This is a genomic window from Pseudomonas sp. R28(2017) (genome assembly GCF_002112505.1).
In the GTDB taxonomy this organism is placed as follows: domain Bacteria; phylum Pseudomonadota; class Gammaproteobacteria; order Pseudomonadales; family Pseudomonadaceae; genus Aquipseudomonas.
Genome location: NZ_NEHW01000018.1, coordinates 1 through 57671, shown reverse-complemented (window position 1 = coordinate 57671; position 57671 = coordinate 1). Strand labels below are relative to the sequence as shown.

Genomic DNA, 57671 nt, shown 5'->3' with positions numbered 1-57671 from the left:
TGGCCAACGTGGTCGAGCTGCTGGTACCGGAGCTTCAGCGACGGGGTCGCTACCCACTGGGCTACGCCGACGGCACCTTGCGCCACAAGCTGTTCGGCCTCGGCGACCGGCTGCCGGAGGCCCACGTGGGGCGCCAGGTTCGCATTCAGTAACTGAATGTCGAGTATTTCAACATTTAATTTGTGGATGATGCGGGCTGCCCCCTATGCTGTCCGCACATCCCCTGCACGCACCGGCCGGTGTGGTCCAAGGCACGGGGAGAGAACAACAAGTCGAGACCGCTCATGTCGAACCACTCCTACTTCGCCCCCCACGGTGGGCACCCAGCTCAGACCGAGCTGCTGACTGACCGTGCCATGTTCACCGAAGCCTATGCCGTCATCCCCAAAGGCGTGATGCGTGACATCGTCACCAGCCACCTGCCGTTCTGGGACAAGATGCGCATGTGGGTCATCGCCCGCCCGCTGACCGGTTTCGCCGAAACCTTCTCGCAGTACATCGTCGAAGTGGCCCCGGAAGGCGGCAGCGAGCGCCCTGAGCTGGACCCGAACGCCGAAGCCGTGGTGTTCATCGTCGAAGGCGAGCTGGACATCACCGTCGAAGGCAAGCACCACACCCTGACCCCAGGCGGCTACGCCTTCCTGGCACCGGGCGCCGAGTGGAGCCTGCGCAACAACAGCAAGGCCAACGTCACCTTCCACTGGCTGCGCAAGCACTACCAGAAGGTCCAAGGCCTGGCCGTGCCTGAGTCGTTCGTCACCCACCGCGACAACGCCACTGTCATCGAAATGCCGGGCACCGAAGGCCGCTGGGTCACCACCCGCTTCGTCGACATGGCCGACATGCGCCACGACATGCACGTCAACATCGTCACCTTCCAGCCGGGCGGCGTGATTCCGTTCGCTGAAACCCACGTCATGGAACACGGCCTGTATGTGCTGGAAGGCAAGGCGGTATACCGCCTGAACCAGGACTGGGTCGAAGTGGAAGCCGGTGACTTCATGTGGCTGCGCGCCTTCTGCCCGCAGGCCTGCTACGCCGGTGGCCCAGGCAAGTTCAGCTACCTGCTGTACAAGGACGTCAACCGTCATGTGCACCTGACCCTCAACCCACAGCGTTGAGTTCAGGCTGATGCCCGAAAGCCCGCCACCTGGCGGGCTTTCTGTTTGCCGCTCATACTGAAAAGCCCTGCCCCATAGCGCGGTACTGGCCATGAACCGCTGCCTGATACTTACCCTTTTGCTGGTTGCCACCGCCAGCCTGGCCGCTGACGACTGGAAGATTGCCTACGACCGCGAAGGTATCCGCGTGTACCTCAGCGGCGTGGCCGATTCGCCCTATCAGCAGTTCCGCGGCGTCAGCACCATGAAAGCCAGCGTGCGTACCCTCGTCGACCTGCAGGAAAACCTGCGGGTGGCGTGCAAATGGCTGTATGCCTGCGAGCAGATGCGCTTGCTGGACGTGGACGGCGACAGCACCTGGGTCTACCTGACCACCAACCTGCCGTGGCCGACCCTGCCACGGGACATCATTCTCAAGGTCCGCACCGAGCGCCTGGATGACGGCACCCTGGTGCGCCACCTGAGCGCCGAACCGGGCCGCTTGCCCGAAGAGCCTGGGTTGATCCGCGTTCAGCACCTGTCGGGCGAATGGATCATGAAGCCGCTCGGCGAGCGCGAAACCGAGGTGACCTACCAGTTGCAGGCAGACCCTGCCGGGGACGTACCGGGCTGGCTGGCCAACCGCTTCGTCGTCGACGCCCCGGTGGTAACGCTGCGGACCTTGCGTGCGGTAGCCGAGCGCCAGCCGTGAGAGCCTGACGCCTCATGGAGAATATATGCAATTCAAATCCATGACCGCATGCCATCACAACGGCGCTTGTTAACTACTTCTTATAGCTATTGAATTCCATGCTCGCGTGCTTGATTTCATAGCCGCGTTCATTGCTTGCAAAAAATGTTGCCGTGAATTTTTCTTTTCGTGCAAATTCCACTTTCCCATTCCAGTCCACCATCATAATTTGGTCTAATGCGCCTCCCAACACGACACCTTCGTCCCCCGCCAGCTTCTGGTCGAACGTGATAATGTCATAGATGCCGTCGTCATAATCGTTGGGAATGTTAAGCACCAACCATGAGTGATTTCGGATTATGTTGCCTACCAGCTGAATGTGGCCAACATTAAACTCATAGTCGATGAACGCGTCTGAGCCCTCATGAGTTTCATATTCTTCATTCGGGCGCTTCCAGGTAACACTGAACCACTGCTCTACTTCAGCCCTCGCTTGTTGCCTGGCTTCTTCGTTAAATTTCACGCCTGCATATTCAAGAATATTCATGTCACTACCCTCTTCCGGCCAAAGCCATTCTTTAGCCGCACACACAGATTAGAAAGGGCAAAGCAATCGTACTACTGGCAAAACTATCAGTTGCAGTTTGGGCGGACGTGCCGGGCTGGCTGGCCAACCGCTTCGTCGTCGACGCCCCGGTGGTGACGCTGCGGACCTTGCGTGCGGTAGCCGAGCGCCAACCCTGAGAAGCCCTATCGGCCTGCCGCGTTTTCTGCCACTGTCTGCGCGCGGCGCGGACCAGCGCGTCGCGCCTTGCCAGGACGTCGCATGAAAACACCCGAAAACGGCAATACGCACAAAGGCTACCGACGCATCATCCCCTCGATGACTGCCCTCCTCGAGTTTGAAGCGGTCGCCCGCCACAGCAGTGTCACCCTGGCGGCCCGTGAGCTGGGCGTGACCCAGGCAGCGGTGAGCAAGCAGATCAGGCAACTCGAGGACAACCTCGGGGTCCAGCTGTTCCAGCGCCTGCACCGCGGCATCCGCCTGACCAGCGAAGGCCAGGCGCTGTTCGCGGTGATGTCCGAGTCGCTGCAGAAGGTTGCCGCGGTGTTCGACCGCCTCAGTGACGGTGGCGCAGAACAGGAGCTGGTGCTCAGCACCACCGCGACCTTTTCCCAGCTGCGGGTGATGCCGCGCCTGAGCAATCTGCGCGCGAGCATGCCCCAGATACGCCTGCGCCTGGCCACGCAGATGTTCACCGGCGACCTGCGCAACCACGATGTCGACTTGCTGGTGCGCTACGGTAATGGCCGCTGGGAGGATGGCACGGCGCTGCAGCTGTTCGAGGAAGAGGTTTTTCCGGTGTGTTCGCCAGCATGGCTGGCACACCATGCCATGCCCGATTCGCTGGAGGCGCTGTACCACGCCGACCTGCTCGACGCCGATGCCACCACCGAAGGCTGGATGACCTGGCCGACCTGGTTCCGCGCCCTGGGTGGCAACCCGCCGAAGCTCGACTACGGGCTGCGCTGCCACCTGTACACCGACACCATCCAGGCCGCGTTGCACGGGCATGGGGTGGCGCTGGGCTGGGGGCGCATGCTCGACCACCTGCTGGCCTCGGGCGAGCTGGTGCGCCTGACCGACCTGGTGGTGAAGCCGCGGGAAGCCTATTACCTGGTGGTGCCGCATGGCCGCGACACCACGGCAACAGTGCTGGGGTTGGTGGCGTGGCTGCGTAGCTAATCCAGCACCGGCTTGCCCGGCCCTGTCGACCTTACTCAACCACCCCACAAGCCACACGGGCACCACCACCGCCAAGCTTCTCCGGGTGGTCGCTGTGGTTGTCGCCACCGGCATGCACCATCAATGCATGGCCTTTGAAATCCGTGGCTTTCAGACGTGGCGCCAATACCGGGTAGGTGGCCTTGCCGTCGGCGCCGACATAAAGTGCCGGCAGGTCGCCACGGTGACCGCTGTCGTCATACGGGCCCTTGTGCGCGTTGGTGGAATCCGGGTCCCAGTGGCCACCTGCCGCGCCCGCCGGTACCGGCTTGCCGTTTTCCTCTGCCGCTGCGCAGGAGCCCTTCTGGTGCAGGTGGAAACCATGCACGCCCGGCGGCAGGTCCTTGAGGTCGGGGGTGAGCACGGTGCCGTACGGGTTCTGTTCGATGCTGATGGTACCGATCGACTTGCCCGGGCCATCCGCCCCGGCCAGCTTCAGTTCCACCGTCTGCGCGGCCTGGGCGAGACCGGCCGAGGCCAGCAATGCGGTGAAGACTACTGCTTTCATGTCGTTTCTCCATGGCTTGGGGTAGGTGGGTTTCGTACCCACGTGACTTTTGGGACTGCGCAGCTTGCCAGGCATTCCATCCAGCCACAGACTGAAACACTTCCCTTGCCGCCCGGAGCCGTTCGCGTGTCCCTCAAAGCCCTGCGCACCCTGGTGACCATCGCGCGCCACGGCACCTTCGCCCGTGCCGCCGACCTGCTCAGCCTCACGCCTTCGGCTGTGAGCCTGCACATCAAGACCCTCGAGGACGAGCTCAAGGTCGCGCTGTTCGACCGCAGCCGCCGCCAGGTGGTGCTGACCGAGGCCGGGCAACTGGCCGTGGCGCGGGCCGAGCACATACTCGGTGCCTACGACGAACTGGCCGATGCCCTGGCCAGCGGCCCGAGCCTGCGTGGCCGGCTGCGCCTGGGGGCGATCCACACGGTCCTGGCCCGACGCCTGCCCAAGGCCCTCGTGTGGATCAAGGCGCACCATCCGGACCTGCACATCAGCGTCAACTCAGGCATGTCGGCAGAGCTGGCACGGCGTGTGGAAGATGGCGAACTGGATGCAGCGATCACCACCGAGCCGGTCAGCCCCTACCCGCAAAGCCTGGACTTCACGCCCCTGTTCGAAGACCGCTTCTGGGCCATCGCCCACCCCGACCTGGCCGGCCACAGCCTGCCACAGCTGCTCGCCAGCCAGCCGTTCCTGCGCTTCGACAAGCGCGCCTGGGCCGGGCGGCAGATCGAGCAGGAGCTGCGCCGCCAGCATTTGCAGGTCAGCGAACAGATGGAGCTGGACAGCCAGGAAGCGCTGGCGCGCATGGCGCTGATGGGGCTGGGTGTGGCGATCATTCCCATGGCCGATGACGACCTGCAGCGCCTGCCGCCCGCCACCTGCCTGCCGTTTGGCGAGCCTCAGCTGGTGCGGCGGGTGGTGCTGCTGGAACACGAAAAAAGTCAGCGGCGGCACCTGAGTGCAGTGCTGAAGACCGCCATGGACGCCTGAAGGTACAGTTTTCCTCAACGGTCACTGCAGAAATCAACGTTTTTCCCGACCGGTCCGCCACGCTAACCTGTGCCCGTACCCGACCACGGAATCACACCCATGCTCCACCTGCTGCTGACCACCCTGGTGCCCATCATCCTGCTGATCAGCCTCGGCACCTTCCTGCGCATCCGTGGTTTTCTCGCCGAGTCGTTCTGGCCCGGTGCCGAGCGCCTGAGCTACTACGTGCTGCTGCCCTCACTGTTCCTGCATGGCCTGGCCACGGCCAACCTCGAAGGCGTACCGGTGCTGGGCATGGTCGGTGTGCTGATGCTTTCGACCTTGCTGGGTGCCGTGCTGCTGGTGCTCTACCAGGGTGCGGTGAACCACGAGGGCGCCGACTTCACCTCGGTGTTCCAGGGCGGCGTGCGCTTCAACAACTACATCGGCGCCACCCTCGCCGCCGGCATCTACGGCAGCGCCGGGATTGCCCTGGCCGCCGTGGCCAACGCCGCCATCGTGCCCTTGGTCAACCTGCTCTGCGTGCTGGTGTTCGCCCGCTTCAGTGCCCGGCACAGCTCGCCGGCGACCGTGTTGCGGGCCATCTTTGCCAACCCGCTGATCGTCGGTTGCGCCGGCGGCCTGTTGCTGCGGGTCACCGGCCTGGGCCTGCCGGCGGGCCTGGAGCCCACGGTCAAGGCGCTGGGGCAGGCCGCCCTGCCCCTGGGCCTGCTGTGCGTGGGTGCCGCGCTCGGCGGCGCCAGCCTCGGCCAGCAAGTGCGGCCACTGCTGGCGGCATCGGCCTTCAAGTTCCTGGTCATGCCGCTGACCACCTGGGGCCTGTGCCGCGTGCTGGGGCTGAGCGGCCAGGCGGCGGTCGTGGCGGTGCTGTTCCAGGCCTTGCCGACCGCTTCGTCGTCCTACGTGATGGCGCGGCAGATGGGCGGCAACGCGCCGCTGATGGCGACCATCATCGCCCTGCAGACCGTGGTGGCGGCCGTGACCTTGCCTTTGGTGCTAATGCTTACGCTGAAGTGAAGCCGTTTGGCTAGACTGTGAATCAGCCCACACTTCGGAAACTCGACCATGCGCCTTTCGTGGATGGTGATCTGCTTGACTTCGGCCCTGCTCGCAAGCCCCTTGCACGCCGCCGAAAGCGCCAAGGCCGCCGTGGCCGAAGACAAGGCAGAAAAGCTGGAGAAAAAGGTGGTGGAGGATGCCCCGCCGCCGAAAAAACCGGAAACCATCACCCCAGGCGAGGTGCAGGCGGTGGACCCGGCAGGCCAGGCGCCGATGGACGACAGCATCACCTGCCTGGCCCGCACCATCTATTGGGAAGCCAAGGGCGCCGACGCCCAGGACATGAGCGCGGTGGCCAGCGTGGTGCTCAACCGCCTGGGCCACGAAGGCTTCCCCGATACCATCTGTGGTGTGGTCAAGCAGGGCGTGGAGACCAAGTCCTGCCAGTTTTCCTGGTGGTGTGACGGGCGTTCCGACCAGGTCGAGGAAGCGCAGCGCTACGACGTGGCCAAGGAGATCGCGCGCAAGGCATTGAACCAGCAGCTCAAGGACCCGACCGGGGGCGCCTTGTATTTCCATGACCGCAACGTGCACCCGGACTGGGCCAAGGCCTATCGCAAGACCGCCGAGACCCGGCATTTTCTGTTCTACAAGCCGAACCAGGCGCTGGCGCGTTGACTGGCCATCGCACTTTTCTGGCGTTTACCGGTCTACTCCCTCTTTTGCCGCCCGCAAGTCATTGCGGGCGTTTTCATTGCTTTGCACGAGAGTGGGCCAAACGCCTTGCGCTTGTGTAGGATGAGCAGCGCATACCAAGACGCTGCCAGTCACAGGGAGATCCACATGCGCGTCCTGTCATCCGTTGCCGCCTTGTCGCTGGGCCTGGTCATGTCGACCGGAGCCCTGGCCGTCACCGGCGAAGAGGCGCAGCTGATCGATTCGATCAATACCTACCGCAACCAGGCCCAGCGCTGCGGTGACGAGGTGTCGGTGGAACTGCCGCCGCTCAACAGCGACACGCGCCTGGCCCTGTCGCCGGAAGGCACCCGCGACCTGCAGCAGGCCATGAGCCGCGCGGCCTACCCGATGGTTAACGTGCAGGCCATCAGCCTGTCTGGCCCGCGTGATGCCAACGCGGCCATGAACGCCATCAAAGAGAGCTTCTGCCAGGTGGTGCTAGACCCACAGTTCGTCGATATCGGCGTCAGCCAGGAAGGCCGCGACTGGCGCATCGTGCTTGCCCGCCCTTTGCTCAGCGGGCGCCTGGGCGACTGGCAGGCCGAAGGGCAGAAGCTGTTGCAGGCCATCAACAGTGCGCGCAAGGCGCCACACCAGTGCGGTGGCCAGCCATTCCCCGCCGCACCGGCGTTGAGCTGGAATGCAACGCTGGCGGGCGTGGCGGCGAATCATACGCGAGCCATGGCCAACCAGAACTTCTTCGACCATATCGACAAGGACGGGCGCACGCCGGGCGACCGGGCTGAGCTGGCCGGTTACCTGTATCGGCAGATTGGCGAAAACATCGCCGCCGGGCGCGACACGGCACAGAAGGTGGTGGATGGCTGGCTGGACAGCCCCGGCCATTGCGCCACCCTGATGAACGCCGATTTCCGCGAAATGGGCGCGGCCTATGCGGTGGACCCAAAGAGCGATGCGGGCATCTACTGGACCGGCTTGTTCGGCACACCGCAATGACCCTGTAGGAGCGGCCTTGTGTCGCGAAAGGGCCGCGTAGCACCTGTGCGCAGCGCCAATGCTGTGCAGCCAAACCGCCGCTTCACGCATTTTCCCAGGTAGCTGGCATCGCCCAGGCCGACCTCATCGGCGATCTGCGCCAGGCTGTGGCTGGCGTTGAGCAACCGCCAGCGCGCCTGCTGCAGGCGCATTTCCAGCCACCAGGCCTTGGCGCTCATGCCGTGGCTGGCCTGGAACTGCCGGTCCAGTTGCCGGCGGCTGATGCCCAGCTCGCCCGCCAGCTGCTCGATCGACCAACGCGCCCCCAGGTGATGACGCATCAGGGCCAGCGCACGCTGTACCTGGCGCCCCTGCCCTGCGCCGGTTTCCAGCGAACGCAGGGCATGGCGACTGTCACGCGACTCGTCGACCAGCATGTCGGCAAGGCCCTTGAGCGCCCGGGCGCGCCCGCAGGCACCCGCCAGCAGCTCCACCGCCAGGTCGATGGCTGCCGTGCCGCCGGCACAGGTGATACGCGCGCCATCGATGCAGTACAGCTGCTCGCGCAGCAGCTGCAGATGCGGGAAAGATGCGCGGAACTCCGCCTCATGGCGCCAGTGCACCACGACCTTGTGCCCGTCCAGCAGGCCGCAGGCGGCCAGCAGAAAAGCAGCGTTGTCGATGGCGACCAGTTTCACCCCCGCCCTGGCCGCACGCTTGAGCAGGCGCTGGTAGTGGGGTGCCAATGCGGCAGTCGCTTCGGCATTGCGGCTGCCGAACAGCACCAGGTAGTCGTAGTTTTCCCACTGTAACTGTTCGGCAATGGCCTGCACCTGCATCACCGCGCCACTGCTCGACGGTACTGGCTCACCGGTGAGGCTGGCCAGGGTCCAGCTGCAGTAGCGTTGCTGGCTGTAGTCCTCGTCGTCGGCGCTGAAGCGCAGCTTGTCGAGAAACGCACCGAACGGCAGCAAGGCGAAATCAGACAACGGCAGGATCAGCAGGTGGATATCAGGGGTCATGCAAAACAGGTCCGGAAAACACCATTGAATGTCCAGATCATACTCTGCACTTGCAGCGCCGTCGCATAGACTGGCCGCTCGTGAATACCGAAGGCACACACCATGGCTCTGGATACCTGGCTCATCTACCTGCTGGCGAGCATCGGCCTGTCGCTGACCCCCGGCCCGAACAGCCTGCTCGCCCTGACCCACGGCGCGCTGTATGGCGCGCGTCGTACGCTGTTCACCATCGTCGGCGGGGTTTTCGGCTTCAGTGCACTGATTGCCCTGGCGATGTTCGGGCTGACGGCGTTGCTTCAGACCTCGGCTTCGGTGCTGACCGTGCTGAAGTGGGTGGGCGGGGCCTATCTGGTGTGGCTGGGCATTCAGCTCTGGCGCAGCCCTGCCCTGCAGCTGGAGGTGACCGAGCGCACTGCCCGTTTGAGCAATCCGGGGATGTTCCGCCAAGGCCTGCTGTCGGCTATTGCCAACCCCAAGGTACTGTTGTTCTACGGTGCCTTCCTGCCGCAGTTCATCGACCCCCAGCGTGGGCTGTTGCTGCAGTTCGTGATCATGGCAGCGACCTTCGCCAGCGTGGAGTGCGTGGTCGAATACGTGCTGGCGCGCCTGGCGTTTCGTATCCGGCCATGGCTGGCCAAGGGCGGCAAAGGTTTCAATCGCTGCTGCGGGAGCCTGTTCGCGTTGATTGGCGTGGCCTTGCCGCTGGGCCGGTGATATCGCTGGCCAGCCAGCTGCCGCTTTACTGCGGGAGATCATCCAGCCCTTTGGGCTGCGCTGTCGCGCAGAGAACAAAGCCTCAGCAAGCGCCGCCTTACCCTGTGGGAGCGGGCATGCCCGCGAAGCATGCGACGCGGTGCATGGCACCGGCTTCGCCGGTGTTCGCGGGCACGCCCGCTCCCACAAGATCTTTGCTGAATCAAAGAATTATGTTTTGTTCTATGAGGGCAGGCGTGCCGGCGAATGGGCCGCGAAGCGCCCCCTCTCAAGCGCGCCGCGAAACCAGCAGGAAGACCACCAGCGCCATGCCCGGCAATGCCGCCCCCACCAGTGCCACGCCGTGCCACCCCTGCTGGGCAAACACCGCACTGGCCACCGCCGACCCCGCTGCCCCGCCCAGGAAAATGCTGGTCATGTACAGCGCATTCAGCCGCCCGCGGCTGGCCGGGTCCAGGGCATACACCTCACGCTGGCCAATCACCATGTTCATCTGCACCGCAAAATCCAGCAGCACCCCGGTCAGCCCCAGGCCGATCACGCTGTAACCCGGCGTGGTCAGCCCCAGCAGCAGCGCCACTGGCGCCAGCACCAGTGCCAGCAACGAACCGGCGCGGGCATGGCCGGCGTCGGCCAGGCGGCCCGCCAGCGGTGCGGCGATGGCGCCCACGGCGCCGACCAGGGCAAACAGGGCGATCTGGCTTTGCGACAGGCCATGCTCGCTGGCCAGGGCCAGTGGCACTGCTGTCCAGTAAAGGCTGAACGCCGCGAACATCAATGCCTGGTACAGCGAACGCTGACGCAGCACCGGGTATTGGCGCAGCAAGGCAACCAACGACAGCATCAACCCGGCATAGCTCGCCCTGTGTTCAGGCACCCGGCGCGGCAGCGTCAGCGCCAGCAACAGGATGATTGCCAACATCAGGCCGGCAGCACCGATGAACACCGTGCGCCAGCCAAAGTGGTCGGCGACCAGGCTCGACAACGGCCGCGCCAGCAGGATGCCCAGCAACAGGCCGCCCATGATGTTGCCGACCACCCGCCCGCGTTCCTGCTCAGGCGCCAGGTGCGCGGCCAACGGGATGAGCATCTGCACAGCCACCGAACTGAAACCGATTAGCAAGGCATAGGCCAGGAACAGCTGCCCCTGGCCACTGCTGCTGGTCCCCGCCAGCAACAGGCTGACGCAGGCCAGTACGGCAGTGATGATCATCAGCCGGCGGTTTTCCACCAGGTCGGCCAGTGGCACCAGCAGCAACAGGCCCAGTGCGTAGCCCAGCTGGGTGAGCGACACGATCAGGCTGGCGCGCTCGGTGGACAGGCCCAGGTCCGGGGCGATCAGCCCGACGATGGGCTGCGCGTAATAGATATTGGCGACGATCGCGCCACAGCAGAACGCCAGCAGCGCGACCAGGGCGCGGCTCAGGCTGGCATGGGCTGGCTGGGCAGCCGCAAGGGAGGGATTCATGCGAGGTACCTCGGCATCGGGTTGGGATATGCCAGGCACATTACCGAGCGCTGGCCGGTCGGAGAATCCGGCTCCGGCGCAACGGGGCGTTGCGCCAGGCGCAACGGTAACGGTCAGGGTGTGAGCAGGCCTTGGCAAAAGCCGATGAACGCGTTGACCCGCCGAGAGCCGCGATGGTTGGGCAAGTACAAGGCATTGATGCTGTCGTTGGCAGTACCGGGGCTGACCTGCCAGTCCGCGAACAGCCGCTGCAGGCGCCCGGCCGCGACGTCCTCGCGCACCAGCCAGTCGGCCAGCAAGGCGATGCCGCTGCCGGCCAGCGCCGCTTCGCGCAACAGGTCGGCGTTGGCGCTGCGCAGCGGCCCGCTCACTTCCAGTTCCAACAACTCATCGGCCCGCTGCAGGCGCCAGGCGCGCGCCTTCTGCCCGTAGCGGAAACGCAGGCAGGCCTGTTGCAGCAACTGCTCGGGGTGCAGCAACGGGTCACGCCTGGCCAGGTAATCGGGGCTTGCCACCAGCCAGCGCTGGAAGCGGCCGAGCTGGCGGCACACCAGTTCGTCGTTCGGCGACGGGTCGCCGAGGCGAATGGACAGGTCGTAGCGGCCGTCGAGCAGGTCATCGAGCCGGTCGCTCATGTCGATGTCCAGCTCCAGCGACGGGTGACGCGCCAGGAATGGCCCCAGGTGCGGTGCAATCACGCGCCGGCCGAACTCCACCGGCAGGCACAGGCGCAGCACGCCGACGGGCTCATCGCCACGATCGGCGACGCTGGCATCGGCCTCCTCCAGTGCGTCGAAGATCTCCCTTGCCCGCGCATAGTAACGTGCGCCCGCCTCGGTCAGGCTGACCTGGCGCGTGGAGCGGTTGAGCAGGGTCGTGCCGAGCTCCGACTCCAGCGCATCGACCAGGCGTGTCACCGACGAAGTCGCGACGCCGAGCCTGCGCGCTGCGGCGGAAAAGCCTTGGGCATCGACTGTCGCGGTGAACATCTTCATCGCCAGGAGCTTGTCCATAGCTACTCCAGTTTTCAGATTTCGGAACACTCCTACAATCCACATGGCGGGTCAAGAAGCGCGCAGCAGAGCGATCAGGCCCATAGTGGAAGCACCTCCATCAGCGCGAGCATTTCCCATGACCATCAGCAACCTGCTCCATGCCCTGCCCCATTGCGACCCGGCCACTGCCGAACGGGTCGATGAACTGCTGCAGCGCCCTGGCCTGCGCATCGAACGCATCGTTTCCTGCGGCCAGGCCAGCCCGCCCGGCTTCTGGTACGACCAGGCCGAAGGCGAATGGATCCTGCTGTTGGCCGGCAGCGCCGGGCTGCGCCTGGAGCATGAGGACTACACCCGCTTGCTGGTGCCGGGGGATTGCCTGGACATTCCGGCGCATTGCCGGCATCGCGTGGAATTTACCGCCCAGGGGCAGCCGACCGTCTGGCTTGCCGTGTTTTATGGCATCGACACCCCGTGGCCGAGCCATTGAAACACCTGTCGTTCATGCTACAAAGGTCTAAGCCGTCACATTTACATGCCGCCTGAACGCTGCATTTACTGCAATTTTCTGAACGTGTTCTAGACTTTTAGCCACATCTTCGCAAGTTCAGCCCTGCGACAATCAGCCTCAGAAAATTATGTACCAACTTGTTAATTAGCAAGCTAAGGGCTTAAACTGCGCCCATTCCACCTGCTGAGATCCCTGGCATGAACGAAACACCGCGCGCCTCTGGCGCCACAAACATCATCCTGGTCGGCTTGGGCGTGATCGTCGCCCTGCTCGGCCTGCTCCTGGCTGCTGGCGGCGTCAAGCTCGCCGGCCTGGGCGGTTCCTGGTACTTCCTGATCGGCGGCCTGGCCATGGCCATCGCCGGTATTCTCATCGCACGTCGCAAGCAGGCCGGCGCCTGGCTGTACGCGGCGTTCCTGGTCGGCACCGCGATCTGGGCAGTGAGCGACGCCGGCCTGGTGTTCTGGCCACTGTTCTCGCGCCTGTTCATGTTCGGCGCGATCGGCATGGTGGTTGCGCTGGTCTACCCGCTGCTGGCCCGTGCCAACGGCGCCAGCGCAGGCCGCGGTGCCTATGGCATCGCCGGCGTGCTGGCCGTGGTGCTGGTGATCGCCGCCGGCAACATGTTCGTCGCTCACCCAAGCGTTGCCCCAACCGGTAAAGGCCCGGGCATGACCCCGGTCGAAGCCGGCAAGGCGCAGAAGGACTGGGCGCACTACGGCAACACCGAAGGTGGCAGCCGCTTCGCCGCGCTGGACCAGATCAACCGCGACAACGTCAACAAGCTCAAGGTGGCCTGGACCTACCACACTGGTGACGTCGCCATCAGTGACGGCAACGGTGCCGAAGACCAACTGACCCCGCTGCAGGTCGGCAACAAGGTGTTCATCTGCACCCCGCACAACAACCTGATCGCCCTTGACGCCGACACCGGCAAAGAGCTGTGGAAGAACGCGATCAACGCCCAGTCCAAGGTCTGGCAGCGTTGCCGTGGCATGGCCTACTTCGACGCCACCGCCGCGATCGCCCAGCCGACCCAGCCGAACAGTTCGCCGATCACCGGCGGCAGCGTCGCAGCCGGTGCCAACTGCCAGCGTCGCCTGCTGACCAACACCATCGACGGCCGCCTGATTGCCGTCGACGCCGACAACGGCGAGTTCTGCCAGGGCTTTGGCAACAATGGCCAGGTCGACCTCAAGGCCGGCCTGGGTAACGTGCCGGACTCCTACTACCAGCTGTCCTCCGCACCGTTGATGGCCGGCACCACCGTGGTGGTTGGCGGCCGTGTCGCCGACAACGTCCAGACCGACATGCCTGGCGGCGTGATCCGTGGTTTCGACGTGATCACCGGCGAAATGCGCTGGGCCTTCGACCCGGGCAACCCGGAAGACCGCAAGGCGCCGGAAGGCGACAGCACCTATGTGCGCAGCACCCCGAACAGCTGGGCACCGATGTCCTACGACCCGGCGATGAACACCGTGTTCCTGCCAATGGGCTCGTCGTCCACCGACATCTACGGCGTTGAACGCAGCAAGCTGGACCACACCTACGGCGCCTCCGTGCTGGCCCTGGACGCCACCACCGGCAACCAGAAGTGGGTCTTCCAGACCGTGCACAACGACCTCTGGGACTTCGACCTGCCGATGCAGCCGAGCCTGATCGACTTCACCAAGGACGACGGCGAGTCCGTGCCTGCGGTGGTGATCGGCACCAAGGCCGGGCAGATCTACGTGCTCGACCGTGCCACCGGCAAACCGCTGACCCAGGTCGACGAAGTGCCGGTCAAACCAAGCAATATCCCCAACGAGCCGTACTCCCCGACCCAGCCGAAATCGGTCGGCATGCCACAGATCGGCGCGCAGACCCTGAGCGAATCGGACATGTGGGGTGCCACGCCGTATGACCAGCTGCTGTGCCGCATCGACTTCAAGAAGATGCGCTACGACGGCCTGTACACCGCGCCGGGTACCGACCTGTCGCTGAGCTTCCCGGGTTCGCTGGGTGGCATGAACTGGGGCAGCATCTCCACCGACCCGGTGCATGGTTTCATCTTCGTCAACGACATGCGCCTGGGCCTGTGGATCCAGATGATCCCGTCGCAGAACAAGGGCGGCGCCGCTTCCGGCGGTGAAGCACTGAACACCGGCATGGGCGCCGTACCGCTCAAGGGCACCCCGTACGCGGTGAACAAGAACCGCTTCCTGTCGGTAGCCGGCATCCCGTGCCAGGCCCCTCCATTCGGCACCCTGACCGCCATCGACATGAAGTCGCGCCAGGTCGCCTGGCAGGTACCGGTCGGCACCGTGGAAGACACAGGTCCCCTGGGCATCCGCATGCACCTGCCGATCAAGATCGGTCTGCCGACCCTCGGCGGCACACTGTCGACCCAAGGCGGCCTGGTGTTCATCGCCGGCACCCAGGACTTCTACCTGCGCGCCTACGACAGCAGCAACGGTAACGAAATCTGGAAAGCCCGCCTGCCAGTGGGCAGCCAGGGTGGCCCGATGACCTACGTTTCGCCGAAAACCGGCAAGCAATACGTGGTGATCACCGCTGGCGGCGCTCGCCAGTCGACTGATCGTGGCGACTATGTGATTTCTTACGCTCTGCCGTAAGACCGCGTCGCTGCATTCGCGGGCAAGCCCGCTCCCACAGGCCTTGTGAGAGCGGGCTTGTTCGCGAATAGCCCCCCGATAACAACACGAGACACCGCAATGCCATCCGCTATTCGCATTACCCCAACCCTGCTCCTGGCCCTGGCCAGTACCCCTGCCCTGGCCGACGGCGACTTGCTGAACCGCAGCACCATGACCGGTGACTGGGGCGGCCTGCGTCACCAGCTCGAAGAAGACGGCGTCAAGATCACCGGCGACTACAGCGGCGAAACCGCCTACAACGCCCACGGTGGACTGCACCGTTCGGCGCGCTACTCCCAGAACATCAAGCTCGGCGCACAGTTCGACCTGTCTAAACTGTACGGCCTGGAAAACGGCGGCAAGGTCCAGTTGACCATCAACGACCGCCGCGGCAACAGCGCCTCGGAAGACCTGGTCGGCAACCGCCTGCCGATCCAGGAAAACTACGGTGGCCTGTACACCCGCCTGACCGAACTGAGCTACGAGCGCACCCTGTTCACCCCGGCACTCAACGTCAAGCTTGGCTACATGGCCATGGGCAACGACCTGGGCGGCCTGGACAGCGGCATCCTGTGCAACTTCATGAACGCCGGCTTCTGCGGCCACCCGCTGAACATGTCCGGCGGCAGCGGCTGGACCAACTACCCCAACGCCCACCTTGGCGTGCGCGTGAAGTACGACCTGTCGCCCTCGTGGCAGCTGCGCGTGGCGGCGTTCAACGTCGACCCGGAAAGCAACGGCAACTCCAGCCGTGCCTGGCACCTGGGGCCCAAGCACACCACCGGTACCGTGGTGCCTGTGGAGCTGGTGTACAAGCTGCAGGGCGAACTGCCGGGTGAATACAAGCTGGGTTACTACTACGACAGCTCCGACGTGAAGCGCATCGGCAGCGACAAGGAAGTGTCCGGCCGTGGCGGCCACTACCTGCTGGTCGATCAGGCGGTATGGAATGACGCCGGCTCGCCGGGCCGCAGCCTGCATGCCTTTGGCCAGTATTCGGCATCGAGCGAAGCCGCTTCGCCATTCACCAAGTGGTATGGCGCCGGTATGGTGCTGTACAAGCCGTTCGAAGGCCGCCCGCGCGATACCGTGGCCCTGGGCTATGGCCGCGCCGTGCCGAACCCGCGTAGCCGCGATGTGCTGGAAGACGCCGCCTTCAATGCCGGGCAGCCGTTCCCCAACATCGACAATGCCGAGCAGCTGATCGAACTGAGCTATGGCTACCAGGCCACGCCGTGGCTGAACCTGCGCCCGGATGTGCAATACATCATCGAGCCAGGGGCGTTCTCCGGGAAGAGCATCGACAACGCGCTGGTGGTGGGCCTGCAGGTCAAGGCTACCTTTTAAATCGCCGGGGCTGCTCTGCAGCCCATTCGCGGGCAAGCCCGCTCCCACAGGTACAGCGCAGCCCGCAAGGCCTGTGATATCAGTGTGGGAACGGGTTTACCGGCAACCCGCTCAAGCCTGCCTGAGGTAATCCACCAACCTCAGCAACATCGCATCACAGCCCTGCAGCTGCTCGACGCTGACGAACTCGTCCGGCTTGTGCCCCTGGTCCATGCTGCCCGGCCCACACACCACAGTGGGTATGCCAGCCTGGTCGAACAAACCACCTTCGGTGCCAAACGCCACGGTACCGAAATCATCCGAGCCACTGAGCAGGGCCACCAACCGCGCGGCCTCGCTATCGGCTGGCGTGGCCAGCCCCGGGTACGCACTGAGCGGTTGCAGGCGAATGGCACTGGCTGCGTTCACCTTGCGCATGCGCGGCAGCAACTCGGCCTCGGCGTAGGTCTGCAACTGGTCGGCCACGGCCTGTGCTTCGTACCCCGGCAAGGCGCGCACTTCGAAATCGAACGCACATTCCTCCGGCACGATGTTCAGTGCCCTGCCGCCCTTGATCACCCCGGTCTGCACCGTGGAGAACGGCGGGTCGAAGCGCTCGTCGTGATGCGCCGGCAAGGCCAGCGCCTCACCAATCTCGCCCAGCTTGCCGATCAGCTTCGCGGCATACTCGATGGCATTCACCCCGTAAGGGGCGTACGCCGAGTGGCACGCCGCGCCATGCACTTCGCAACGCATCGCCAGCTTGCCCTTGTGGCCAAGCACCGGCTTGAGTTCGGTGGGCTCACCGATCAGGCACAGGCGCGGCTTGTACGGGCGCTGTTGCAGTGCGGCCAGCATCGAGCGCACACCCAGGCAGCCGACTTCCTCGTCATAGGAGAACGCCAGGTGCACCGGCAGGCGCAGCGGTTGCGCAAGAAACGCCGGCACGGCAGCCAGCACCGAGGCAATGAAGCCCTTCATGTCGGCCGTGCCACGGCCGTACAGGCGCCCGTCGCGCTCCGTCAGGGCGAAGGGTGGCAGCGTCCAGGCCTGGCCTTCCACCGGCACCACATCAGTGTGCCCGGACAGCACCACACCGCCGACATCCTTGGGGCCGATAGTGGCGAACAGGTTGGCCTTGGTGCCTTCCGGGTTGTGGAACAGCTCGCACTCCACGCCAAACCCGTTCAGGTAGTCGTGGATGAAACCGATCAGTTCGAGGTTGGAATCGCGGCTGACCGTGGCAAAGCCGATCAGCCGCTCCAGCAAGGCGCGGCTGCTGAATTCACTCATCGCCCGGCACCCCGTAGCTCGGCGCGGCGGTCGGGTCGAGGGCGCGGGTGACATAGTCCTGCATCTGCGGGCGGTACGCCTGCCACAGGCCGTCGAGTACGCCGATCGGGTCTTCCGGAGCCCAGTCCACACGCAGGTCCACCAGTGGCCAGGTCAGCTCGCCGGCGATCTTCAGCGCCGCCGAGTGCACCGGGCCGGCTTCGCCACCGGCCGCCATCGCCGCATGCATCGCCGCCAGCAGGCGGTCAGCCAGATGCCCGCCGGCCTGTTCGAAAGCCTGCACCATGGCCTCGATCACCTGCAGCGAGGACAACAGGTTGCCCGCGGCCGCACATTGCTCACCCGCCACGGCGTTATGCACGCCCAGCGCCTCCTTGCCGGTGAACAGCGCCACCTGGCCCTGGCTGTCGATTACTGTGACCTGGCGATACTCGCTCCAGCCATTGGCACTGAGCACCCGGTCCAGCGCGGCGGCGGGCGGCAACTGGCCCTGCTCCAGGGCATCGAGGATCTGCGGGCCGAGTGCCGGCAAGGTGATGTTCTGGGTGGACACGGCGCCGACACCAGCACGTACCCAGGGGCAGCGGGCGCCCACGGCGATGCTCGACGAGCTGATGGCGATACCGACCTGGCCGGTTTCCTGGCAGCGACCGATGATGGAGAAGGTCATGGTGGAACTCCTGTTGTTCTGTGCGATGCCCAGCATTCTGGGCGGAACCTTCAGGACCACGAAACCAACATTTTCCTGTGCCTTGAACAGGAAAAAACTAAGGCCGGCCAATCCACCACGAAATGCCCTGAAAACCCCAGCCAAGCCCAGGCAAATCGGGGCCTTCGCCGTTTTATCGGCAAGCCCCAGCTAAATACTATTTTCGCGAATTTCCGGGCGTCCCTAGTCTGGCCCCAGGCAACGGCGGTCCTCCAAACCGACCTGACAAAAACCGCCTGAACAAGGGCTCGGACATGACACTGAACAACATCGAAATCGACACCCTCGTGGTTGGCGCCGGCCAGGCCGGCGTGGCCATGAGCGAACACCTCAACAAACTGGGCGTGCCGCACCTGGTGCTGGAGCGCAAGCGCATCGCCGAGGCCTGGCGCACTGGCCGCTGGGATTCACTGGTGGCCAACGGCCCGGTCTGGCACGACCGCTTCCCGGGGCTGGAATTCAACCTCGACGCCGACGCCTTCGCCGGCAAGGACCAGGTCGCCGACTACTTCGAGCAGTACGTACGCAAGTACAACCTGCCGGTACGCACCGGCATCGAAGTGAAGAAGGTGGTGCGCAACGCCGACCGCCCCGGCTTCACCATCGAAACCAACGAAGGTGTGATCCGTGCCAACCGCGTTGTGGCCGCCACCGGCCCGTTCCAGAAGCCGGTGATCCCGGCCATCGCGCCAAAAGACCCCAACCTGCACCAGATCCACTCTGCTGCCTACTACAACCCCGAGCAGCTGCCTGAAGGCGCCGTGCTGGTGGTGGGCGCCGGTTCGTCCGGCGTGCAGATCGCCGAAGAACTGATGCGCGCCGGGCGCCAGGTGTACCTGTCGGTCGGCGCCCACGACCGCCCGCCACGGGCCTACCGCAACCGCGACTTCTGCTGGTGGCTGGGCGTGCTCGGCGAGTGGGACGCGGAAATCGCCAAGCCGGGCCGCGAGCACGTGACCATCGCCGTCAGCGGTGCCCGCGGCGGCCACACCGTGGACTTCCGCGCCCTCGCCCACCAGGGCATGACCCTGGTCGGCCTGACCCAATCGTTCGAAAACGGCGTGGCGCGCTTCCAGGACAACCTGGTCGACAACATCAACCGTGGCGACGAAAACTACCTGGCCCTGCTGGATGCCGCCGATGCCTATATCGAGCGCAACGGCCTGGACCTGCCGGAAGAGCCCGAAGCACGCAAGCGCCTGGCCGACCCGGCGTGCATGACCCACCCGCTGCAGCAACTGGACCTGGCCCAGGCCGGCGTCACCAGCATCATCTGGGCCACCGGCTACGGCGTCGACTTCAGCTGGCTGCAGGTCGACACCTTCGATGCCAACGGCAAGCCCCAGCACCAGCGCGGCGTAGCCCGCGAGCCAGGCGTGTACTTCCTCGGCCTGCCGTGGCTGTCGCGCCGTGGCTCGTCGTTCATCTGGGGCGTGTGGCACGACGCCAAGCACGTCGCCGGCCATATCGCCACGCAACGCACCTACCTGGCCTACCGCGACCGCGAACAGCGCGAAGCGGATGACCAGCACGACCACTCGATCAGCAACGTCAGCACCCTCGGAGCCCACTGATGCCTACCCACACTCGCATCCGCATGTTCAACACCAAGGAAACCTACCCCAACCAGACCCTGGACAACGACCTGTGCCAGGCCGTGCGGGCCGGTAATACCATCTACGTGCGCGGCCAGGTCGGCACCGACTTCGAAGGCAAGCTGGTGGGCCTGGGTGACCCTCGGGCGCAGACCGAGCAGGCGATGAAGAACGTCAAGCAACTGCTTGAAGAGGCAGGCTCGGACCTGTCGCACATCGTCAAGACCACCACCTACATCACCGACCCGCGTTTCCGCGAGCCGGTGTACAAGGAAGTGGGCAAGTGGCTCAAGGGCGTGTTCCCGATTTCCACCGGGCTGGTGGTGGCCGGTCTGGCCCAGGCCGAGTGGCTGATGGAAATCGACGTGATTGCAGTGGTGCCGGATCAGCAGTGATCCTGTGAGAAAGCCGGGGGCGCTCTGCGCCCCATTCGCGGGCAAGCCCGCTCCCACTGGTACAGCGCAGACCTAAGGTTCGGCGCAACCCTGTGGGCGCGGGCTTGCCCGCGAAGCTTTTCAGAACTTGGCCAGTTCTTCGCGGCAGAACTCGACGAACAACTGCGCAGGTTTGGTCAGTTGCACCCGCTTCAGGTGCGCCGCCGCCAACCCCGACAACGCCACCGGCTCGGCGATGTCGATCGTCACCAGCTTCTGCCCGTCGTAGGTGCATTCCGAATGCGGCCGGGTCACCAGCAACGAAAAGCCGAAGCCCTGCCCCACCATCCCGCGCACCATCTCGATCGACGGCGAACTGAAGACGATGTTCGGCGTCAGGCCCATTTCATTGAACAGGCTGACGAAGTAGGTCCGGCTCGGCGCCACGTCCAGCAAGATCATCGGTTCCGGGCACAGGTCACGCAGCGACACCTGGGCCTGGCCGGCGAAGCGGTGCTTCTCGGGCAGCAGCACGTAAGGCTTCTGCGGCGGCATCAAGGGTTCGGCTTCGATGGTGCCGTCCAGGTCATGGTCATACAGAAACGCCAGGTCGAAGGTACCCGCAGTCAGACCCTGGATCAGGTCCTGCTGCTCGCCGTCGCGCAGGCGGATGTCCACGCCCGGGTAGCGTTCTCGAAAGCCGGCGATCAGCCGCGGCAGGTACAACGGCGCCACGGTCTCGAAGCAGCCGATGTCGATCTGCCCGGCCACGGTGTCGTTGTCGGCCAGGGCGTTCTGCTCGAACTCGTGGGCCATCTGCAGCAGCGACTTGGTCTTGGCATAGAAGCGCTTGCCGCTGGGGGTCAGCGACACACCTTGAGCATGGTGGCGGATGAACAGCTGCACGCCGAAGCTTTCCTCCAGGCTCTTGATTGCCGTGGAGATCGACGGCTGGGCGATGTACAGCTGGCGCGAGGCCTCGGCGACGCTGCCGGCCTCGACGGTGGTGACGAAGTATTTGAGTTGTCGCAGGGTGTAGGAAGCCACAGGCACCTCGTTGGCGCCCTGGGCGGGCGCCTTGGTATTTTCCTGTCACTTTACCTTGTGGCCTGATTCAGCGGGCTGCTGGGTGATGAAGGATTTGCCTAAGGCTTGAATACAAAATGGCTGCCCTCTCCGGCTCGTGGCAATCAGTAACTGAAATCATGCCCCAGCTGCCCCTGCATCCACTGAAGGAACGTGCGCACCCGGGCCAACTCGGCATGCCCCCGCGGAAACACCAGGTGGTGAGCACTCACCGGGCTTGCCTGGTCGGCACCGAATACCGGGACCAGCTGCCCCCTGGCGACGTAGTCCTGCGACAACAGTGAGCTTTCCAGGGCGAACCCGTAGCCATGGCTGGCCGCCTCCAGGCTCATGTACGAGCGGTCGAAACTCAAGGCGAAGGGCGCCTGGGGCAACGACACGCCTTGCTGGGCAAACCACTGCGGCCATTGCACCAGCGCCGACTCGGAGAGAATCAGGTTCTGCCCCAGCAGGTCGCCCGCCTGCTGGATCGGCTGGCGCGCCAACAACGCCGGTGACGCCAGCACCGTGGCGCGCTCGTAGCGGATGGTGCGCACCTCCAGGCTCGGCCAGTTGGGGTAGCCATGGCGGATATCGACGTCGATCTGGTGGCGGCCAAAGTGCAGCGCTTCATAGGAACACGACAGGTTGATCTGGATATCCGGGTGGCTGGCACGAAACTGCTCCAGCCGCGGCAACAGCCAGAGCAGGCCGAAGCTCGGCGACGAATGCAGGCGCAGGCAGTCGAAGCCGACCGCGCTGCCAGCCCGCTCGGTGGCCATGGCCAGGCTCTGCAGGATGCCCGATACCTCGCGCAGGTACTGGTCGCCTGCCGCCGTCAGCGTCACCCCCTTGGCCGTGCGCAGGAACAACGGCCGGCCGATCAGCGCTTCCAGGTTGGCGATCTGATGGCTGACCGCCGACGGTGTCAGGTTGAGCTGTTCGGCGGCGCGCGCGACGTTGCCAAAGCGCGCCGCCTGCTCGAAGGCCTGAATCGCTTTCAGCGGCGGCAGTTGCAAGGGCTTCTTGCCCGGCTCGTGGTTCATCGCATTCCTTGGGTGTAACGGGCCTCGAACGTGGTCACGCCCCTGCCCTGTGCTGAATTTTTTTCAGCATAGGCTGAAGTGCACTGCGTTGCCCAGCCCTCGCGTGGGTCCCAAGCTGTACCCACAACAACAAACATCCGGAGTACACCCATGCTGCTCGAAGGTAAAATCGCAATCGTCACCGGTGCCGCCTCTGCCCGCGGTATCGGTCGCGCCACCGCCCAGGCCTTTGCCGACCAGGGCGCCAAGGTGGCCATCCTCGACCTCGACCTGCACGCCGCCCGCGACGCTGCCGCGCAACTGGGCGCAGGCCACCTCGGCCTTGCCGCCAACGTCGCCGACGAAGCCCAGGTGCGCGACGCGGTGGCCGAGGTGCTGGCGCATTTCGGCCGTATCGACGTGCTGGTCAACAACGCCGGCATCACTCAACCGGTGAAGACCCTGGAAATCACCGGCAAGGACTACGACCGCATCCTCGACGTCAACCTGCGCGGCACGCTGTTGATGTCCCAGGCCGTGCTCCCCGCCATGCGCGCCCAACGTGCGGGCAGCATCATCTGCATGTCGTCGGTGTCGGCACAGCGTGGCGGCGGCATCTTTGGCGGCCCGCACTACAGCGCCGCCAAAGCCGGGGTGTTGGGCCTGGGCAAGGCCATGGCTCGCGAATTCGGCCCGGACAACGTGCGCGTCAACGCCATCACGCCCGGCCTGATCCATACCGACATCACCGGCGGCCTGATGCAGGACGAGCGCCGCCACGCCATCATCGAAGGCATCCCCCTGGGCCGTCTGGGCGAAGCCCGCGACGTGGCCAACGCCGCGCTGTTCCTGGCCAGCGACCTCTCCAGCTACCTCACCGGCATCACCCTGGACGTCAACGGGGGCATGCTGATTCACTGATCTGCCCTGGCACTGTGTTTCGCATCTGAGCCCCGCCACGGCGGGGCAATCGATAACAACAAGAGATCAGATCGACATGACCACCCTAGCCCTCGACGCGGCCACGGCCGCGCGCAGCAATGCCTATCGCAAGACGGCCTGGCGGCTGATGCCCTTTCTCATGCTGTGCTACCTGTGCGCCTACCTCGACCGGGTCAACGTCGGCTTCGCCAAGCTGCAGATGATGGATGACCTGGCCCTGTCCGAAGCGGTCTACGGCCTGGGCGCCGGGATGTTCTTCATCGGCTACTTCCTCTGCGAGGTGCCGAGCAACATCATCCTGCACAAGGTCGGCGCACGGCGCTGGATCGCCCGCATCATGATCACCTGGGGCCTGATCTCGGCCCTGTTCGCCTTCGTCGAGACGGCCTGGCAGTTCTATGTGCTGCGTTTCTTACTCGGCGTCGCCGAAGCCGGCCTGGCACCCGGCCTGCTGCTGTACCTGACCTACTGGTTCCCGTCCTACCGGCGGGCGAAGATGACCGCGCTGTGGTTCATCGCCATCCCGCTCTCGGGCATGGTCGGCGGGCCGCTGTCGGGCTGGATCATGGAGCGTTTCGCCGGCGTGCATGGCTGGGCCGGCTGGCAGTGGATGTTCGTGCTCGAGGCCGTTCCGACCGTGCTGGTGGGCATTCTGGTACTCAGCTACCTAAAGGACGGTGTCCATCAGGCGCACTGGCTCAACGATGAAGAAAAGTCGCTGCTGCGCAAGGAACTGGCCGAGGATGAACAGCACAAGGTGCAGCATGGCTCGGTGGCCGACTTCATCCGCGACCGTCGCCTGTGGCTGCTGGCCGGTATCTACTTCTGCGTGGTCATGGGCCAGTATGCGATCACCTTCTGGCTACCGACCCTGGTGCGCAACGCCGGCGTTGCTGATCCGCTGCACATCGGCTTGCTGACCAGCCTGCCTTACCTGTGCGCCATCGGTGCCATGCTACTGGCCGGGCGCAGCGGCGACCGCCACCGCGAGCGGCGCTGGCACCTGGCAATTCCGATGCTGGCCGGCGCCCTGGGCCTGACCTTGGCCGCGGTGTTCGCCAGCCACTTGAGCCTGTCGATCCTCAGCCTGTGCCTGGCGGCATCCGGCATCCTCTCGGCCTCGTCACTGTTCTGGATGCTGCCGACCACGCTGCTCGGCGGTGTTTCGGCCGCCGCCGGCATCGCCGCCGTCAACAGCTTCGCCAACCTGGCCGGGTTCTGCTCACCGTTCCTGATCGGCTGGGTCACCAGCACCTTGGGCAACAACGCCATCGGCATGTACCTGATCACCGCCGTGCTGATCTTCGGTGCCGCACTGGTGTTCCGCGTGCCAGCGAGCCTGGTCAACCGTTAATTTTCCCAGCAAGGAGTTACCCCATGAATGCCGTACCCGCTACCCCGGGTGCGCGGCCTCTGGCTGCGCGTGCCCACAACATCCGCCGCAACGCCCTGCGCATGGGCCAGGTCCAGGGCCAGGGCTACATCGGCCAGGCCCTCGGCGCCGCCGACCTGCTGGCCGTGGCCTACTGCCACGCCCTGCGCCTGGACCCGGCCAACCCCGAATGGGAACAGCGCGACCGCTTCTACCTGTCCATCGGCCATTACGCTATCGCGCTGTACGCGGCGCTGATCGAAGCCGGGGTGATCGCCGAAGACGAACTGGAGAGTTACGGTTGCGACGACAGTCGCCTGCCGATGTCTGGCATGGCCGCCTACACCCCCGGTATGGAAATCACTGGCGGCTCGCTCGGCCATGGCTTGGGCATCGCCGTCGGCGCCTGCCTGGGCCTCAAGCGCAAGGGCTCGGCCAGCTGGGTGTACAACCTGCTGTCCGACGGCGAGCTGAACGAAGGCTCGACCTGGGAAGCGGCGATGTCCGCCAGCCACTGGCAGCTGGACAACCTGATCGCCATCATCGACGTCAACAACCAGCAGGCCGACGGCCACTCCAGCGAGATACTCGCCTTCGAGCCGATCGTCGATCGCTGGCAGGCCTTTGGCTGGCATGTGCAGCGGGTCGATGGCAACGACCTCGACGCCCTGGTCCAGGCCTTCGACCAGGCCCGCGCGCACCGCGGCGCGCAACCGCGGGTGATCATTTGCGACACGCGCATGGGCAAGGGCGTGCCCTTCCTCGAGAACCGCGACAAGACCCACTTCATCCGGGTCGACGAACACGAATGGGACCTTGCCCTGCAAGCACTGGACGCCGGGAGCCGCGCATGAACAGCCAGACCGCACCTGCCAAACGCCTGACCACTTCGGCGATGATCGCCTCGATCGCCGCCGAAGGCCAACCCACCCGCCCGGCACCCTTCGGCCATGCCCTGGCGGCGCTCGCCGAGCAGCGCCAGGACATCGTCGGCCTGAGCGCCGACCTGTCCAAGTACACGGACCTGCATATCTTCGCCAAGGCCCACCCACAGCGCTTCTACCAAATGGGCATGGCCGAACAGCTGCTGATGAGCGCCGCAGCGGGCATGGCGCGCGAAGGCTTCACCCCGTTCGCCACCACCTACGCGGTGTTCGCATCGCGGCGCGCCTACGACTTCATCTGCATGGCCATTGCTGAGGAAAACCTCAACGTCAAGATCGTCTGTGCCCTGCCCGGCTTGACCACCGGCTACGGCCCCAGCCACCAGGCCACCGACGACCTGGCGATCATGCGCGCCATGCCCAACCTGATGGTGATCGACCCGTGTGACGCCCTGGAGATCGAACAGGCCGTACCGGCCATCGCCGCTCACCAGGGCCCGGTGTACATGCGCCTGCTGCGCGGCAACGTGCCCCTGGTGCTGGACCGCTACGATTACCGCTTCCAGCTGGGCAAGGCCCAGGTTGTACGCGGTGGCCGTGACGTGCTGGTGATTGCCAGCGGGCTGATGACCATGCGCGCGCTGGAAGCCGCCGAACAGTTGCACAAGGATGGCGTGGATGTGTCGGTGCTGCATGTGCCGACCATCAAGCCGCTGGACGAGGCGACGATCCTGGCCGAGGCGCGCAAGCCGGGGCGGCTGGTGGTGACGGCGGAGAACCATTCGATTGTCGGCGGGCTGGGTGAAGCGGTGGCCGGCGTGCTGCTGCGCAATGGCGTGACCCCGACCTTCCGCCAGATCGCCTTGCCCGATGCGTTTCTCGATGCCGGGGCGTTACCGACCTTGCATGATCGCTATGGCATTTCCACCGAGGCGGTGGCGCGGCAGATCAAGGGCTGGCTGTAACCCGCAATCGCCCTGTTGTCGGCTTGCCGGCAACAGGGCAACACCCGAACTTCGACGCTCTTTATTCAAAGGGGACATTGGTGATGACACAATCATCACCAATCAGCTTGTACTCGGGCGGGCAATCCATGCCCACGACAGGGCCAACACCGCGTTTCTTCCGGGAAAGCTTTTCCGGTGTATCGATACTTCTGGCGTCGGCGGCCTCACCCTGGAGGGTTTGCAGGTCGTCGACCTGGTTGCTGCCGTCACCTGCCATCAACGGTTCTTGTGCTTGCGCGATGCCCGCGCCGATCAGAAGTACAACCATCGCCATGCGTTTCATGTGCATCACTCCTTGCTGAAATGGGATAGCTCGCCAAGGCTATTGCCGCGCAACTCTCGACCCCATCTGGAAATGCAGCAACGTGACCGCGCAGAGCAGGCCTCGCTGGTGAATTGAGCCAGAGCGTCTTTACTGGTAGATAACGACCCGCAGGTACGGTGTGCGCCTATGAAGATCGTTGTCACCAGCATCCTCGTCGACGACCAGGCCAAGGCCCTGGCTTTCTACCACTACGTATTGGGCTTCGAGCCCAGGCACGACATCCCCATGGGCCAGCATCGCTGGCTGACACTGACCTCACCCAACGACCCGAATGGTGTCGAGCTGCTGCTGGAGCCCGATGCTCACCCGGCAGCGAAAACTTACAAGCAAGCGCTGAAACAGGACGGCATTCCCGCCACATCCTTCGGCGTGCGTGATATCCAGGCCGAGTACACGCGGCTGTGCAAGGCCGGCGTGAAGTTCACCAAGGCGCCCACCGACCTTGGCCCCGTCACGGTCGCGGTGTTCGACGACACCTGCGGCAACCTGATCCAGATCGCCCAGAAACACTGAGCAACGCCCATGGCAGCCGGTGCTGCCATTGGCTACATTGCAGCTGTAATCCCGTGCGCCACAATAAGGAAAACAGATGCGCCACGAATTCAGCGAAGTGCTCAACGACCTGGTCGACTATTTCCTGCTGGGCGATATCCAGCTGCTCGATCGTTTCAAACACGACAACCACCTGTCCGACGACCTGGCCCGCGAGTTCACCCGCAACGACAGCGGCGACAGGGCGGTGGCCGAAGGTGTGGTGATACCGCTGGCCGGGGTCGACAACCTGCCCTACCACATCCTGTTCACCCTCGATGGCTACACACCCGCCTTGCTCGAACCCGGCAGCCGCCTCAAGCACCGGCGCAACGGCTATGTGCTGCAGGTTGAGAACCGTGCGGTGATGCTCTACACCTGGCGCATCCTGCAGCACTTCACGCCCAAGACGCTGGGTGACCTGATAGCCCGCTATCAGGTGCCGGGGCGGCCGATCATCGAGCTGGACAACGGCTGGTATGACGTCGAGGTGCTGGCGGGGGCGCTGATCAGGGATGGCTTGTACGAGCCGGCGTTCGAGTTCGTGCTGAAGAAGCGCTGGAACCGGGGTGAGGCCAAGGGGGTGGATACCGGGTATGCCTTTAGCCTGCGGGGCTATTTCGATTGATGTGGACCTGTGCCGGCCTCTTCGCGGCTAAAGCCGCTCCTACAGGTCCTTTGCGGTGCCTGTAGGAGCGGCTTCAGCCGCGATGGGGCCGCACCTGCCTAACTGATATCCCGGTCCTTGGTCTCAGGCAGGAAGAAGATCCCCAGCACGGCCGTCATCACCGCAATCACGATCGGGTACCACAGCCCGTAGTAGATATCCCCGGTCGCCGCCACCATGGCAAACGCCACCGTCGGCAGGAAGCCGCCGAACCAGCCGTTGCCGATGTGGTACGGCAGCGACATCGAGGTGTAGCGGATGCGCGCCGGGAACAACTCCACCAGCCAGGCGGCGATCGGCCCGTAGACCATGGTCACGTAGATCACCAGCAAGGTCAGCAGCAACAGCACCATCGGGTAGTGGATCTTCGCCGGGTCGGCCTTTTCCGGGTAACCCGCCTCTTTCAGGGCGCCGCCCATGGTCGCGGTGAAGGCATCACTCTGGGTCTTCAGGTCGGCGGCTGCCAGGCTGCTGCCGTCGAAGCTCGGGATCACCCGCTCACCGATGCGCACCTGCGCCACGCTGCCAGGCTCGGCCGCCTGGTTGGTGTAGGGAATCGCCCGCTTGGCCAGCAGGCTCTTGGCGATGTCACAGGAGCTGGTGAATTTGGCCTTGCCCACCGGGTCGAACTGGAAGGCGCACTGGCCAGGGTCGGCCACCACCACCACCGGGTTCTGCTCCTGGGCGACGAACACGTCCGGGTTGCCGTACTCGGTCAGCGCCTTGAAGATCGGGAAGTAGGTCAGCGCGGCGATGATGCAGCCGGCCATGATGATCTTCTTGCGGCCGATGCGGTCCGACAGGCTGCCGAAGAAAATGAAGAACGGCGTGCCGATCAGCAAGGAACCGGCAATCAGCAGGTTGGCGGTCTGCGGGTCGATCTTGAGCATCTGCAGCAGGAAGAACAGCGCATAGAACTGCCCGGTGTACCACACCACCGCCTGCCCGGCGGTGCCACCGAGCAGCGACATGATCACCACCTTGAGGTTGTCCCAGCGGGCGAACGACTCGGTCAGCGGCGCCTTGGACGCCTTGCCTTCGGCCTTCATCTTCATGAACACCGGCGACTCGTTGAGCTGCATGCGGATGTACACCGAAATCGCCAGCAGCAGGATCGACAGCAGGAACGGCACCCGCCAGCCCCAGGCCTCGAACACCTCGGTGCCCATGGCGGTGCGGCAGGCCAGGATCACCAGCAGCGAGAGGAACAGGCCGAGCGTGGCGGTGGTCTGGATCCACGCGGTGAAGAAACCACGCCGGCCCTTGGGCGCGTGCTCGGCCACATAGGTGGCCGCACCGCCGTATTCGCCGCCCAGCGCCAGGCCCTGGAGCAGGCGCAAGGTGATCAGGATGACCGGTGCCGCCACGCCTATCGCCGCATAGCTGGGCAAGAGCCCCACCACCGCAGTGGACAGGCCCATGATGACGATGGTGATGAGGAAGGTGTACTTGCGCCCGATCATGTCGCCCAGGCGGCCGAACACGATGGCGCCGAACGGCCGCACGGCAAAGCCGGCGGCAAAGGCCAGCAAGGCGAAGATGAACGAGGTGGTTTCGTTGACGCCGGCAAAGAAGTGCTTGGCGATGATCGCCGCCAGCGAGCCGTACAGGTAGAAGTCGTACCATTCGAACACGGTACCCAGCGAGGAGGCGAAGATGACCTTGCGCTCCTCCTTGGTAATGCCCCGTTGGGGCGCGCTACTGCCCGTGGACGCGCTGTCGAGAACCGCCATGGGGTGCCTCCGTCTTGTCGTTGTCGAAGGCCGGAGTACTTCACACCCATTTCACCGTCGCACCCAGGCCCTAGGGCTAGCATTGGTTGCGCGAAGCACGACGAGGCGAGCCGCCTCGAATCGCAGCAAGGTAACTGAAGCATAATCGGCTTTGCCGCAATATCCACTTGCCAGCATCGCCGTATGCCATCACCCCAGAAACCGCTGCACCTCGGCCAGCACGACCTCGGCCTGTTCCCGGTGCGGGACATGCCCGCAGCCCGGCAGCAGGTGCATCACGCTCGGTCCTGCGGCCAACGTGGTGAAGCGCCGGGGATGGGCGGGTGAACCGAATTCGTCCTGCTCGCCATGCAGGCTGAGCAGCGGGCAATGCACCTGCGCCAGCAGCGCATCCAGGTTCCAGTCGGCAAAGGCTTCGTCCAGCCAGGTGTCCACCCAGGCGCGCAACACCCATTCGGCCTTGTCGCCGTGGTAACGCGCCAGGCGCTGCAGCTGCCCCGGCGCGGCGAACTGCCGGTCCGCATCGCCAATCCCCTGCAAGGTCAGGTCTTCGACAAAGGCCTGGGCCGACTCGATGATCAGGCCCCGACAATGGATGCCGTGGGCTGCGGCGCAGCCCACGGCCATGCCGCCACCAACGCTGTGACCAAAGACGATGAAATCACCGATCGCCAGCTGCCGGCGCAATGCCGCGAAGCCCTGCTGCGCCTCGGCCTCGACAAAGTCTCGTTGCAAACGGCCCGGGTGCGCAGCGGAGCGGCCAAAGCCCAGCCGATCATAGGCAATCACCCGGTGCCCGGTCGCCACGGCCAGCTGTTCGGGGAAGTCACGCCACAAGGCAACGCAGCCCAGCGAATCATGCAGCAGTATGATCGGCACGCCGGTTGGGTTCTGTGGTCGCCAGTCCTGGGCGAACAGCGTGCCGCCAGGCGTATCGATCCAGTGCTCGACTACCTCGACCTGCGTCATGCCTGCGCCTCGACCGGGCCCTTGAGTTCGACCTGGTTGCCGTCGGGGTCGAAGCAGTACAGCGACAGTCCTTCGCCTTCGGCGCCATAACGTTTTTCTGCCGGCTCAACCGCTACCCCGGCCGCTTGCAGGTAATCCGTCAGCGCCTGTTCGTCGAACGGTTCGATGCGCAGGCAGAAGTGGTGCAGGTTGCGCCCTTGCGCCCCCGGCGCCGCACCACCCGGCCGGCCAAGCGGGCCGTCGAGCGTCACCAGGTCGATCATCGCCGTGCCGGTCGCCAGGTGGACCATGCCCAGGTCGGGGCGCTCACGGCTGACGGTGCAACCCAGCAGGTCGCGGTAGAAGGCCACGCTGCGCGGCAAGTCGCTGACCCGCAGAACCAGGTGGTCGATGTGCTTGATGGCGAACGGCCGCATGCCAGGTCTCCTTGTGGCGATTGCCCGATGGCGTTCGCCACCATAGCCCAGGACCTGGCCCGCTGGCCATCACCCGCTATTCATTCACCAGCCGCTGCAGCAGGCCGCCTTCATGCCGGGCGAGGACGCGCAGGATCTGGTCGACCAGCGCGCGGTCCGGCGCCTCCAGGTGGAAATGGTGCCCACCCGGGTGCCAGGACACCTTGGCGTGGCCCGGCAACGCCGCCTGGCGCTGTTCGAACCCATTGCCGGCGAAAGCGCCCTGCCTGCCGAACATCAGGTACAACGGGCAACGGATCTCCCGCAGCAGGTCGCAAGCCTCGCGTTCGGTCAGCGGCATCGGCTCGGGCAGCACCAGGCGCGGGTCGTGGCGCCAGCAATAACCGTCGGCCAGCTGCAGCAGGTCGCGCAGCGCCAGCAGCCGCGCAGCATCGTCCGCCAGCTCGCCATCCAGGCGCTTGCGCCGTTGCTCGAGCGCGGTTTCCAGGTTGTCGAACCGGCTGTTGGGGGCTTCGGCAAAACCTTGCAGCTGGCTGCGCTGGACCATCCGCTTGAGGCGGTAGGCGCGTGCCAGGTGCTGTACGCGATCATCCTCGGCCACGGTGAACGGCGCGCCCATGCCATCGAGGAAGATCATGCTGGCGATGCCACTGGTCATGGCGGCGAGCAGCGAAGCGATACCGGTCCCCATGCCATGGGCGAGCACATGGAACTGCGACAGGCCCAGGCTATCGGTGACCGCCAGCATGTCCTCGGCATGCTCCCAGAGGTAGTAGCCGCTGTCGTGGCGGCGGTGGTCGGAACGGCCGTGGCCGACCAGATCGGGGGCTACCACGAAGCAGCCCTCCAGCAATGGCCCCAGGCGCTCGAACGAAGCGGCGTTATCCAGCCAGCCATGCACGGCCAGCACCGGAATGCCATCTTCCGGTCCCCAGGTGCGTACCGCTATTTCAATACCGTCGAGGTCCAGCAGGTGATCTTTGGGACTGCACAGCGAATGCATCGAAGTTCTCCCTGACAGAGTGCCGGCCCATGGCCAGGCATCACGTGGCGCCGGCCCACTCCCCGTGCGCCGGCGTCACCCACACGGCATGCCCACGCCATGCCGTACTCCACCATCCCCCAGTCACCCCGTCCACGCTGCTCCCTTACCGACCCTCGCGTGCACAGGACCGACCTGCGCATGCAACTAAGTACCACCAAAGCGCCAGGCGAAACCGGTCGACTGATGCCTCCTTCGACCACGGAGCATCCCGCATGAACAGCACTAGCGTGCCCTATCACCAGGCCCAGATTGTCCGCACCCTGCCCGCCTGGGCCCGGACCCTGCATCCCGAACACATCAGCCGCATCGTGCAGGGCGTACGCAAGGACTACCTTGACGAAAACGGCTCGCCCCATGCCTGGTTTGCCGCCGCCAGCGCTGAAGATCAGGCGCAAGTACGCCAGCTCATCGCGTTGCGCGATACGCAATTCAAGGCGCTGCGAACAGCGCTCAAGGACCTCAGGCAGATCGGCGAGTTCTGCAAGCCTTTGCTGGAGCGCCGGCTGGCTCGGGCTATCGACGTCGAAAAAGCCCAATACCTGCACCAGCCGTTCAAGGTCTATACCACGCAGAAAAATCCCCCTGGCCTGGATTTCGGCAACGAGCCTGAACTGATCAAACGCCCTGATGGGCCGGCACAGAGGCGCTCATTACTGGAGGCCGCACTGCACAATTTTCAGGGGCCAGACGACCTGGGCCCGTTCGACGCCCTGACCGTTGGCCCGAACAACGACGCATCGCTGCCCGACCTCGAACTTCAAGCGTTCGTCGACCTTTGCCGTGATCTGGACCTGGGCCGCCAGTATCAGGAACACCTGCAGAGTATTTATGACGGCCCGGCACAGGCGACGATCCAACAGCTGTGGATAGACGCAAGCCGACAGGCGCTGAACACCGAAGCAGAGATCGCTGCACTCAAAGACCTGCTGTCGAGCAAAGGCCGCGATGCCCTGGCTCAACTGTGCGACGGCACCAGCACGCCACGCTACGGTGAGCACACACTGCACTGCTGGCGCTTCAGCCTGTTCGACATCCCGATCCATGATGTTCTGCTGATCGGCCCGGATGAGGCCAGCCAGATCAACCCTTGCATTCTCTATATCCCCCAGGACAGCGAGCACTCGGTGAGGGAGTTTGCTTCATCGAGAGAAGCCCGTGCTCACCTGCGCCAGCGCTTGCTGCAAACCACCTTCCGCCAGCATCTGGTCGGTTTCGCAGACAAGGACAACCAGGCCGAACTCGGCCGCAAGCTCGATGACGCCTTGTTCGAAACCCGCGACGGGGTACGTAAACTGCGCCAAAAGCCCGAGCTGCGTTTCAACCGAACCCGCCTGGTCTTGCCCATCTGGCCAGTGCTGTTCCACAACCACAAGCGCCGCCTCAAGGCAGATGCCCGCGCCATCGCAGTGCCCACCGCCGATGCCGACGCCAAGGCCCGCAAGGCGCGGCTGCAGCAATGGCTGGACGCAGGCATGAACCTGCTAAATGTCGCTGCTTTCTTCGTCCCTGGGCTGGATGCGGTGATGCTCGGGGTGTTTGCCTACGATTTGATGGACTCGGTATTCACCGGTTTCGAGGCGTGGCAAGAAGGCGACACCCACGAGGCGCTGCAGCAACTCGAGTCGTTGGCCATCAATGCTGTGGTGACGGCTGGTTTCGCTGGTGCCAGCAAGGCGCTCAAGGCATCGGGGTTCGTCGACGCGCTGGAAAGCGTCTGGAAAGAAGGCAAGGAGGTACTTTGGAACCCCGACATGGCCGGCTACTTCAGCGACATGCCCTTACCCGAGTCCGTGCTGCCTGATGACCAAGGTCTCTTCCACTGCGACGGCAAGACCTATGTGCAACTTGATAACCAGCTTCTCGAGGTTTTTGAGGAGCGCACGGGACAGTGGCATGCCCGTCACCCCAGCGACCCGACGGCCTATTCCCCGCAGCTGCACGGCAACGGCCAGGGAGCCTGGCGCCTGGCCCACGAGCAGCCCCATGACTGGAATGATGCACAGCTCCTGCGCCGACTGACGCCGTTGGCCAGCGCACTTGAGGATACCGAACTCACTGGCGCCTTGCGCTGCACCGGCATCGACATCGCCACCTTGCGTCGGGTGCACCTGACCAGCGAGCCAGCTCAGGCGCGGTTGTTGGATGCCTTACAGCGCCTGACCCAGGACCACGAGGCAGACCAGATTGCCGAACGCGTCCGCCAGAGCAAGCCTTTGGTCGCTTACAAGCACTATGCATTGCCGGAGCTGCTGCAATTGCCGGGCTGGCCGGACAATCACGTGCTCAAGGTATTCGAGGGCCCGGAGCCTTTTGGCAACCATGCGCGCCTGGGCGCACCGTGGGCCCCCGGCCAGGTGGAGATCGAGATCACCCTGAACGACCTGGAGAGCGGCGAATTGTGCCAGGCAGTCACGCGCCAGCTGAGTGACGATTCCCTGCGCGCCCTGCTGGCCGACACGCCAAGGGCGCAACAGGCAAAAGCGCTGGCCGGCAAGCTCGGTGACCAGTTGCAGGGCAAGCGCGCAGCGATCTTCGACAGCTTGGTGGCGAGCAACCGCCAACCTCTCGATCCTGCCCAGACCGCATTGGGCAGACAGTTCCCGCGCTTGCCCGACAGAGTACTGCAAGAGATCGTCAGCCTGGCCAGCCCCGAAGAGCGGGAGCGCCTGACGCTATCGCGCGTACCGCTGCGCATCGCCGAACAGGCGCGTCTGCAGCAAGCCGCTGTGCAACTGGACCGCGCCTTGCTCGGCCTGCTTCGTCCGTCGCTGGCCAATACCGACAGCCTCAAACTGGACGCGGCCCTGCAGGCTCAGCACCCAACCTCAAATGCAGCGCAACGTTTAGAAATGATAGTTGCCGACCGCGTCCGGGCTGCTCGCCTGCTCGGTCAACGCGCGATCAAGCCGCGTTTCGTGGCGCCGCATCGGCTGCCAGAGGGTCGCCTCGGCTATCCCCTGGCAGGCTGGAAAAGCCTCAAGGCATGGGCTGGACTGGGCCAACAGGGCATCGAACAGCGCCGCTTGCAGCGCCTGTACCCGACGCTCGACGCCACCCAGCGCGATGCCTTGCTGATCACTCTGCGCCAACGCGGCAACGCAGGTGAACAGATCACTGCCCTGGAACGGGAACAGCTGAATCTGGATGACCATCTACGTACGTGGGTGGTAGCCGGCACCCCCGAGCAAAAGACATCACGTGCACGCATGCGAGAACTGATCAACCGCGTCTGGCGCCGGGACTTCTCCGAGCGCTTTACCCTCGAATCCATGCACATCGAAATCCTGCCCTCCCTGCCAGCAAGGATGGATCACATCGTCCGCCTGGATATTGATGCGATCGGGCTTGAACAAATACCGGCAGACTTCCTGCAGAGCTTTCCGAACCTGCGCCATCTGAGTGTGTCTGGCAACCCCCGATTACAAGTGCCTTCGCTGCTCGCGGCCCTGGCCAGCGCCCCCAACCTGCGCGCGCTCGACCTGAGCAACAATGGGCTGACGGAGCTGGCGATCACCAAGGGCGATTCGCTTGCCTCAATGCCCCACCTGCAGTCGCTCGGTCTGCACGGAAACCCGATTCGCAGCCTGTCAGGCCTGGAACACCTGGCGCATCTGGCCACACTGAACCTCAACGATTGCGACCTGAGCGTCTGGCCAGGCGGATTGACAGCGCTGATGGAACGACCGGCACCGGGTTTACGCACGCTGGAACTGAACGGCAATGGCTTGACCGAAATGCCGGATCTGCAGCGCGTACTGCAGAGTCCCTTCGTTGCCGCACTACGCACCGCCCAGGAGCCCACTCGCTGGCGTTTCCGGCAAAACGATCTGGCTGACGCCACTGCCCAGCAGCTCGCAGAACGGGGTGTGCAAATTGAAGCCAACCGCTGGCTACTCGGCGCCAACCAGGCACGCCGGGCACGCTGGCAGCAGCTGTTTGACAATGACGGACACCCGCTGCTGGAAGGCCTGATGATCCGCGTTGCCGACATTCACGCAAGGGGGATAGACGTCGATGTTTGGCCCCTGCTAGAACAGGTCAGCGAAAACCGCACCCGGGCGGCCACCCTCGGCAACCCGGACCTTCCGAGCCATATGTGGCAACGCCTGGAAACCGTTGCTGGCCGCTTCGAGTTCGCAGAAGGCAACACGTTGGCGGACGCCTTGAGCAGTGTTCGGGTGCTGGTCGATACTCACATGGAGCTGGTGACCAATCGTAACCCCCAGAGCATGTTCCAGGCCATGAGCCGGCTGTACGCCCGCGAAAATGTGAATGCCTGCGCGCGCGCCATCCATGAAGGCCGAGAAGCCAGCCGCGCCCAGCTCAGGCAAGTGCTGGAGCGCGAGCCGCACGCAGATATCTCGGTATTGCAATTGCCGCACCTGGCCCACCTGGATGATATCGCCCCCGACCTGGTGATGCGTGACGATGCCGACCTCGAGGAAATCCGCCTGAGCCTTCGTGAAGAGCTCGCAGACTTTCTCGACTTCCCGGAACCCGGCCCAGCCCAGTGGTTCGGCGCAGCACCGCCGCTGTCGGCCACCACCTACTTCAACATAGAGCAGCACGTGCAGAGCCTGGTTGACGACCGCGCGGGGTGCCGCGCATGGATCGCACGCGATCCGGATTGGCGCATCTACCTGCGTACCCGTTTTGCCGAGCGCTTCGAGGCGCTGAGCAATCGTTGGGTCGACGTGATGAGCCATTTGCAAAGCTTGCTGGAGGACCCCTCCGCAGATGACAGCAACCTGACACCTGAAGGACGCGACGGGGTGATCGACCTGCTGCGCGAGGTACTGCCAGAATCTCCGGTAGACGACTCGGGTCGGCTGAAACCGGTCACCCTCAATGAGGGCCACTATCTTGCAGCTTACAACCTTACGCCTGCCAGGGTCGAGCAAGAGCAAACTGCCCTGATCGAGCAGCTGACCGCTGACGCCGACCCGGACTGAAGCCTATTGACCACGCAGGTCTTCAAAGAAGGCCTGCCGCCCATCCACCTGGCTGGACGCACGCGGCGCTGCAGCCGCTTCAGCGTTGGCCGCCTCCACATGCCAATAGCAGTGCCTGACCGCGCGGGTCACCGCCACATAGGCCAGGCGCTGCACCTCTTCTTTCTGCGCAGTGTCGAACGGCTGGGCATCACCGGCCTTGCCCAGGCCGGCCTGCTGGTACACCTGGTTCTTGTAGGGCGAGCTGGTCAGGTACTGGCAGTCGCCAAGCATGAACACCGCATCGGCCTGCAAGCCTTTGGCGCTATGGTAGGTCAGCTGGCGCAGGCGTCGTTGCTCGGCGGGCAACTGGGCTTCGGCGTGCAGGACGCTATGCAGATGCTCGTTCATCAGGGCTTTGTCGCTGCCCTTGCGGTACAGCATCATCACCGACTCGCCGCGCTGGTAATGCTCGATCAGCGTCTCGCCCAACGCCGCCTCGTCACGGTCGAAGACCCGCACGGGCGCGCCCGGCAGCTCGGCGGCCGGCCCACTGGCCCGTGCCTTTTTGCCGGTAATGGCCGGGGTGCCCCTTACCAGGTGCTCGGCGGCATCGATCACCAGTTGCTGGCAGCGGTAGTTGTCGACCAGCATCACCCGCGTATTGGCCGGTGACGGGAAGGCCTTGGTGAACTCCATGAAATACTTCGGCGAGCTGCCGCGCCAGCCGTAGATCGACTGCCAGTCATCGCCCACGCACATCAGCGACGAGTGCTGGGCATTGCGCCCGGTGTGCATGGCCGGGCCACGGCGGCGGATTTCCGCGAGGCAGGCGCGCAGCCAGCTGACGATCTGCGGCGAGACGTCCTGGAACTCGTCGATCATAAGGTGCGCCAGCGGCCTGAGCAGCGGGTCGGGCAGCAGCTGCAGGTTTTCCGCATTGTTCTCGCCGAACAGGGCGAACATGCGGTTGTAGCTCATCACCGGTGGCGACTGGTCGAGCAGGTGCGCCTCAAGGGCTTTCCAGTACAGGGCCAAGGCCTCGAAAAACAGCGCATCGGAATCGCCGGTCGGGAAGCGCATGGCCGCCACGGCCGGGCTCACTTCAAGGCCCAGGTTCTCGATGAAGTTGGCGGCGCCGACGAAGGCGTCGAGCAGCGGCGCCGGGGCCAGTTCGCCCTTGACCTTGTACTCGAACCCCGGCCCGGCCACGGCATCGCCAGCCAGTGAGGCGGCCAGGCGCCGGGCCATGGCGTAGTTGTCGAGCCAGATAAGGGGCTTGTCGCAGAACGCCTGCAACAAGGTGCGCTTGACCGCCCACTCGGCACGCACCGCCAGCTTGGCGCCGGGCCGCTGATACTGGGCACTTTCCGCCGGGTCGAAGCCCAGCACCACCCAGGCATCGAGGCCTTCCAGGCGGCCATGCACATGGAAGCGGCTGCCGCGGATCTGGACCGTTTCGCGGCAGGGCTCGATACCCTTGATCGGCCAGGCGCCAGCGGCGAACCACAGGTCTTCGATCACGTCGCACAGTTCTTCGTCACGCTGGGCGGCCAACTGGGTGACCTGCACGCGCTTCTGTACATCCGGGTGGTCTGGGTCCAGCGGTTTGAGTTGCAGGGCTTCGCGGCGCAAGGTAGCGACGATCTCGGCAAAGCGCGGGCTTTCGCCGAGCAACTGGCTGTAGCACTGGTTCAGTTGCTGGCGCTGGGCATCGTTCAGGCGCAGGTCGAACGGGTTGCTGTCGGCCTCTGCCTCACGGCCTGCCGGCATCTCGTTGCCCAGGGTCTCGAATGCGCGCACCTGGCCAAAGCCCGGCAGGCTGCGCACCAGCGGCAGAATGCGCGAATGGAAGGTGCGCACCAGCTCGCGCGCCTTGGCCGGTTGCAGGTCAAGCTGCCAAAGGGCGAACACCTGCACCAGGCGCTTGATGAAGTCCTTGCGCGACTCACGGGTGAAGGTGACCACGGTCATCGCGTCCAGCTCGTAGCCCAGGTAGTGGCGCAGCAGCAGGATGCGCAGCACCAGCGAGGTGGACTTGCCCGCCCCGGCCCCGGCCACCACGCAGGTGGATGGCGTGTCACTGAAGATCAACTTCCACTGCGCCGCGCTGGGCTGCGCCTCGGCGGGCAGGCGCTGGGCGACGTCGGCCTTGAAGCGCTTTTTCAGCTCGGCGGTCAGGGGCAGGCGCCAGTCGTCGAACAGGTTGTCGTCCTGACCGGGCACGGCGGCGCTGTCCGGCCGTGAATCGCGGATCACCAAAACCTGGCGACCGGCTTCATAACCCTGCGCGTGGCCAAGGCTCCAGGATTCACGATGTTGCGCCTGCAGGCGGGTCAGGCCACGGCCCAGCAGGCGGGCAGCCAGGCGGCGAAACCAGGGCAGCTGGGCGGGCGGGGTCAGTTCGGCGAGGGCCTGGGGTTGCTCTTGGGCCACGGTCACTCCGTTGAATATCAGATCAGCGGGCCATGTTCGCCGCATCCGCCGAAAATCGCCAGCGAATGCTTGCAGATCAGTGCATTAGGCGATGAATCGCATAATCCACATCGCCACTATCAATCTATTAGGCTGATAATATCAAGCCGATATTTACGCTTATTTTCGATCTATTTTTGCCGCATCATGGCGTCATTCAACTGATTCAAGGAGCACGACCATGCTGCAACTGCGACCGTTCGAAGGCCTCGGCCACGCCAACCACGGCTGGCTCGACGCTCACCACCACTTCTCGTTTGCCGAATACTACGACCCGGCGCGCATGCACTGGGGCAACCTGCGGGTCTGGAACGACGATCTGATCGCCGCCGGCAGCGGCTTCCCGCCGCACCCGCACCGCGACATGGAAATCATCACCTATGTGCGTGAAGGCGCCATCACCCACCAGGACAGCCTGGGCAACAAGGGCCGTACCGAGGCTGGCGACGTGCAGGTGATGAGTGCCGGTAGCGGCATCGTGCACAGCGAGTACAACCTTGAGGAGGTCGATACCCGCATCTTCCAGATCTGGATCGTGCCGGAGCGTACCGGTGATGCGCCATCCTGGGGCACCCGTCCGTTCCCCAAGGGGGAGCGCGGCGAGGGCTTCGTGACCCTGGCCAGTGGCCGTGCCGGTGATGAAGACAGCCTGCAAATCCGTACCGATGCACGGCTGGTGGCTGCGACGCTGCGGGCTGGCGAGACCGCCGAATACCGTTTCGATGCCGGGCGCCGCGGTTACCTGGTGCCGGCCAAGGGGCTGGTGGAGGTCAATGGGCTGCGTGCCAAGGGCCGGGATGGGGTGGCGATCGAGCAGGAGGAAGTGCTCAAGGTCACCGCGATCGAGGACAGCGAAATCGTCCTGGTCGATGTCGCGTAAGTGAAAGGGGCCGCTTTGCGGCCCCGCTCAGCTCATTCAGGCAATCGCCGCATCCACCAGCACCTGCGCCTCTTCCACCAGGCGCTTGAGGTGCGCCTCGTCGACAAAGCTCTCGGCGTAGATCTTGTAGATGTCTTCGGTGCCCGATGGCCGCGCGGCGAACCAGCCGTTGGCGGTCATCACCTTCAAGCCACCAATCGCCTGGCCATTGCCCGGTGCCTGGCTGAGGATCTGCACGATCGGCTCACCGGCCAGTTCAGTCGACTTCACCTGTTCCGGTGCCAGCTTGCTGAGCGCCGCCTTCTGCCGTGCATCGGCCTTGGCTTCGACGCGGGTGGAGAATGGCTTGCCTAGCCTGTCGGTCAGGTCGTTGTAGGCCTGGCTCGGGTTGCGCCCGGTGCGTGCGGTCATCTCGGCAGCCAGCAAGGCCGGAATCAGGCCATCCTTGTCAGTGGCCCAGACCGAACCGTCCTTGCGCAGGAACGATGCGCCAGCGCTTTCTTCGCCGCCAAAGCCCAGCGAACCTTCGAACAGGCCCTGAGCGAAGAACTTGAAGCCCACCGGCACTTCGTACAGGGTGCGGCCCAAGGCCTCGGTGACACGGTCGATCAGGCCGCTGGACACCACGGTCTTGCCCACCGCCGCATCGCTGCGCCATTGCGGACGGTTGCGGTACAGGTAGTCGATGGCCACGGCCAGGTAGTTGTTCGGCTGCAACAGGCCATCGGCGGTGACGATGCCGTGGCGGTCGTGGTCCGGGTCACAGGCGAAGGCCACGTCGAAGCGATCACGCAGGCCGATCAGGCCTTGCATGGCGTATGGCGAGGATGGGTCCATGCGGATCTGGCCGTCCCAGTCCACGCACATGAAGCGGAAGGTCGGGTCGACTTCGGTGTTCACCACTTCCAGGTTCAGCTGGTAGCGCTCGGCGATCGCCGACCAGTAGCGCACCCCCGCCCCGCCCAGCGGATCGACGCCCAGGCGCAGGTTGGCGGCCCGAATCACGTCGAAGTCGATGACATTTTCCAGGTCGGCCACGTAGTTGGCCACGTAGTCATGGCGCTGGGTAGTGGTGGCTTGCAGCGCCTGGGCATGTTCCATGCGCTTGACCCCGGCCAGGCCTGCGGCCAGCAGTTCGTTGGCCTTGGCCTCGATCCACTTGGTCACATCGCTGTCGGCCGGGCCGCCGTTGGGCGGGTTGTACTTGAAGCCACCGCTTTGGGGCGGGTTGTGCGACGGGGTGATGACGATGCCATCGGCCAGGCCCTGGCTGCGGCCACGGTTGTAGCAGAGGATGGCATGGGACACTGCCGGCGTCGGGGTGTATTCGTCGTCCTTGGACAACATCACCTGCACGCCGTTGGCCGCCAGCACTTCCAGCGCACTGGCGGCGGCCGGCGCGGACAGCGCGTGGGTGTCGGCGCCGATGAACAGCGGGCCATCGATGGCTTTTTCCTGGCGGTACAGGCAAATGGCCTGGGTGATCGCCAGCACATGGTGCTCGTTGAAGCTCAGGTCGAACGAGCTGCCGCGGTGCCCCGAAGTGCCGAAGGCCACGCGCTGGGCCGCCACGGCGGCGTCAGGGCGGCCGGTGTAGTAAGCGGTGAGCAGGCGGGGAATATCGACCAGCACGCTGGCCGGAGCCGGCTTGCCTGCCAAAGGACTGAGCGTCATGCAAAAACCTCGAGTTCAACGGATGTTGGTGTTGGAACACGCAGTGTACTGGGAGTTGCAATGCCGTGCGATGGGGCCGCCCAGGATTATTTAACGGCCACCTGCCACCATGCGGGGAACATCTGCTGTACCCGTTGTTCGGCAAAACGTTCGTCGATCAGCACCAGCACCCCGCGGTCCTGGTCACCACGAATGACCCGCCCGGCGGCCTGGATGACCTTGCGCACGCCGGGGTACAGGTAGGCGTAGTCGAAACCGGCGCCAAACTGCCGCCCCAGGCGCTGCTTGAACTGCTCGTTGACCGGGTTGACCTGGGGCAGCCCGAGGGTGGCGACAAAGGCCCCGATCAGGCGCGTGCCCGGCAAGTCGACGCCCTCGCCGAATGCCCCACCGAGCACGGCAAAACCCACCCCCTGCCCGCCCGTCACGAAGCGATCGAGAAAAGCTTGGCGCGCAGCTTCATCCATGCCCGGCGCCTGGGCCCACAGCGGGATGCCGGGAAAACGTTCGGCGAGCAGGCCGGCCACCTGCTGCAGGTATTCGAAGCTGCTGAAAAATGCCAGGTAGTTGCCGGGCTGGCGCTGATACTGCTCGGCAATCAGCGCGGTGATCGGCGCCAGAGACGCCTGGCGTTCGCGGTAGCGCGTCGAGATCTGGCTGGCGATGCGCACTTCCAGCTGCTCGGCGCGAAACGGCGCCGCCACCTCCAGCCAGGCGGTATCGGCCGGCATGCCGAGCAGGTCGGTATAGAAATGCCGCGGGCTCAAGGTGGCGGAAAACAGCGTCACACTGCGCGCGGCCTGCATGCGCGGCGCGAGCAGCCGGGCCGGGGTGACATTGCGCAGGCTCAGGTTGGCCAGGCGCCGTTTGCGCGGGCCATCGCGCAGGCTGACATCGAACAGGAAATGCTCATCGAACAGCTCGGCCACCCGGCTGAACTGCAGCGCCTGGTAGAAGAACTGCAACACCTGGGCATCGACCTCGGCAGGCGTTTCGTTCATGCGCTCCTGGATCAGCCCGATGCACTGCTGCAGGGCCCGCAGAAAGGCCTCCGGCAGCTGCTCACTGGCCTGGTACGGCGCCTGCTGCGCCTTGTACAGCGCGTTCCACTGCCGGTTCAGCCGGTCCAGGGCGCTACCCAGCCCTTGCGGCTTGCTTTGGCGCAAGGCGAGCAACTGGCCCTGGTCGAGGCTGGCGCTGTACATGCCGCGGCCGCGCTCGACCAGGTTGTGCGCCTCGTCCACCAGTACCGCGACCCGCCATTGGTTGAGCTGGGTCAGGCTGAACAGCATGGCATGGGCATCGAAGTAGTAGTTGTAGTCGGCCACCAGCACGTCCACCCAGCGGGCCATTTCCTGGCCGAGGTAATACGGGCAGACCTCGTGCGCCAACGCCACCTCGCGCAAGCCGGCGCGATCAAGCATGGGCCGCAAAGCTGCCGCCTCGCGTGCGGCAGGCAGGCGGTCGTAGAAGCCTTGGGCCAACGGGCAGGACTCGCCATGGCAGGCTTTGTCCGGGTATTCGCAGGCCTTGTCGCGGGCGATCAGCTCAAGGGTGCGCAGGGCCGGCTGCGGCGTGCCCGCGCTGATCTGGCCCAAGGCGTCCAGCGCCAGCGCCCGGCCCGGGGTCTTGGCAGTGAGGAAGAACACCTTGTCCAGTTGCTGCGGGACCATGGCCTTGAGCAGCGGGAACAAGGTGCCGAGGGTCTTGCCGATGCCGGTACTGGCCTGGGCCATCAGGCAGCGCCCGGTGCTGACCGCCTTGTACAAGGTTTCGGCCAGTTGCCGCTGGCCCTGGCGAAACTGCGGGTAAGGAAAGCCCAATGCCTGCAAACCCTGGTCGCGCTCGGCCAGGCGCTGTTGCTGGGCCTGGGCCCAGGCGAGAAAACGTTGGCACTGCGCTTCAAAGAAGTGCTGCAACGCATCGGCATGACAGTGCTCGCTGACCAGCGTCTGGCTGTCGGTGTCGACATCCAGGTAGACCAGCGCCACCTCGATGGCCGGCAACTGCCGCGCCTGGCACAGCAGCCACGCGTAGACCTTGGCCTGGGCCCAGTGCAGCTGGCGGTGGTTGGCTGGCTGACGTGCCAGGTCGCCGCGGTAGGTCTTGATCTCTTCCAGGCGATTGGCGGCCGGGTCATAACCATCGGCGCGCCCGCGCACCAGCAGGCCCTGATACTCGCCTTCGAGGGCGACTTCCGCCTCATAGCCCGCGGCACGCCGGGCGACCACCCGACGATGCCCTTCGATACCTTCCTGCGCCGTGGGTGACGGAGTAAAGCGCAGGTCCAGGTCTCCGACCTTGGCGCTGAACTCGCACAACGCCCGCACCGCCACGCGATAGCTCACGCGGGTTCGCTCCAGTGCACATGGCAGACCGCCACCGGCAAGCCGTGCTCGGCGCAGAACGCCAGCCAGCGCAACTGGTTGTCCTGCAGGCGGTCACCGGGGCCCTTGACCTCGACCATCCGATAGCGCTGCTGCTCCGGCCAGAACTGGATCAGGTCCGGCATGCCGGCGCGGTTGTTGCGAATATCCTGCAGCAGGCGCAGGAAGCACTGTTTCAAGTGCGCGGCGGGCAGGCATGCCAGCGCCTGATCGAGCAACGCTTCGCTGAGCATCGGCCAGAACACGAACGGCGATTGCAGGCCTTGCTTGGCCGCATAGCAGTCGAGAATGGCCTGGCGATGAGTACCATCATCCAGGCGGCCCAGGCAGGCCGCGAAATGCGCCGCGCGCCGTTGCTGGAAATCGCTGTCATGCAAGTCCTGGGGCGCGGCCTGGAACGGATTGAAGAAAGCCCCCTGAACCGGGGCGAAAATCGACTCCCAGCACAACAGGCCGAACAGGCTGTTGAACAAGGTGTTCTCCACGTAATGCGCCTCCCCGCCCGCTTGTGCCAGGTGTTGGCGCACGGCCTCCTCGACACCCAGCGCTGCCTGCTCACGCGGCAGTTCCAGTTCGATCAGCTCCAGGGGTGCCGCGCGCCGGCGGCGTTGCGCAGGGCCGCCGAGCTTGCGCGCCAGGCGCGGCAGCATGCGCTCAAGGGCTTGCACTTCCAGGGCGTTGGCCGGTGCGGCAGCCAGCTGCCGGGCCAATGCGTGGGCCTGCTCCCAACGCTCGCTGCGCTCGAACACGCGAACCTGGCGGATACGCGCTTGCGCATGGCTGCTACGGGCATACACCGCCAGAGCCTGGTCCCAGTCACCCAGGCGCTCGCACTGCTGGCCCACGGCGAACAGCAACCGGCCATGGCGCCGGGCCAGCCATGGGTTGTCGGTACTCACGTCGGCCAGTGCCGCCAGGATCGATGCGGGCTCCTCACCCAGATCCAGGCGCTCGGCACACTGGTGCAGCGCCATGGCCTGGTCGACCTCGCTGCGCTGCTGCAGGGCACGTGAGTCGGGGCTGAACGCTACCTGCTCGAAGCGCAGCAGGCCCAGGTCGGCCAGCACGAAGTCCGACCAGTCCTGATAGAGGTTGCCGAAGAACAACAGGCGCATGCGATCGCACAGCGGCTGCAGGCACCACTGCACGATAGCCACCGGCGCCTGGGCAAACCACTCGCGCAAGGGCCTGGGGGCCAGCGACAGGGGCCGCAACTGTTCGAACAGGTCGCCCTTGGCCGCCCGCGGCCGGCTCAACTGCCCGGCAAAGCCAAGGGCGAGTTCATCCTTGCGCAACAGCGCGAACAGCTGCTCAAGGCTCAGTACCTCGGGCTCGCGCACCCACCCCAGTGCCAACAGCGGCTGCAAGGCCGCCATGCTGTCACCGATCTCGGCATAGTCCAGGCGGTCACAGCGAAACAGCTCGCCCTTGCGCATCACCATGCGCACCATCAGCGCCTGGGCCGGCTGTGCCAGCTCGGCAAAGGCATGCAAAAAGGCCAGTTCCTGCTCATCGAGCAGGTCGGCATAACGTGACTCGACCCAAAGCAGCACCTGGCGGAAGTTGTGCAGGTAATACAGCGGGTCATCGACGGAGTGGGCGATCACAGGGTGGGGTCGGGCAGCTGGAGTGAGCACTGTTTATACATACAGACCCCGTACCCAGGCAAGTTCCCTGGCTCATTCCGCCGCCCTACCGACGAATGGCGTCAAATGCCAGGCCCCGCGCCAGGTTCTCCAGCGCCTTGATCAGCGCCTTGGGCTGCTCACCCAGCCAGGTCAGCGCCAGGAACTGCCGGTAACGCCCGTGTACACTGAACTGCTCCCCCTCCAGCACCTGCAATGCCGAACCCGCCGTCGCCGCCACGGCTTGCGCGCTCACCATTGCCGGTGACAGGCGCACCCACAAGGCGCACCCGCCCTCAGGCATGTCGAACTCCACCTGCCCGCCCAACACCGCGCCCAGGTGCTGGCAAAGTTGCTCCATGCGCCCATGCAGTGCCACCCGCATCCGGCCCAGGTGCTCGTCGATTTCGCCTGAGGCGATCATCTGTGCCAGCGCTTGCTGCCGCATCGGGGCGAGCTCGAAGGCGCGCTGGGCGAACGCTTCTGCCAAGGCCATATGGCGCCCCAGCAGGTACGCATAAGGTGCCTCGGCCCCCACCGCCGCCTCCAGCGAACCCAGCACCAGCAGCCAACGCGGGTCCACCCAGTCTCGCAAGCGTGAACGCGGTGGCCCGGCAAAACACAGTTCGCTGTCCAGGTCGTTTTCCAACAACCACACCGGATGCGCAGCCAGCAAATCGGCGATCTGCTGCTGATCGCGCTGGGGCATCAGGCGCCCCACCGGGGCCCCCAGGCACGAGGGCACGATCACCATGCGCACCGGCTCAGAACCCAGCAGCCTCGACAGACTGCCGAGATCAGGGCTGCGGCCGGCATCCAGCGGTACCTCCACGACCCGCACGTCGCAACGTTGCAAGGCCCGCAAGATACGCCAACAGCACGGGGACGCGACCAGCACGGTACTGCCACGCAGCGCCAGCGCCTGCAGCAGCGTTTCCAGCAACGCCTGCACATCAGGGCCCAGGTGCACATCCTCGGGTCGCCAGTACTGACGGGAAGACTGGGTGTAGCGCTCTGCCAGAGCATCACGCAGGCGTGGCCCGCCCAGCCCCCGCGCGGGCCGCGCACGCAACCGACCCAGGCGCCGCTCATGGGCGAACAGCGCGCGCTCCAGCAACGGCTGCGCGGGTAGCGCATGGGCCGCATCGGCCCGGCTCGCCTGCGCGCCAACCTGGGCGAAGTAGCCGGACTTTGGCACCGACTGCACACGCCCTTCATGCTCGAGCAGGCTGTAGGCCGCCTGCACCGTGGCCAACGAAACGCGCAGGCGCCGGGACAATGCCCGCAGTGAAGGCAAACGTGGCTGCCCACCCCGTTCGGCCTCGTCGATCAGGGCGACCAGGTAGCGGTACACCGCCTGATAGGCAAACTCACGCCCCATCAGGATGATGCCTTGCGCGTCACGCTGCCCACGAACCGCAACTGCACATCCCGCCGCGCCAGGCTGGCCAGCAGTGGCCGTACGCCCGGCCCCAGCCGCCCCTTGTAGACCAGGCGCAACTGCGCCAGTGGCAGGCCGCTGGTGTTCACGATCCAGTCCTTGACGGCATCAGGGCAGGACTTGCCTTGCAAAGCCCGATGCAGGTAAGGCAGGGCGACCAGCATGTCGGCGTGACGGCACTGCAGAAACCGCTCCAGCCCTGCCCCTTGGTTGGCAAACGGGCGGTACAACAGGCAGGCAAGCTGGGTCTGCTCAAGCCCGTAGGCCTTGGCGAAGCGCGGCTGCTGGGGGGCATCAGCCTGGTTGACCAGGCGCAAGGCTTGCCGGGGTGCAGCAGGCGCCCTGCAGCGCCCGCCTATCTCGTGCAACTGCGCCAGCGCCAGAGGGTCGACAAATGCCGCCAGCGGTGAGCCTTCATGCCCCGGCCCGTTGCCCCAGCCCGTCATCAGGTCCAGCGCACCGGCAGTGAGCAACTGGGTGAGCAGATCGTCGATCACGATGACCCGCAGCGGCAATGCCCGTTCCTGCGTGCTGCCCGGCGCGCCGATCGGCCCGCCCGGTACACCCGCAACGGCATGCAACTGGCCCAGCCACCTGGCCAGGCTGTCTACGCAGTGATGCAACGCCCCAGGGCAGGCGATACCTGCCAGGCGCAGGCTGCGCCGGGCCCAGGCCGCAAAGCGCCGCCGCTGGCTGGCTGGCATGGCGGTTATCAACGCATCGGCGCCGGGGTATCCGGCCAGTGCCAGGCGCACGGTATCAGCCAGTTCCAGGTGCGTGCGACTGCCCAGCAGTGCTTCCGGGCGCGCATCGACGAGGTGGCCGAACAACAGCAAGGCTTCGCGGGACAACGGCAAATGCCCGGCCGTGGCGCCAGCCTGGTGACAGAAAGGCACCACGGCCGCCCCCTCGACCATCTGCAGCTGTACCCGTGGATCATCGTGCATGAACAACGCGTTGAAGGTTCGCTCATGCTGTTCCAGCAACGCGCTGCTGGTTGCCGGCAAACAGGTCACCAGCACCCGCAGCTTGAAGGTGACCGGTGCTCGCAAGGCAATGCTCAGCTGGGCGGCACGCAGTACAGCCAATAGCCGGGCGCTACGGCGGTCGCCCCCGTGAACCACCAGCAACCTGAACGTACCGATGTATTCCGGCCCCCCAGCGGCCACCAGCAAACGCTGGATCAACAACTGCAGCGAAGCGCGTTGTTCCTTGGACATATGACTCAACAGGCGCTCCAGCACCTGCTGGTAGATAAAGTGCATAGCCTGGTCGTGAACAATACTCACGGCGTTACCTCACAACTTCATTCTGCACAAAAGCGCGCCACCTGAGCATTAGCGCAGCGGGATTAGTTTGAAGAATATTCCTACAAGTAATCAGGAAGCCTTGAAGTTGCGAAACGCTGTCGCCACACCATTGAGAAATACGAGCCCACCCAAGCGCTCGCCACCGCCTTGAATCGCGCACCGCCGCGCCTGCTCTTCACCACCGCACGCTCCTTGCGCCAACTATCAAAGCGCCATTATCGAGCGTTGAATACGGATTAAAAGATACAGATCCGGATGAAAACACCATTCAGAATTCAACAAGCGCACAACAGACAGCACAGCAAAGACAGCTGAAAACCTGGCAATCGTTAATCAGCAACATCAACTTACAAAGCCGGCAATCACACACTTATCAACTATAGCCAGGCAAAAAAGCAAAAAACCGGGCATCAGCCCGGTTTTTCATTGCCAAACATGCCGTCAGCGCGGCGCCATGTCGAGCACCACCCGCCCACCGCAGGGGCATTCATCCATATAGCGATGGGCCTCGACCACCTCGGCAAACGGATACACCTTGATGATCTGCGGCGTCAGCAACTGATCGGCGGTGAACTGGTTGATATCGCGCAAGGCCCGTTGCAAGGCCACCTGGTCCTGGCTGATGCCCAGTTCCGGTTTGCCGGTGAAGTTGCCGATACAGTGCACGTAGAACTGGATGTTCTTCTGGAACGCCGCGCAGGCCGGGAATGGCGTCTGGTTGCCGCCCTGCAGGCCGTACAGCACCAGGCTGCCACGTGGCGCCAGCACATCGCCGAGCAGCGACATCTGCGGCCCGCCCATGCCATCGAGGACCATGTCGACGCCGCGGCCATCGGTGTACTTGCCAACCTGCATGAGCAGGTCCTGCTCTTCGGTGACGATCACCTTGTCGGCGCCCAGGCCCAGCAGGTATTCACGCTGCTCGGGTTCCTTGGTGACGGCAAATACCTTGAGGCCGAGTGCCTTGCCCAGTTGCACGAAGGCCGGCCCGGCACAATGGCTGGCATCGGTGACCAGCGCAGTCTGCCCGGCCTTGGCGCGTGCCAGGTCGACGTAGGCAAAATAGGCGATCAGCAGCGGCGTGTAATGCACGCTGGCCTCGATCGGCGTGAGCACGTCCGGGTAACGGGTGATGGCGCTGCGCGGCAGGACGATGACATCGCCATACACCGGGTGGTCGTTGGCGCTGGTGGCCGGGAAACTGGCGACCCGGTCACCCACCTCGATGTCATCGACGCCTTCGCCGACCGCCGTCACCACACCGGCCATCTCGTGGCCGATCCCTGCGGGCAGGCGGGCCTGGGATGGCGCCAGGTTCTGCCGCCAAAGCACGTCATACCAGCTCACGCCGATCGCCTCGACGCGGATCTGCACCTCGCCGACAGCAGGTGACGGTTCGGCCTGCTCCTCGCAACGGAGCACATCGGCAGCGCCGAACTTGTGGAAACGGATCATGCGGGACATCGCATACCTCGCCTGTGTGAATCTCGTATTACCACGGACTTTATCCGGGCTTTTGCCGTTAGACCATCAGTGGCTATTAATAGTCGACATGCCTGTCATCGATTGGGCACCTGACTTTCCTGTGCATTGGCCCCCGGAAATCGGTGCAGGGTAACAGCCTTTGGCCTTAAGATTCACCCCTGCCCCACTTTAGGCGAAGCGCACCGATGAATCGAAACGACCTGCGTCGCGTAGACCTCAACCTGCTGATCGTGTTCGAAACCCTCATGCACGAGCGAAGCGTGACCCGTGCCGCCGAGAAGCTGTTCCTCGGCCAGCCGGCGATCAGCGCGGCCCTGTCGCGCCTGCGCAACCTGTTCGACGACCCACTGTTCGTACGCACCGGCCGCAGCATGGAGCCGTCGGCACGGGCACATGAAATCTTTGCCCTGCTGTCGCCGGCGCTGGACTCGATCTCCACCGCCGTCAGCCGCGCCGCCGAGTTCGACCCGGCAACCAGCAACGCGGTGTTCCGCATCGGCCTGTCGGACGACGCCGAGTTCGCCCTGCTGCCGCAACTGCTCAAGCGCATCCGCGCCGAAGCCCCCGGCATCGTCCTGGTGGTGCGCCGGGTGAACTACCTGCTGATGCCGACCCTGCTGGCCTCGGGCGAGATCTCCGTGGGTGTCAGCTACACCAACGAACTGCCGGCCAACGCCAAGCGCAAGGTGTTGCGGCGCAGCAAGCCCAAGCTGCTGCGCGCAGATAGCGTGCCAGGCAGCATCACCCTCGACGACTTCTGCGCGCGGCCGCATGCGCTGGTGTCGTTTGCCGGTGACCTGTCGGGCTTCATCGATGAGGCGCTGGAAGAGATCGGCCGCAAGCGCCATGTGGTGCTGGCGGTACCGCAGTTCAATGGTTTGGGGAGTTTGCTGGCCGGGACCGACATTGTTGCCACGGTGCCGGACTATACCGCCGATGCCTTGACCGCCGCCGGTGGGCTGCGCGCTGAAGACCTGCCGATGGAAGTGCGTACGTTCGAGCTGCACATGGCGTGGCGCGGGGCGCAGGACAATGACCCGGCGGAGCGGTGGCTTAGGTCGAGGATTCAGATGTTCTTCGGCGACCCGGACAGTCTCTAACCGTCGCCGGGCTGGCTGTTGGAGCAAGGGCAGCAGATGGGTTGAAAAAAAGGCCGGTAAAAGTCTTTACCGGCCACACCACCAATACCCGGCGGCTACTCCTCGTACATGACCTGAGTGATCAGAACAGCGGCAATGTGTAGCTCACGATCAGCCGGTTCTCATCGATATCGCGTTGGTAATTGGAGCGCAGCGCGGCGTTGCGCCACAGCACGTTAACGTTCTTCAGCGGCCCGGACTGGATGGTGTAACCCAGGTCAGTATCGCGCTCCCACTCGCGTCCTTCCCCGGCGAAGGTGGCCGGGTTGGCATGATCGGCATGGTTGTAGCGGGTCGAGAAGGTCAGCCCGGGGATACCCAGCGCGACGAAGTCATAGGCGTAGCGCAGTTGCCAGGTGCGTTCGCCGGTTTCCATGAAGTCGGCGGCCATCATGTAGTTGGTCAGGTAGGCATCAGTGCCGATCAGGTAAGGCATCGCCGTGGAGCCGGTAAGCCCCTGATAGGCGACGCCCAGGGTATGCCCGGCCTGGCTGTAGCTGAGCAGCACGTTGAGCGTGCGGTTATCGACCGGACCGGCCAGTGCCTCACCCTTGTCGTCACTGATGAAGTAGCGCGCATCCAGCGCCAGTTTGCCGGGGCCCAGCGCGGTGCTGCCGAGCAGGCCGAAGTAGTGCTGGCCGTAAATCTCGTCGAGCTCACCGTATTGGTAGCTGAGGCTCAGGTTGGGGTTGACCACGTAGTCCACGCCGCCCATGCGAAAGTCGTCAGCCTCGGGCGTGCCGCTGAAACGCCGGTTCTTGTTGACCAGGGTCATGGCCTCTGTGTGGGAATAATCACGCTTGGTGGTGCGGTCGATCTGCGCGTAGGTGAAGGTCAGGCTATCCAGCTCTTTGGAGGTGAGTACACCGCCCTGGAAGGTCTGCGGCAGGATGCGCCCGGTGCTGGAGGCGATGGTCGGGTACTTGAGCAGCTGGGTGCCGATCTTCAGCTCGGTCTTCGACAGTCGCGCCTTTGCGGTTATGCCAAACTTGCTGTACTGGTCAGGGGCGCGGCCATCATCGCCCACCGGCAGCAAGCCGGTGCCACTGCGGCCTGGGCCTGAGTCGAGCTTGAGGCCGAGCATGCCGAGGGCGTCGACGCCGAAACCGAGCGTACCGGGGGTGTAGCCGGAGCGGAAATCGAGGATGAATCCCTGGGCCCACTCCTCACGTTTGGAGATCCCGGCGTCTTCGCGGAAGTCGCGGTTGAGGTAGAAGTTCTGGGCTTTCAGGGAGGCTTGGCTGTCTTCCAGGAAACCTCCGGCGTGGGCCGGAAGTGTGAAGCACAGCAGTGAGGCAGCAGGCAGGATCTTGTTGTTTTTGTGCATGGCCGGTCCGTTCGGCCAGGCTGAAGCGCTGGCCGTTATTGTTGTAGGTGTGGAAGGGCTTCTTCGCGGGCGTGCCCGCGAAGAGGCCGGGTCAGGCGAGCACGCCTATTTGCCACGGGCAGAATTCATCCTCGCCCAAGCCATTGAGCTCGCTCTTGGTCGCCTCCCCCGAGGCATGGGCGAGCAGGCGCTCGAAAATCTCCTGGCCCATCTGGGCAATGGTCTTGTCGCCGTCGATGATCTGCCCGCAGTTGATGTCCATGTCATCGCTCATACGCTGGTACATAGGCGAGTTGCTGGCCAGCTTGAAGGTCGGCGCCGGCACTGAGCCGAAGCACGAACCGCGGCCGGTGGTGAAGGCGATCAGGTTGGCGCCACCGGCGATCTGACCGGTGGCCGAGACCGGGTCGTAGCCGGGAGTATCCATGAACACAAGGCCGTGGGTTTTCACCGGGTGGGCATACTCGTACACGTCCATCAGCGGCGCGTTGCCGCCCTTCTTCGCGCCACCCAGCGACTTCTCAAGCACGTTGGCCAGGCCACCGGCGTTGTTGCCAGGGCTGACCCGGCCGTTGATCTGGGTATCGCGGCCGCGGTTGTACTCCAGCCACCACTCAATGCGCTCGATCAGCTTGCGGCCCACCGCCGGGGTGGCGGCGCGGGCGGTCAGGGTGTGCTCGACGCCGAAAATTTCCGAGGTCTCCGAAAGGATCGCGGTGCCGCCATGGCGCACCAGGATATCCACCGCCGCGCCCAGCGCCGGGTTGGCCGAAAGGCCGGAGAAACCATCCGAACCACCGCACTGCATGCCGATCATCAGGTGTTCGGCAGACACCGGCTGGCGCCGCGCCTGGCCGGCCTTGGGCAGCATGCCTTCGATCAGCGCGATGCCCTGGTCGGTGGCGCTCTTCACCCCGCCGACGTCCTGAATCACCAGCTTCTTCAGCATGTCGCCTTCCACCAGCCCTTCCTGCTCGAAGAAGCCGTGGATGTTGTTGCGCTCGCAGCCCAGGGCGATGACCACCGCACCCACCGTGTTGGGGTGCTTGATGTAACCACCGATAGTGCGACGCAGCAGGTCCATCGGCTCGCCGGTCATTTCCATGCCACAGCCGATTTCGTGCACATAAGGCACCACGCCATCAATGTTGGGGAAGCCGGCCAAGCGGCGCTCGTCGAAGTGGTTGGCGATCTTGCGCGCCACGGTGGCACCGCAGTTGCCGACCACGAACACACCGAGGTAATTGCGGGTGGCCACGCGGCCATCCTCGCGGACGATGCCCTGGAAAGTCGCGCGCTGCTCGGCCGGCAGCAAGTCGGTGGGCACATAGTCCAGGCCATAGCGGTAATCGCGATCGGTTTCACCGAAGACGATGTTGTGGCTGTGCATCCAGGTGCCAGGCGGCAAATCCTCGGCGGCATAGCCGATCACCGTGTTGTACTTGAGCACCGGCTCGCCTTTGCCGATCAGCCGGGCAGCGACCTTGTGCCCCAGCGGCACGGCTTGCTGGGTGGTGACGCCTTCACCGGGGATGGCGGTGCCGGCAGGGATCTCGATACGTGCGACAACGACATTGTCGGCGGTATCGAGGCGTATGACTGGGGTGACTTCACGGTGACTCATGGTGTTTTCCTATGGGTATGACGCCCATGGCAGTGGCGGCACAAGCGCCACTGCCATGGCTTGCTCAGGGGCGTTTGCCGAATTCGACGCAGTGCTGGGTCCAGGCCAGGGCCTGCTCGCTGAGGGAGAAGCCAAGGCCTGGGCGGTTGGGCACCCACATGCGGCCCTCACGCAGCTCCAGGCGTTCGTTGAACATCGGCTCCAGCCATTCGAAGTGTTCCAGCCACGGCTCCTCTGGGTAGGCCGCCGCCAGGTGCAGGTGGATTTCCATGGCAAAATGCGGCGCCAGCTTCAGGCCTTTGAAACTGGCCAGGCTCATGATCTGCAGGAACGGCGTGATACCGCCGACCCGCGGCGCATCGGGCTGGACGAAATCGCAGGCGTTGGCAGTGATCAGCTGGGCATGCTCGTTGAAGCTGGTGAGCATCTCGCCGGTGGCGATGGCGGTATCCAGTGACGCAGCCAAGGCGGCGTGGCCTTCGACGTCGGCACTGTCCAACGGCTCTTCGATCCAGGTCAGGTCGAACTGCTCGAGCTTGCGGCAGAAGCGTTGGGCAGTGACGCGGTCCCATTGCTGGTTGGCATCGACCATCAGCGGGAAGCCCTCGCCCAGTTGATCACGCACGGCCTGCACACGTTTGAAGTCGATGCTGGTGTCCGGCTGGCCGACCTTGATCTTGATGCCGCCAATGCCATTGCCGCGGGAGGTCTGCACGTTCTCCAGCACCTTCTCCAGCGGCGTCGACAGGTAACCGCCGGAGGTGTTGTAGCACTGCACCGAGTCGCGATGGGCGCCCAGCAACTTGGCCAGCGGCAGGCCGGCGCGCTTGGCTTTCAAGTCCCACAGGGCGATGTCGAATGGCGCGATGGACTGGGTGGTCAGGCCACTGCGGCCCATCGAGGCACCGGCCCAGAGCAGCTTGTTGTAGAGCTTGGCGATATCGTTCGGGTCTTCGCCCAGCAACGTCGGGGCGATTTCCTGGGCGTGGGCGTACATGCCGGGGCCACCGGCACGTTTGGAGTAGCCGAAACCGATACCTTCATGGCCTTCGCGGGTGCGGATTTCGGCGAAGATGAAGGCGATTTCGGTCAGCGGCTTCTGCCGACCGGTCAGTACCTTGGCATCGCTGATTGGCGCGCCCAGCGGCAGTACGGTGTACGACAGCTTGATCCACTCGATGCTGTCGGTGGTGGCGGCCCCGGGTTGCAGGGCGGCGATTTTCGGGTCGATGTACACGTTGCTTTCGATCATGGGGTCTTCCTCTGAATCATTGAGCGTTGGAAGGTTTGCCGGTCAGGTCGCAGAGCTGCAGGCGCTGGATGCGACCGACGATCACCAGGTAAGAAAAAGCTGCCAGCAGGCCGTGGGCGCCGACGTAGATGAGTGCGCTGTTGAACGAGCCGCTGGAGTGCAGCAGGTAACCGATCACCACCGGGGTGACGATGCCGGCAGTGTTGCCCAGGGCGTTGAACACGCCGCCGGTCATACCGATCATTTCCCGCGGGGCGGTGTCGGCCACCACGCTGAAACCGAGGTTGCCGAAACCCTTGCCGAAGAACGCCAGGCTCATTACCGCAATCACCAGCCACTGGGCGTCGACGTAGTTGCACAGCATCATGGTCGAGCTCAGCAGCACGCCGGTGATGATTGGCGTCTTGCGGGCAATGCTCAGGGATTTCGTGCGGCGCAGCAGGTAATCGGAGAAGAAGCCCGACGACACCGCACCGATCAGCCCGCACAGGGCCGGGATGGAAGCGACCAGGCCGGCCTGAAGGATGTCGAAGCCACGCTCCTTGACCAGGTAGATCGGGAACCAGGTGACGTAGAACCAGGTGACCGCACTGACGCAGTACTGGCTGATGAACATGCCGATCAGCATGCGGCTCTTGAACAGCAGGCCGACTTCAGCCAGCGAGCTGCGGCGCTTTTCCTTGGGCAGCGAAGCCTGGGCCTCGAGGTCGACCAGCGCTTCACCCTTGCGCAGGTAGTCGAGTTCCTCTCCATTCATCTTTGGGTGGCTGACCGGCAGGTAGTAGTTTTTCCACCAGATCGCGGCGATGCCGAAGCCGACGATGCCCATGACGATGAACACGTATTCCCAGCCAAAGGCGTAGCACAGCCAGCCCATGAACGGGGTGAAGAACGCCAGCGAGATATATTGCGCACTGTTGAAGATGGCCCCAGCCATGCCCCGCTCCGCCGACGGGAACCAGGACGCGATCACCCGCGTCGAGGCCGGCCCCACTGGCGCCTCGGCCACGCCCAGCAGAAAGCGCAGGCCCAACAGCAGCGGCACGATCATGCCGACGAAGTGCACCAGGCCCATGCACACGGTAAACGCCGACCACACGCAGATGGCCAGGGCCATGGTCTTTTTCGAGCCGAAGCGATCGGCCAGCCAGCCCGAGGGGATCAGGAAGATCACATAGGCCCAGCTGAAGATCGAGAACAGGTAGCCCATTTCCACCGAGCTGATGCCGAGCTCCTTGCTCATGTCGGAACCCGCCACCGACAGGGCGGCGCGATCACCGCTGCTCAGGGCCAGGACCATGGTGATCAGGGCCAGGATCAAATAACGATAGCGGGTAGCCGTGGTGGACGCGGCCACGGCGCCAGGGGCTGGCCCGGCGGCGTAGGTGTCGTGGTTGTGCATCGCGGTTGCCTCATTGTTTTTATTGGCGTCGTGCAGGGCCTTGCACCGGCACCTGCTTCGAATTCTGGCAGCTCGCAGCCCTGCTGAAGAGCTGTTTCCGACCAATGACAGCGTTATCAAATGACAGCGCTGTCATTTATCCTAGGTCTTATTCTGCGGGAGTTGCAAATTGGCTTTTCAGTAAAATTCCCACGCATTGGGAATGCTTAAAAAGGCAGGAAAGCGTGCGCCGTTCCGGTAGAATCGACCCACCCCCCCCACCCCCCCCCCTTTGGGGTTTCCATGGTGAAAAGCCCCCCAATACCCCTTGGCCCAAACCCAGGCTCGCCACCTCCCATGACGTTGCG

General features: G+C 64.6%; 48 protein-coding genes and 1 pseudogene (1 of these 49 running past the window's edge). 24 read left to right on the top strand and 25 right to left on the bottom strand.

Annotated features, from left to right (window positions below; all coding sequences use genetic code 11):
* The 3 genes from CAF78_RS24665 to CAF78_RS24655 form a co-directional block, all read left to right on the top strand.
* On the top strand, nt 1-152 hold the 3' end of the coding sequence (locus tag CAF78_RS24665; protein ID WP_085677637.1) for an LLM class flavin-dependent oxidoreductase. The gene continues 1213 nt to the left of window position 1, outside the view; 152 of the gene's 1365 nt are visible here — the last part of the coding sequence; its start codon lies beyond the left edge, outside the window; the stop codon is at nt 150-152.
* A gap of 132 nt (nt 153-284) precedes the next feature.
* Complete coding sequence (locus tag CAF78_RS24660) at nt 285-1121, top strand: bifunctional allantoicase/(S)-ureidoglycine aminohydrolase (protein ID WP_085677638.1); 837 nt, start codon at nt 285-287, stop codon at nt 1119-1121.
* 91 nt (nt 1122-1212) lie between these two features.
* Nucleotides 1213-1812, top strand: a complete 600-nt coding sequence (locus CAF78_RS24655) for an START domain-containing protein (protein WP_085677639.1) — start codon at nt 1213-1215, stop codon at nt 1810-1812.
* Between the two features lie 73 nt (nt 1813-1885).
* Here the strand turns inward: CAF78_RS24655 and CAF78_RS24650 are convergent, their stop codons facing one another.
* Complete coding sequence (locus tag CAF78_RS24650) at nt 1886-2338, bottom strand: hypothetical protein (protein ID WP_085677640.1); 453 nt, start codon at nt 2336-2338, stop codon at nt 1886-1888.
* A gap of 104 nt (nt 2339-2442) precedes the next feature.
* Here CAF78_RS24650 and CAF78_RS28350 point away from each other — a divergent pair.
* Nucleotides 2443-2535, top strand: a pseudogene (locus tag CAF78_RS28350) (lipid-binding protein); the annotation flags it as partial.
* An 82-nt stretch (nt 2536-2617) separates the two neighbouring features.
* Nucleotides 2618-3538 carry a LysR substrate-binding domain-containing protein gene (locus tag CAF78_RS24645; RefSeq protein WP_085677641.1) on the top strand — a complete coding sequence of 307 codons (921 nt, stop codon included), beginning with the start codon at nt 2618-2620 and terminating at the stop codon, nt 3536-3538.
* Nucleotides 3539-3569: 31 nt separating this feature from the next.
* Here the strand turns inward: CAF78_RS24645 and sodC are convergent, their stop codons facing one another.
* Nucleotides 3570-4085, bottom strand: coding sequence for a superoxide dismutase family protein (sodC, locus tag CAF78_RS24640; protein ID WP_085677642.1), 516 nt, complete (start codon nt 4083-4085; stop codon nt 3570-3572).
* Between the two features lie 126 nt (nt 4086-4211).
* On the opposite strand from sodC, the gene CAF78_RS24635 reads away from it, so the two are divergent.
* From CAF78_RS24635 to CAF78_RS24620, 4 genes are all read left to right on the top strand, one after another.
* Nucleotides 4212-5075 (top strand): LysR family transcriptional regulator, encoded by an 864-nt coding sequence (locus tag CAF78_RS24635; protein WP_085677643.1) that lies wholly within the window; start codon nt 4212-4214, stop codon nt 5073-5075.
* 99 nt (nt 5076-5174) lie between these two features.
* Nucleotides 5175-6092 carry an AEC family transporter gene (locus tag CAF78_RS24630; protein ID WP_085677644.1) on the top strand — a complete coding sequence of 306 codons (918 nt, stop codon included), beginning with the start codon at nt 5175-5177 and terminating at the stop codon, nt 6090-6092.
* 48 nt (nt 6093-6140) lie between these two features.
* Nucleotides 6141-6752: a cell wall hydrolase gene (locus CAF78_RS24625; protein ID WP_085677645.1), complete on the top strand. Its 612-nt coding sequence runs from the start codon at nt 6141-6143 to the stop codon at nt 6750-6752.
* 165 nt (nt 6753-6917) lie between these two features.
* Entirely contained in the window at nt 6918-7769 is an 852-nt protein-coding gene (locus tag CAF78_RS24620) for a CAP domain-containing protein (protein WP_085677646.1), read from the top strand.
* Here the strand turns inward: CAF78_RS24620 and CAF78_RS24615 are convergent.
* A complete protein-coding gene (locus CAF78_RS24615; protein ID WP_085677647.1) occupies nt 7736-8770 on the bottom strand; it encodes a GlxA family transcriptional regulator in 1035 nt (344 codons plus the stop codon). The genes CAF78_RS24620 and CAF78_RS24615 overlap by 34 nt on opposite strands.
* A gap of 102 nt (nt 8771-8872) precedes the next feature.
* Here CAF78_RS24615 and CAF78_RS24610 point away from each other — a divergent pair, with 102 nt between their 5' ends.
* Nucleotides 8873-9484 (top strand): LysE family translocator, encoded by a 612-nt coding sequence (locus CAF78_RS24610; protein ID WP_085677648.1) that lies wholly within the window; start codon nt 8873-8875, stop codon nt 9482-9484.
* Between the two features lie 268 nt (nt 9485-9752).
* Here CAF78_RS24610 and CAF78_RS24605 read toward each other — a convergent pair whose 3' ends face one another.
* Both CAF78_RS24605 and CAF78_RS24600 read right to left on the bottom strand, forming a co-directional pair.
* Entirely contained in the window at nt 9753-10952 is a 1200-nt protein-coding gene (locus CAF78_RS24605) for an MFS transporter (protein ID WP_085677649.1), read from the bottom strand.
* 113 nt (nt 10953-11065) lie between these two features.
* Nucleotides 11066-11965, bottom strand: a complete 900-nt coding sequence (locus CAF78_RS24600) for a LysR family transcriptional regulator (RefSeq protein WP_085677650.1) — start codon at nt 11963-11965, stop codon at nt 11066-11068.
* Between the two features lie 118 nt (nt 11966-12083).
* On the opposite strand from CAF78_RS24600, the gene CAF78_RS24595 reads away from it, so the two are divergent.
* The 3 genes from CAF78_RS24595 (at nt 12084) to CAF78_RS24585 (ending at nt 16441) form a co-directional block, all read left to right on the top strand.
* The gene (locus tag CAF78_RS24595; RefSeq protein WP_085677651.1) at nt 12084-12437 is read left to right on the top strand and encodes a cupin; all 354 of its coding nucleotides are present in this window, start codon (nt 12084-12086) and stop codon (nt 12435-12437) included.
* Between the two features lie 218 nt (nt 12438-12655).
* On the top strand, nt 12656-15073 hold the full coding sequence (locus tag CAF78_RS24590) for a glucose/quinate/shikimate family membrane-bound PQQ-dependent dehydrogenase (protein ID WP_085677652.1): 2418 nt from the start codon (nt 12656-12658) through the stop codon (nt 15071-15073).
* Nucleotides 15074-15172: 99 nt separating this feature from the next.
* The gene (locus CAF78_RS24585; RefSeq protein ID WP_085677653.1) at nt 15173-16441 is read left to right on the top strand and encodes a carbohydrate porin; all 1269 of its coding nucleotides are present in this window, start codon (nt 15173-15175) and stop codon (nt 16439-16441) included.
* Nucleotides 16442-16552: 111 nt separating this feature from the next.
* On the opposite strand, the gene argE is transcribed toward CAF78_RS24585, so the two are convergent.
* Nucleotides 16553-17713 carry an acetylornithine deacetylase gene (argE, locus tag CAF78_RS24580; protein ID WP_085677654.1) on the bottom strand — a complete coding sequence of 387 codons (1161 nt, stop codon included), beginning with the start codon at nt 17711-17713 and terminating at the stop codon, nt 16553-16555.
* Complete coding sequence (locus CAF78_RS24575; RefSeq protein WP_085677655.1) at nt 17706-18383, bottom strand: DUF1028 domain-containing protein; 678 nt, start codon at nt 18381-18383, stop codon at nt 17706-17708. The genes argE and CAF78_RS24575 overlap by 8 nt, the downstream gene beginning before the upstream one ends.
* Before the next feature lie 293 nt (nt 18384-18676).
* Between CAF78_RS24575 and CAF78_RS24570 the strand changes: the two genes are divergently transcribed.
* Together CAF78_RS24570 and CAF78_RS24565 are read left to right on the top strand one after the other, a co-directional pair.
* A complete protein-coding gene (locus CAF78_RS24570; protein WP_085677656.1) occupies nt 18677-19996 on the top strand; it encodes an NAD(P)/FAD-dependent oxidoreductase in 1320 nt (439 codons plus the stop codon).
* Entirely contained in the window at nt 19996-20412 is a 417-nt protein-coding gene (locus tag CAF78_RS24565; RefSeq protein WP_014590706.1) for a RidA family protein, read from the top strand. The genes CAF78_RS24570 and CAF78_RS24565 overlap by 1 nt, the downstream gene beginning before the upstream one ends.
* A gap of 120 nt (nt 20413-20532) precedes the next feature.
* On the opposite strand, the gene CAF78_RS24560 is transcribed toward CAF78_RS24565, so the two are convergent.
* Both CAF78_RS24560 and CAF78_RS24555 read right to left on the bottom strand, forming a co-directional pair.
* Nucleotides 20533-21438 carry a LysR family transcriptional regulator gene (locus tag CAF78_RS24560; RefSeq protein ID WP_085677657.1) on the bottom strand — a complete coding sequence of 302 codons (906 nt, stop codon included), beginning with the start codon at nt 21436-21438 and terminating at the stop codon, nt 20533-20535.
* 143 nt (nt 21439-21581) lie between these two features.
* A complete protein-coding gene (locus CAF78_RS24555; RefSeq protein ID WP_085677658.1) occupies nt 21582-22502 on the bottom strand; it encodes a LysR substrate-binding domain-containing protein in 921 nt (306 codons plus the stop codon).
* Between the two features lie 150 nt (nt 22503-22652).
* On the opposite strand from CAF78_RS24555, the gene CAF78_RS24550 reads away from it, so the two are divergent.
* The 4 genes from CAF78_RS24550 to CAF78_RS24535 all read left to right on the top strand — a co-directional run bounded on the left by CAF78_RS24550 (nt 22653) and on the right by CAF78_RS24535 (nt 26644).
* Nucleotides 22653-23402 (top strand): SDR family NAD(P)-dependent oxidoreductase, encoded by a 750-nt coding sequence (locus CAF78_RS24550; RefSeq protein WP_085677659.1) that lies wholly within the window; start codon nt 22653-22655, stop codon nt 23400-23402.
* Between the two features lie 76 nt (nt 23403-23478).
* A complete protein-coding gene (locus CAF78_RS24545; protein WP_085677660.1) occupies nt 23479-24777 on the top strand; it encodes an MFS transporter in 1299 nt (432 codons plus the stop codon).
* A gap of 23 nt (nt 24778-24800) precedes the next feature.
* Entirely contained in the window at nt 24801-25649 is an 849-nt protein-coding gene (locus CAF78_RS24540; RefSeq protein ID WP_085677661.1) for a transketolase, read from the top strand.
* A complete protein-coding gene (locus CAF78_RS24535; RefSeq protein ID WP_085677662.1) occupies nt 25646-26644 on the top strand; it encodes a transketolase family protein in 999 nt (332 codons plus the stop codon). The genes CAF78_RS24540 and CAF78_RS24535 overlap by 4 nt, the downstream gene beginning before the upstream one ends.
* 61 nt (nt 26645-26705) lie before the next feature.
* Here CAF78_RS24535 and CAF78_RS24530 read toward each other — a convergent pair whose 3' ends face one another.
* Nucleotides 26706-26969, bottom strand: a complete 264-nt coding sequence (locus CAF78_RS24530; protein ID WP_143515110.1) for a hypothetical protein — start codon at nt 26967-26969, stop codon at nt 26706-26708.
* A gap of 168 nt (nt 26970-27137) precedes the next feature.
* Here CAF78_RS24530 and CAF78_RS24525 point away from each other — a divergent pair, with 168 nt between their 5' ends.
* Entirely contained in the window at nt 27138-27524 is a 387-nt protein-coding gene (locus CAF78_RS24525; RefSeq protein ID WP_085677663.1) for a VOC family protein, read from the top strand.
* Between the two features lie 76 nt (nt 27525-27600).
* On the top strand, nt 27601-28170 hold the full coding sequence (locus CAF78_RS24520; RefSeq protein ID WP_085677664.1) for a hypothetical protein: 570 nt from the start codon (nt 27601-27603) through the stop codon (nt 28168-28170).
* Nucleotides 28171-28268: 98 nt separating this feature from the next.
* Here CAF78_RS24520 and CAF78_RS24515 read toward each other — a convergent pair whose 3' ends face one another.
* From CAF78_RS24515 to CAF78_RS24500, 4 genes are all read right to left on the bottom strand, one after another.
* On the bottom strand, nt 28269-29942 hold the full coding sequence (locus CAF78_RS24515; RefSeq protein WP_085677665.1) for an MFS transporter: 1674 nt from the start codon (nt 29940-29942) through the stop codon (nt 28269-28271).
* Between the two features lie 189 nt (nt 29943-30131).
* On the bottom strand, nt 30132-30911 hold the full coding sequence (locus tag CAF78_RS24510; RefSeq protein ID WP_085677666.1) for an alpha/beta fold hydrolase: 780 nt from the start codon (nt 30909-30911) through the stop codon (nt 30132-30134).
* Nucleotides 30908-31327 (bottom strand): VOC family protein, encoded by a 420-nt coding sequence (locus CAF78_RS24505; RefSeq protein WP_085677667.1) that lies wholly within the window; start codon nt 31325-31327, stop codon nt 30908-30910. Before CAF78_RS24505 ends, CAF78_RS24510 begins: the two co-directional genes overlap by 4 nt.
* Before the next feature lie 76 nt (nt 31328-31403).
* Nucleotides 31404-32330: an alpha/beta fold hydrolase gene (locus CAF78_RS24500; RefSeq protein WP_085677668.1), complete on the bottom strand. Its 927-nt coding sequence runs from the start codon at nt 32328-32330 to the stop codon at nt 31404-31406.
* Nucleotides 32331-32374: 44 nt separating this feature from the next.
* Between CAF78_RS24500 and CAF78_RS24495 the strand changes: the two genes are divergently transcribed.
* Entirely contained in the window at nt 32375-37324 is a 4950-nt protein-coding gene (locus CAF78_RS24495; protein ID WP_158090054.1) for a leucine-rich repeat domain-containing protein, read from the top strand.
* Between the two features lie 3 nt (nt 37325-37327).
* Here the strand turns inward: CAF78_RS24495 and CAF78_RS24490 are convergent, their stop codons facing one another.
* Nucleotides 37328-39784: a UvrD-helicase domain-containing protein gene (locus tag CAF78_RS24490; protein ID WP_085677670.1), complete on the bottom strand. Its 2457-nt coding sequence runs from the start codon at nt 39782-39784 to the stop codon at nt 37328-37330.
* Between the two features lie 175 nt (nt 39785-39959).
* On the opposite strand from CAF78_RS24490, the gene CAF78_RS24485 reads away from it, so the two are divergent.
* Nucleotides 39960-40658: a pirin family protein gene (locus tag CAF78_RS24485; RefSeq protein ID WP_085677671.1), complete on the top strand. Its 699-nt coding sequence runs from the start codon at nt 39960-39962 to the stop codon at nt 40656-40658.
* A gap of 36 nt (nt 40659-40694) precedes the next feature.
* Here CAF78_RS24485 and pgm read toward each other — a convergent pair whose 3' ends face one another.
* From pgm to CAF78_RS24455, 6 genes are all read right to left on the bottom strand, one after another.
* Complete coding sequence (gene pgm, locus CAF78_RS24480; RefSeq protein ID WP_085677672.1) at nt 40695-42332, bottom strand: phosphoglucomutase (alpha-D-glucose-1,6-bisphosphate-dependent); 1638 nt, start codon at nt 42330-42332, stop codon at nt 40695-40697.
* 86 nt (nt 42333-42418) lie between these two features.
* Nucleotides 42419-44680, bottom strand: coding sequence for an ATP-dependent DNA helicase (locus CAF78_RS24475; RefSeq protein WP_085677673.1), 2262 nt, complete (start codon nt 44678-44680; stop codon nt 42419-42421).
* Nucleotides 44677-46326, bottom strand: coding sequence for a VRR-NUC domain-containing protein (locus tag CAF78_RS24470; protein ID WP_085677674.1), 1650 nt, complete (start codon nt 46324-46326; stop codon nt 44677-44679). The genes CAF78_RS24475 and CAF78_RS24470 overlap by 4 nt, the downstream gene beginning before the upstream one ends.
* A gap of 85 nt (nt 46327-46411) precedes the next feature.
* Nucleotides 46412-47725: an aminotransferase class I/II-fold pyridoxal phosphate-dependent enzyme gene (locus CAF78_RS24465; RefSeq protein WP_085677675.1), complete on the bottom strand. Its 1314-nt coding sequence runs from the start codon at nt 47723-47725 to the stop codon at nt 46412-46414.
* A complete protein-coding gene (locus CAF78_RS24460; protein ID WP_085677676.1) occupies nt 47725-49074 on the bottom strand; it encodes a hypothetical protein in 1350 nt (449 codons plus the stop codon). The genes CAF78_RS24465 and CAF78_RS24460 overlap by 1 nt, the downstream gene beginning before the upstream one ends.
* 462 nt (nt 49075-49536) lie before the next feature.
* Complete coding sequence (locus CAF78_RS24455; protein WP_085677677.1) at nt 49537-50559, bottom strand: zinc-dependent alcohol dehydrogenase family protein; 1023 nt, start codon at nt 50557-50559, stop codon at nt 49537-49539.
* Nucleotides 50560-50765: 206 nt separating this feature from the next.
* On the opposite strand from CAF78_RS24455, the gene CAF78_RS24450 reads away from it, so the two are divergent.
* Nucleotides 50766-51680: a LysR family transcriptional regulator gene (locus CAF78_RS24450; protein ID WP_085677678.1), complete on the top strand. Its 915-nt coding sequence runs from the start codon at nt 50766-50768 to the stop codon at nt 51678-51680.
* Between the two features lie 121 nt (nt 51681-51801).
* Here the strand turns inward: CAF78_RS24450 and CAF78_RS24445 are convergent, their stop codons facing one another.
* From CAF78_RS24445 to CAF78_RS24430, 4 genes are all read right to left on the bottom strand, one after another.
* Nucleotides 51802-53046 (bottom strand): OprD family porin, encoded by a 1245-nt coding sequence (locus CAF78_RS24445; RefSeq protein ID WP_085677679.1) that lies wholly within the window; start codon nt 53044-53046, stop codon nt 51802-51804.
* 91 nt (nt 53047-53137) lie between these two features.
* Nucleotides 53138-54670 (bottom strand): UxaA family hydrolase, encoded by a 1533-nt coding sequence (locus CAF78_RS24440; protein ID WP_085677680.1) that lies wholly within the window; start codon nt 54668-54670, stop codon nt 53138-53140.
* A 64-nt stretch (nt 54671-54734) separates the two neighbouring features.
* Nucleotides 54735-55922 (bottom strand): mandelate racemase/muconate lactonizing enzyme family protein, encoded by a 1188-nt coding sequence (locus tag CAF78_RS24435; protein ID WP_085677681.1) that lies wholly within the window; start codon nt 55920-55922, stop codon nt 54735-54737.
* 16 nt (nt 55923-55938) lie between these two features.
* Nucleotides 55939-57324 (bottom strand): MFS transporter, encoded by a 1386-nt coding sequence (locus CAF78_RS24430; RefSeq protein ID WP_085677682.1) that lies wholly within the window; start codon nt 57322-57324, stop codon nt 55939-55941.
* Nucleotides 57325-57671 lie beyond the last annotated feature (347 nt).

Coding starts and splice junctions, on each gene's coding strand:
- CAF78_RS24660 (WP_085677638.1), top strand. CDS start 285: ATGTCGAACCACTCCTACTTCGCCCCCCACGGTGGGCACCCAGCTCAG.
- CAF78_RS24655 (WP_085677639.1), top strand. CDS start 1,213: ATGAACCGCTGCCTGATACTTACCCTTTTGCTGGTTGCCACCGCCAGC.
- CAF78_RS24650 (WP_085677640.1), bottom strand. CDS start 2,338: ATGAATATTCTTGAATATGCAGGCGTGAAATTTAACGAAGAAGCCAGG.
- CAF78_RS24645 (WP_085677641.1), top strand. CDS start 2,618: ATGAAAACACCCGAAAACGGCAATACGCACAAAGGCTACCGACGCATC.
- sodC (WP_085677642.1), bottom strand. CDS start 4,085: ATGAAAGCAGTAGTCTTCACCGCATTGCTGGCCTCGGCCGGTCTCGCC.
- CAF78_RS24630 (WP_085677644.1), top strand. CDS start 5,175: ATGCTCCACCTGCTGCTGACCACCCTGGTGCCCATCATCCTGCTGATC.
- CAF78_RS24625 (WP_085677645.1), top strand. CDS start 6,141: ATGCGCCTTTCGTGGATGGTGATCTGCTTGACTTCGGCCCTGCTCGCA.
- CAF78_RS24620 (WP_085677646.1), top strand. CDS start 6,918: ATGCGCGTCCTGTCATCCGTTGCCGCCTTGTCGCTGGGCCTGGTCATG.
- CAF78_RS24615 (WP_085677647.1), bottom strand. CDS start 8,770: ATGACCCCTGATATCCACCTGCTGATCCTGCCGTTGTCTGATTTCGCC.
- CAF78_RS24610 (WP_085677648.1), top strand. CDS start 8,873: ATGGCTCTGGATACCTGGCTCATCTACCTGCTGGCGAGCATCGGCCTG.
- CAF78_RS24605 (WP_085677649.1), bottom strand. CDS start 10,952: ATGAATCCCTCCCTTGCGGCTGCCCAGCCAGCCCATGCCAGCCTGAGC.
- CAF78_RS24600 (WP_085677650.1), bottom strand. CDS start 11,965: ATGGACAAGCTCCTGGCGATGAAGATGTTCACCGCGACAGTCGATGCC.
- CAF78_RS24595 (WP_085677651.1), top strand. CDS start 12,084: ATGACCATCAGCAACCTGCTCCATGCCCTGCCCCATTGCGACCCGGCC.
- CAF78_RS24590 (WP_085677652.1), top strand. CDS start 12,656: ATGAACGAAACACCGCGCGCCTCTGGCGCCACAAACATCATCCTGGTC.
- CAF78_RS24585 (WP_085677653.1), top strand. CDS start 15,173: ATGCCATCCGCTATTCGCATTACCCCAACCCTGCTCCTGGCCCTGGCC.
- argE (WP_085677654.1), bottom strand. CDS start 17,713: ATGAGTGAATTCAGCAGCCGCGCCTTGCTGGAGCGGCTGATCGGCTTT.
- CAF78_RS24575 (WP_085677655.1), bottom strand. CDS start 18,383: ATGACCTTCTCCATCATCGGTCGCTGCCAGGAAACCGGCCAGGTCGGT.
- CAF78_RS24570 (WP_085677656.1), top strand. CDS start 18,677: ATGACACTGAACAACATCGAAATCGACACCCTCGTGGTTGGCGCCGGC.
- CAF78_RS24565 (WP_014590706.1), top strand. CDS start 19,996: ATGCCTACCCACACTCGCATCCGCATGTTCAACACCAAGGAAACCTAC.
- CAF78_RS24555 (WP_085677658.1), bottom strand. CDS start 22,502: ATGAACCACGAGCCGGGCAAGAAGCCCTTGCAACTGCCGCCGCTGAAA.
- CAF78_RS24550 (WP_085677659.1), top strand. CDS start 22,653: ATGCTGCTCGAAGGTAAAATCGCAATCGTCACCGGTGCCGCCTCTGCC.
- CAF78_RS24545 (WP_085677660.1), top strand. CDS start 23,479: ATGACCACCCTAGCCCTCGACGCGGCCACGGCCGCGCGCAGCAATGCC.
- CAF78_RS24540 (WP_085677661.1), top strand. CDS start 24,801: ATGAATGCCGTACCCGCTACCCCGGGTGCGCGGCCTCTGGCTGCGCGT.
- CAF78_RS24535 (WP_085677662.1), top strand. CDS start 25,646: ATGAACAGCCAGACCGCACCTGCCAAACGCCTGACCACTTCGGCGATG.
- CAF78_RS24530 (WP_143515110.1), bottom strand. CDS start 26,969: ATGAAACGCATGGCGATGGTTGTACTTCTGATCGGCGCGGGCATCGCG.
- CAF78_RS24525 (WP_085677663.1), top strand. CDS start 27,138: ATGAAGATCGTTGTCACCAGCATCCTCGTCGACGACCAGGCCAAGGCC.
- CAF78_RS24520 (WP_085677664.1), top strand. CDS start 27,601: ATGCGCCACGAATTCAGCGAAGTGCTCAACGACCTGGTCGACTATTTC.
- CAF78_RS24515 (WP_085677665.1), bottom strand. CDS start 29,942: ATGGCGGTTCTCGACAGCGCGTCCACGGGCAGTAGCGCGCCCCAACGG.
- CAF78_RS24510 (WP_085677666.1), bottom strand. CDS start 30,911: ATGACGCAGGTCGAGGTAGTCGAGCACTGGATCGATACGCCTGGCGGC.
- CAF78_RS24505 (WP_085677667.1), bottom strand. CDS start 31,327: ATGCGGCCGTTCGCCATCAAGCACATCGACCACCTGGTTCTGCGGGTC.
- CAF78_RS24500 (WP_085677668.1), bottom strand. CDS start 32,330: ATGCATTCGCTGTGCAGTCCCAAAGATCACCTGCTGGACCTCGACGGT.
- CAF78_RS24490 (WP_085677670.1), bottom strand. CDS start 39,784: ATGCGGCGAACATGGCCCGCTGATCTGATATTCAACGGAGTGACCGTG.
- CAF78_RS24485 (WP_085677671.1), top strand. CDS start 39,960: ATGCTGCAACTGCGACCGTTCGAAGGCCTCGGCCACGCCAACCACGGC.
- pgm (WP_085677672.1), bottom strand. CDS start 42,332: ATGACGCTCAGTCCTTTGGCAGGCAAGCCGGCTCCGGCCAGCGTGCTG.
- CAF78_RS24465 (WP_085677675.1), bottom strand. CDS start 47,725: ATGGGGCGTGAGTTTGCCTATCAGGCGGTGTACCGCTACCTGGTCGCC.
- CAF78_RS24455 (WP_085677677.1), bottom strand. CDS start 50,559: ATGTCCCGCATGATCCGTTTCCACAAGTTCGGCGCTGCCGATGTGCTC.
- CAF78_RS24450 (WP_085677678.1), top strand. CDS start 50,766: ATGAATCGAAACGACCTGCGTCGCGTAGACCTCAACCTGCTGATCGTG.
- CAF78_RS24445 (WP_085677679.1), bottom strand. CDS start 53,046: ATGCACAAAAACAACAAGATCCTGCCTGCTGCCTCACTGCTGTGCTTC.
- CAF78_RS24440 (WP_085677680.1), bottom strand. CDS start 54,670: ATGAGTCACCGTGAAGTCACCCCAGTCATACGCCTCGATACCGCCGAC.
- CAF78_RS24435 (WP_085677681.1), bottom strand. CDS start 55,922: ATGATCGAAAGCAACGTGTACATCGACCCGAAAATCGCCGCCCTGCAA.
- CAF78_RS24430 (WP_085677682.1), bottom strand. CDS start 57,324: ATGCACAACCACGACACCTACGCCGCCGGGCCAGCCCCTGGCGCCGTG.